This window comes from Flavisericum labens (assembly GCF_045446075.1).
In the GTDB taxonomy this organism is placed as follows: domain Bacteria; phylum Bacteroidota; class Bacteroidia; order Flavobacteriales; family Flavobacteriaceae; genus Flavisericum; species Flavisericum labens.
In genome coordinates this window covers 446,332-504,002 of the sequence record NZ_JBJJBQ010000002.1, presented here as the reverse complement: position 1 = coordinate 504,002, position 57,671 = coordinate 446,332, and the positions used below count along the sequence as shown (strand labels likewise).

At 35.8% G+C, this 57,671-nt stretch carries 49 protein-coding genes (2 of these 49 only partly in view); 21 read left to right on the top strand and 28 right to left on the bottom strand.

Translation table 11 applies throughout. From position 1 onward, the window contains the following. Both lon and ACIEHO_RS05895 read right to left on the bottom strand, forming a co-directional pair. Positions 1–2,159: the 5' portion of an endopeptidase La gene (gene lon, locus ACIEHO_RS05900; protein ID WP_406969624.1), read on the bottom strand. The gene continues 292 nt to the left of window position 1, outside the view; 2,159 of the gene's 2,451 nt are visible here — the first part of the coding sequence; it begins with the start codon at positions 2,157–2,159; its stop codon lies beyond the left edge, outside the window. 175 nt (positions 2,160–2,334) lie between these two features. Beyond that, on the bottom strand, positions 2,335–2,985 hold the full coding sequence (locus ACIEHO_RS05895) for a rhomboid family intramembrane serine protease (RefSeq protein ID WP_406969622.1): 651 nt from the start codon (positions 2,983–2,985) through the stop codon (positions 2,335–2,337). Positions 2,986–3,041: 56 nt separating this feature from the next. Here ACIEHO_RS05895 and ACIEHO_RS05890 point away from each other — a divergent pair, with 56 nt between their 5' ends. Then, positions 3,042–3,911 (top strand): lysophospholipid acyltransferase family protein, encoded by an 870-nt coding sequence (locus ACIEHO_RS05890; protein ID WP_406969620.1) that lies wholly within the window; start codon positions 3,042–3,044, stop codon positions 3,909–3,911. Positions 3,912–3,927: 16 nt separating this feature from the next. Here the strand turns inward: ACIEHO_RS05890 and ACIEHO_RS05885 are convergent, their stop codons facing one another. After that, positions 3,928–5,340 (bottom strand): response regulator, encoded by a 1,413-nt coding sequence (locus ACIEHO_RS05885; RefSeq protein WP_406969618.1) that lies wholly within the window; start codon positions 5,338–5,340, stop codon positions 3,928–3,930. Positions 5,341–5,472: 132 nt separating this feature from the next. On the opposite strand from ACIEHO_RS05885, the gene ACIEHO_RS05880 reads away from it, so the two are divergent. The 4 genes from ACIEHO_RS05880 (at position 5,473) to ACIEHO_RS05865 (ending at position 13,501) form a co-directional block, all read left to right on the top strand. Then, the gene (locus tag ACIEHO_RS05880; RefSeq protein ID WP_406969616.1) at positions 5,473–6,513 is read left to right on the top strand and encodes a GMP reductase; all 1,041 of its coding nucleotides are present in this window, start codon (positions 5,473–5,475) and stop codon (positions 6,511–6,513) included. Between the two features lie 202 nt (positions 6,514–6,715). Beyond that, the gene (locus ACIEHO_RS05875) at positions 6,716–10,045 is read left to right on the top strand and encodes a transglutaminase family protein (RefSeq protein WP_406969614.1); all 3,330 of its coding nucleotides are present in this window, start codon (positions 6,716–6,718) and stop codon (positions 10,043–10,045) included. A 6-nt stretch (positions 10,046–10,051) separates the two neighbouring features. After that, positions 10,052–12,610 (top strand): circularly permuted type 2 ATP-grasp protein, encoded by a 2,559-nt coding sequence (locus ACIEHO_RS05870; protein ID WP_406969612.1) that lies wholly within the window; start codon positions 10,052–10,054, stop codon positions 12,608–12,610. Next, positions 12,611–13,501 carry a transglutaminase family protein gene (locus ACIEHO_RS05865; protein WP_406969610.1) on the top strand — a complete coding sequence of 297 codons (891 nt, stop codon included), beginning with the start codon at positions 12,611–12,613 and terminating at the stop codon, positions 13,499–13,501. Positions 13,502–13,519: 18 nt separating this feature from the next. Here the strand turns inward: ACIEHO_RS05865 and ACIEHO_RS05860 are convergent, their stop codons facing one another. Both ACIEHO_RS05860 and ACIEHO_RS05855 read right to left on the bottom strand, forming a co-directional pair. After that, complete coding sequence (locus tag ACIEHO_RS05860) at positions 13,520–14,479, bottom strand: family 43 glycosylhydrolase (RefSeq protein ID WP_406969608.1); 960 nt, start codon at positions 14,477–14,479, stop codon at positions 13,520–13,522. Between the two features lie 309 nt (positions 14,480–14,788). Then, positions 14,789–15,217 carry a cupin domain-containing protein gene (locus ACIEHO_RS05855; protein WP_406969606.1) on the bottom strand — a complete coding sequence of 143 codons (429 nt, stop codon included), beginning with the start codon at positions 15,215–15,217 and terminating at the stop codon, positions 14,789–14,791. 616 nt (positions 15,218–15,833) lie between these two features. Between ACIEHO_RS05855 and ACIEHO_RS05850 the strand changes: the two genes are divergently transcribed. After that, positions 15,834–16,799: an IS110 family RNA-guided transposase gene (locus tag ACIEHO_RS05850; protein WP_406969604.1), complete on the top strand. Its 966-nt coding sequence runs from the start codon at positions 15,834–15,836 to the stop codon at positions 16,797–16,799. A 29-nt stretch (positions 16,800–16,828) separates the two neighbouring features. Here ACIEHO_RS05850 and ACIEHO_RS05845 read toward each other — a convergent pair whose 3' ends face one another. From ACIEHO_RS05845 to ACIEHO_RS05820, 6 genes are all read right to left on the bottom strand, one after another. After that, positions 16,829–17,935, bottom strand: coding sequence for a DUF6920 family protein (locus tag ACIEHO_RS05845; protein WP_406969602.1), 1,107 nt, complete (start codon positions 17,933–17,935; stop codon positions 16,829–16,831). 155 nt (positions 17,936–18,090) lie between these two features. Continuing rightward, positions 18,091–19,308: an ATP-binding cassette domain-containing protein gene (locus tag ACIEHO_RS05840; protein ID WP_406969600.1), complete on the bottom strand. Its 1,218-nt coding sequence runs from the start codon at positions 19,306–19,308 to the stop codon at positions 18,091–18,093. 28 nt (positions 19,309–19,336) lie between these two features. Continuing rightward, positions 19,337–20,197: a BadF/BadG/BcrA/BcrD ATPase family protein gene (locus ACIEHO_RS05835; protein ID WP_406969598.1), complete on the bottom strand. Its 861-nt coding sequence runs from the start codon at positions 20,195–20,197 to the stop codon at positions 19,337–19,339. Between the two features lie 86 nt (positions 20,198–20,283). Continuing rightward, a complete protein-coding gene (gene gap, locus ACIEHO_RS05830; RefSeq protein WP_406969596.1) occupies positions 20,284–21,288 on the bottom strand; it encodes a type I glyceraldehyde-3-phosphate dehydrogenase in 1,005 nt (334 codons plus the stop codon). A gap of 17 nt (positions 21,289–21,305) precedes the next feature. Next, positions 21,306–22,292 carry a 6-phosphofructokinase gene (gene pfkA, locus ACIEHO_RS05825; RefSeq protein WP_406969594.1) on the bottom strand — a complete coding sequence of 329 codons (987 nt, stop codon included), beginning with the start codon at positions 22,290–22,292 and terminating at the stop codon, positions 21,306–21,308. A gap of 138 nt (positions 22,293–22,430) precedes the next feature. Continuing rightward, positions 22,431–26,834 carry a translocation/assembly module TamB domain-containing protein gene (locus ACIEHO_RS05820; RefSeq protein ID WP_406969592.1) on the bottom strand — a complete coding sequence of 1,468 codons (4,404 nt, stop codon included), beginning with the start codon at positions 26,832–26,834 and terminating at the stop codon, positions 22,431–22,433. A 151-nt stretch (positions 26,835–26,985) separates the two neighbouring features. On the opposite strand from ACIEHO_RS05820, the gene tsaD reads away from it, so the two are divergent. From tsaD to ACIEHO_RS05780, 8 genes are all read left to right on the top strand, one after another. After that, positions 26,986–28,008 carry a tRNA (adenosine(37)-N6)-threonylcarbamoyltransferase complex transferase subunit TsaD gene (tsaD, locus tag ACIEHO_RS05815; RefSeq protein ID WP_406969590.1) on the top strand — a complete coding sequence of 341 codons (1,023 nt, stop codon included), beginning with the start codon at positions 26,986–26,988 and terminating at the stop codon, positions 28,006–28,008. A gap of 201 nt (positions 28,009–28,209) precedes the next feature. Further along, complete coding sequence (locus ACIEHO_RS05810; RefSeq protein WP_406969588.1) at positions 28,210–28,848, top strand: peptidylprolyl isomerase; 639 nt, start codon at positions 28,210–28,212, stop codon at positions 28,846–28,848. Then, complete coding sequence (locus ACIEHO_RS05805) at positions 28,848–29,567, top strand: 16S rRNA (uracil(1498)-N(3))-methyltransferase (protein ID WP_406969586.1); 720 nt, start codon at positions 28,848–28,850, stop codon at positions 29,565–29,567. The genes ACIEHO_RS05810 and ACIEHO_RS05805 overlap by 1 nt, the downstream gene beginning before the upstream one ends. Positions 29,568–29,579: 12 nt before the next feature. Continuing rightward, positions 29,580–30,221 carry a DUF4159 domain-containing protein gene (locus tag ACIEHO_RS05800; RefSeq protein WP_406969584.1) on the top strand — a complete coding sequence of 214 codons (642 nt, stop codon included), beginning with the start codon at positions 29,580–29,582 and terminating at the stop codon, positions 30,219–30,221. A 275-nt stretch (positions 30,222–30,496) separates the two neighbouring features. Then, positions 30,497–30,994, top strand: coding sequence for a TrmH family RNA methyltransferase (locus ACIEHO_RS05795; RefSeq protein WP_406969582.1), 498 nt, complete (start codon positions 30,497–30,499; stop codon positions 30,992–30,994). 97 nt (positions 30,995–31,091) lie between these two features. Then, on the top strand, positions 31,092–32,180 hold the full coding sequence (locus ACIEHO_RS05790; RefSeq protein WP_406969580.1) for an AI-2E family transporter: 1,089 nt from the start codon (positions 31,092–31,094) through the stop codon (positions 32,178–32,180). Positions 32,181–32,186: 6 nt separating this feature from the next. Beyond that, positions 32,187–33,365, top strand: a complete 1,179-nt coding sequence (locus ACIEHO_RS05785; RefSeq protein WP_406969578.1) for a THUMP-like domain-containing protein — start codon at positions 32,187–32,189, stop codon at positions 33,363–33,365. Between the two features lie 4 nt (positions 33,366–33,369). Beyond that, positions 33,370–33,726 (top strand): hypothetical protein, encoded by a 357-nt coding sequence (locus tag ACIEHO_RS05780; protein WP_406969576.1) that lies wholly within the window; start codon positions 33,370–33,372, stop codon positions 33,724–33,726. Here the strand turns inward: ACIEHO_RS05780 and ACIEHO_RS05775 are convergent. The 5 genes from ACIEHO_RS05775 to ACIEHO_RS05755 form a co-directional block, all read right to left on the bottom strand. Next, complete coding sequence (locus ACIEHO_RS05775; protein WP_406969853.1) at positions 33,723–34,181, bottom strand: RNA methyltransferase; 459 nt, start codon at positions 34,179–34,181, stop codon at positions 33,723–33,725. The two genes, ACIEHO_RS05780 and ACIEHO_RS05775, sit on opposite strands and share 4 nt — an antisense overlap. 176 nt (positions 34,182–34,357) lie before the next feature. After that, positions 34,358–35,077 carry a pirin family protein gene (locus tag ACIEHO_RS05770; protein WP_406969574.1) on the bottom strand — a complete coding sequence of 240 codons (720 nt, stop codon included), beginning with the start codon at positions 35,075–35,077 and terminating at the stop codon, positions 34,358–34,360. A gap of 22 nt (positions 35,078–35,099) precedes the next feature. Further along, positions 35,100–35,972 (bottom strand): pirin family protein, encoded by an 873-nt coding sequence (locus tag ACIEHO_RS05765; RefSeq protein ID WP_406969572.1) that lies wholly within the window; start codon positions 35,970–35,972, stop codon positions 35,100–35,102. 54 nt (positions 35,973–36,026) lie between these two features. After that, positions 36,027–36,464, bottom strand: coding sequence for a MarR family winged helix-turn-helix transcriptional regulator (locus ACIEHO_RS05760; protein WP_406969570.1), 438 nt, complete (start codon positions 36,462–36,464; stop codon positions 36,027–36,029). 39 nt (positions 36,465–36,503) lie between these two features. Then, the gene (locus ACIEHO_RS05755; protein WP_406969568.1) at positions 36,504–37,058 is read right to left on the bottom strand and encodes an NADPH-dependent FMN reductase; all 555 of its coding nucleotides are present in this window, start codon (positions 37,056–37,058) and stop codon (positions 36,504–36,506) included. A 143-nt stretch (positions 37,059–37,201) separates the two neighbouring features. Here ACIEHO_RS05755 and ACIEHO_RS05750 point away from each other — a divergent pair, with 143 nt between their 5' ends. Both ACIEHO_RS05750 and ACIEHO_RS05745 read left to right on the top strand, forming a co-directional pair. Beyond that, a complete protein-coding gene (locus ACIEHO_RS05750) occupies positions 37,202–38,830 on the top strand; it encodes an acyl-CoA carboxylase subunit beta (RefSeq protein WP_406969566.1) in 1,629 nt (542 codons plus the stop codon). A 58-nt stretch (positions 38,831–38,888) separates the two neighbouring features. After that, positions 38,889–39,311, top strand: a complete 423-nt coding sequence (locus ACIEHO_RS05745) for a DoxX family protein (RefSeq protein WP_406969564.1) — start codon at positions 38,889–38,891, stop codon at positions 39,309–39,311. Between the two features lie 41 nt (positions 39,312–39,352). Here the strand turns inward: ACIEHO_RS05745 and ACIEHO_RS05740 are convergent, their stop codons facing one another. The 10 genes from ACIEHO_RS05740 to holA form a co-directional block, all read right to left on the bottom strand. Then, complete coding sequence (locus ACIEHO_RS05740) at positions 39,353–41,680, bottom strand: YfbK domain-containing protein (protein ID WP_406969562.1); 2,328 nt, start codon at positions 41,678–41,680, stop codon at positions 39,353–39,355. A gap of 149 nt (positions 41,681–41,829) precedes the next feature. Then, positions 41,830–43,590, bottom strand: a complete 1,761-nt coding sequence (gene sppA, locus ACIEHO_RS05735; RefSeq protein WP_406969560.1) for a signal peptide peptidase SppA — start codon at positions 43,588–43,590, stop codon at positions 41,830–41,832. 155 nt (positions 43,591–43,745) lie between these two features. After that, entirely contained in the window at positions 43,746–44,822 is a 1,077-nt protein-coding gene (locus tag ACIEHO_RS05730) for an AMP-binding protein (RefSeq protein ID WP_406969558.1), read from the bottom strand. 4 nt (positions 44,823–44,826) lie between these two features. Beyond that, positions 44,827–45,786: a CPBP family intramembrane glutamic endopeptidase gene (locus ACIEHO_RS05725; RefSeq protein ID WP_406969556.1), complete on the bottom strand. Its 960-nt coding sequence runs from the start codon at positions 45,784–45,786 to the stop codon at positions 44,827–44,829. Positions 45,787–45,797: 11 nt separating this feature from the next. Continuing rightward, complete coding sequence (locus tag ACIEHO_RS05720) at positions 45,798–46,844, bottom strand: o-succinylbenzoate synthase (RefSeq protein ID WP_406969554.1); 1,047 nt, start codon at positions 46,842–46,844, stop codon at positions 45,798–45,800. Beyond that, positions 46,845–47,522, bottom strand: coding sequence for a metal-dependent hydrolase (locus tag ACIEHO_RS05715; RefSeq protein WP_406969552.1), 678 nt, complete (start codon positions 47,520–47,522; stop codon positions 46,845–46,847). It lies immediately after the preceding gene. A gap of 124 nt (positions 47,523–47,646) precedes the next feature. Next, complete coding sequence (gene menA, locus ACIEHO_RS05710) at positions 47,647–48,549, bottom strand: 1,4-dihydroxy-2-naphthoate octaprenyltransferase (protein ID WP_406969550.1); 903 nt, start codon at positions 48,547–48,549, stop codon at positions 47,647–47,649. Then, entirely contained in the window at positions 48,549–49,388 is an 840-nt protein-coding gene (locus ACIEHO_RS05705) for a 1,4-dihydroxy-2-naphthoyl-CoA synthase (RefSeq protein ID WP_406969548.1), read from the bottom strand. The genes menA and ACIEHO_RS05705 overlap by 1 nt, the downstream gene beginning before the upstream one ends. 709 nt (positions 49,389–50,097) lie before the next feature. Next, positions 50,098–50,763 carry a uracil-DNA glycosylase gene (locus ACIEHO_RS05700; RefSeq protein ID WP_406969546.1) on the bottom strand — a complete coding sequence of 222 codons (666 nt, stop codon included), beginning with the start codon at positions 50,761–50,763 and terminating at the stop codon, positions 50,098–50,100. 10 nt (positions 50,764–50,773) lie between these two features. Next, the gene (gene holA / locus ACIEHO_RS05695) at positions 50,774–51,778 is read right to left on the bottom strand and encodes a DNA polymerase III subunit delta (protein WP_406969544.1); all 1,005 of its coding nucleotides are present in this window, start codon (positions 51,776–51,778) and stop codon (positions 50,774–50,776) included. A 126-nt stretch (positions 51,779–51,904) separates the two neighbouring features. On the opposite strand from holA, the gene ACIEHO_RS05690 reads away from it, so the two are divergent. From ACIEHO_RS05690 to ACIEHO_RS05675, 4 genes are all read left to right on the top strand, one after another. Further along, positions 51,905–52,351 carry a type I restriction enzyme HsdR N-terminal domain-containing protein gene (locus ACIEHO_RS05690; protein WP_406969542.1) on the top strand — a complete coding sequence of 149 codons (447 nt, stop codon included), beginning with the start codon at positions 51,905–51,907 and terminating at the stop codon, positions 52,349–52,351. Then, positions 52,348–53,337, top strand: a complete 990-nt coding sequence (locus ACIEHO_RS05685; protein ID WP_406969540.1) for a glycosyltransferase family 2 protein — start codon at positions 52,348–52,350, stop codon at positions 53,335–53,337. Before ACIEHO_RS05690 ends, ACIEHO_RS05685 begins: the two co-directional genes overlap by 4 nt. A gap of 96 nt (positions 53,338–53,433) precedes the next feature. Further along, positions 53,434–54,270 carry an OmpA/MotB family protein gene (locus ACIEHO_RS05680; RefSeq protein ID WP_406969538.1) on the top strand — a complete coding sequence of 279 codons (837 nt, stop codon included), beginning with the start codon at positions 53,434–53,436 and terminating at the stop codon, positions 54,268–54,270. Between the two features lie 156 nt (positions 54,271–54,426). Next, positions 54,427–55,218 (top strand): carbonic anhydrase, encoded by a 792-nt coding sequence (locus ACIEHO_RS05675; protein WP_406969536.1) that lies wholly within the window; start codon positions 54,427–54,429, stop codon positions 55,216–55,218. A gap of 13 nt (positions 55,219–55,231) precedes the next feature. Here the strand turns inward: ACIEHO_RS05675 and ACIEHO_RS05670 are convergent, their stop codons facing one another. Further along, on the bottom strand, positions 55,232–56,179 hold the full coding sequence (locus ACIEHO_RS05670) for a phosphoribosylaminoimidazolesuccinocarboxamide synthase (protein WP_406969534.1): 948 nt from the start codon (positions 56,177–56,179) through the stop codon (positions 55,232–55,234). Between the two features lie 175 nt (positions 56,180–56,354). Beyond that, complete coding sequence (locus ACIEHO_RS05665) at positions 56,355–57,308, bottom strand: PhoH family protein (RefSeq protein ID WP_406969532.1); 954 nt, start codon at positions 57,306–57,308, stop codon at positions 56,355–56,357. Between the two features lie 157 nt (positions 57,309–57,465). On the opposite strand from ACIEHO_RS05665, the gene ACIEHO_RS05660 reads away from it, so the two are divergent. Then, a protein-coding gene (locus ACIEHO_RS05660; protein WP_406969530.1) for an SAM hydrolase/SAM-dependent halogenase family protein crosses the window boundary here: on the top strand, positions 57,466–57,671 show its start. The gene runs 688 nt beyond the window's last position; the window shows 206 of its 894 coding nt (coding positions 1–206); the start codon lies at positions 57,466–57,468; its stop codon lies off the right edge, out of view.

Below are 57,671 nucleotides of genomic sequence, written 5' to 3'. Positions count from 1 at the left end.
GTTAACATCGTTACCCCAGCACTTGGACCGTCCTTAGGTGTTGCACCTTCAGGCACGTGAATATGAACGTTATAATTATCGAAAGCAGCCGAGTCGATACCAAACTCATCAGCATTAGATTTGATGTACTCCATAGCTATGGTAGCTGATTCTTTCATCACTTTACCCAAGTTTCCGGTAACACTCATTAAACCTTTTCCTTTTGATAGAATCGATTCTATAAATAAAATATCACCACCAACTCTAGTCCAAGCTAAACCTGTAACCACTCCTGCAACATTGTTGTTTTCGTATTTATCACGCTCTAATTTTGGACCGCCAAGTACTTCAATAATATCTTCATTGGTCACCTTAATATTATAGTCCTCTTCCATGGCTATATTTTTAGCCGCATGACGCACCATTTTAGCAATTTGTTTTTCTAAACCACGAACACCAGATTCTCGCGTATAGCCCTCCACTATTTTTTCCAATTGCGGTTTACCTATTTTTAAATGTTCTGCAGATAAACCATGCTCTTTTAACTGCTTAGGCAATAGGTGGCGTTTGGCTATTTCTACCTTTTCTTCAATGGTATAACCTGTAACGTTTATAATTTCCATTCTGTCGAGCAGCGCAGGCTGAATCGTTGACAAACTGTTTGACGTTGCTATAAACATAACCTTAGAAAGGTCGTAACCCATCTCCAAGAAATTATCGTAGAACTCGCTGTTCTGTTCTGGATCTAATACCTCTAACATAGCAGAGGATGGGTCACCTTGATGTGAAGTAGCAAGTTTATCAATCTCGTCCAGTACAAACACAGGATTTGATGTGCCTGCTTTTTTCAAACTTTGAATAATTCGCCCGGGCATAGCACCTATATAGGTTTTTCTATGACCTCGGATTTCCGCTTCATCACGCAAACCACCCAAAGACATTCGCACATACTCACGGCCCAAAGCCTCAGCAATAGATTTCCCCAATGATGTTTTACCTACTCCAGGAGGACCGTACAAACACAGAATGGGCGATTTCATATCGTTTCTAAGCTTTAAAACAGCAAGATATTCTATAATTCTTCGCTTTACATCTTCCAATCCAAAATGATCTCTATTCAAGATTTTCATGGCCCGTTTTAAGTCGAACTTGTCTTTGCTAAACTCATTCCATGGCAAATCCAGAAACAACTCTAAATAGTTTCGTTGTATGGAATACTCCGCCACTTGAGGGTTCATGCGTTGCATTTTAGCTATTTCCTTTTCAAAATGCTTGGCTACTTTTTCGTCCCATTTTTTGTCTTTAGCCTTAATGCGCATTTCCTCAATCTCACTATCGTGGCTCACACCCCCCAATTCTTCTTGGATAGTTTTCATCTGTTGGTGAAGGAAATACTCGCGCTGCTGTTGGCTCATATCCATTTGAACTTTAGACTGGATGTCGTTTTTAAGTTCTAATTTCTGAAACTCGACATTCATGTATTTTAGAGTCGCCAAAGCACGCTTTTTCAAATCGTTTATCTCTAAAAGCTCCTGTTTTTCGTTTACAGTAAGATTCATGTTTGAGGACACAAAATTTACCAAGAACGAATTGCTTTCAATGTTCTTTATAGCAAAGGAAGCCTCACTAGGTATATTCGGACTTTCCTTAATAATCTCCAAAGCCAAATCCTTAATGGAATCGATAATGGCTGAAAATTCTTTGTTTTTTTGAGCCGGTTTGGCTTCAGGAATATCGCGAATCGTAGCGTTCATGTATGGTTCTTCGGTAATCACTTCGGCTACCTTAAAACGCTTTTTACCCTGAATAATTACCGTTACGTTACCATCAGGCATTTTTAAAACGCGTAAAATTCTAGCGACGGTACCCGTTTCATGAATGTCTTTTGCTGATGGTTTTTCAACATCTTCATCCTTTTGGGCTACTACGCCAATTACTTTCCCGCCTTTATTGGCATCGTTAATCAGTTTTATGGATTGATCTCTGCCAGCCGTAATAGGAATCACCACGCCAGGAAACAATACTGTATTTCGTAACGATAGAATAGGTAAGGTTTCAGGGAGCTCCTCGTTGTTTATGGCTTCTTCATCTTCTGGAGTCATCAACGGAATTAACTCTGCATTTTCGTCAAATTCCTGCAATGACAAACTGTCAAGATTCATGATATTCGATTTCTTCATATATTTTGTTAAGTCAATCTGTCATTAAAAACAGATTGCTGTGTTCTTTAGTTTATTTAAAAATCTGTTAAACCCTTCATTTTATATGGTTTATCAAATTATAATCAAATCATTTTCTTAATAAAGTCAATAGCTATGCCATACTTATTTTTACGGAGTCAATTTCCCTTAAAAGTTACAACTTCCCCATTTTCTTCATAACAAATAAAATTACAATGGGAATAGCCAACAAAACCACCATCAAAAGATTAGCTTCGAAAAGCCATGGCGCCAACCCCAGCGTAATAATATAACCGCCAACAGCTCCACCAAAATGAGCATCATGACCAATATTACCAATACGGTTTTTCATACCGTAAATGGAGTACAATAAATAGCCCATTCCAAAAACATAAGCAGGAATGGGTATGGGTACAAAAAACAAATACAAACTCATATCTGGCCTTAACAAAATAGCAGCGTAGATTACTCCTGAAACTGCGCCACTGGCACCAACAGCACTGTAGTGGTATTCGTTTTTATGGAAATAAAAAGATAACAAATTACCTAACAGTAAACTACCAAAATAAATTACAATAAATTGCATGGTACTCAAAAGGGCTATAACCACATTAGCAAAAAAATAAAGTGTTAGCATATTAAACAGTAGATGTTGCGTATCTACATGTAAAAACCCAGAACTAAAAATACGAAGATGCTCTCCACGCTTAACCGCGCCAACATTAAATTTATACTTTTCGAAAAAAGAATAATCGTTAAATCCTTTATAAGAAATGATAACGTTTGCAGCAATCAGTATGATGGTTATAACTTCTATTTTACCCATGGATAGTAAACGTTTAAATTTGAATTAGCATATATTTGCAAATCTAAAATTAATTCATGCAATTTCTAGTTTATATTCTAGTTTATCCGTTTTTATGGATTATTTCCATCTTACCTTTTAAATTGCTCTATTTGGTTTCGGATGCCCTATACTTACTACTTTACTACATTATTGGCTACAGAAAAAAAGTAGTAACCGATAACCTAAAATTGGTGTTTCCTAATAAATCTGAAAAAGAAATAACCACAATAAAAAAGAAGTTTTATAGACATTTATGCGATATGTTTCTAGAAATGGCAAAAACCATGACTATCTCTAAAAAATCATTAAAAACGCGCTTTGAAATCACCAACCCCGAAGAATTAAAACGATTGGAAAAACTCAACAAAAGTATAATCCTTATTTTTGGCCATTATGCCAGTTGGGAGTGGTCTATCGTTTTACAAAATTATATTAACTATAAAGGATATGCGGTTTACAAAAAACTGGCCAATAAGCATTTTGATAAATTGGTTAGAGACATTCGTTCTAAATTCAACACCACACTTATAAGTACCAAAGAAACAATCAGTACCATTACGGAACAAGAGAGCCACGGTATTAAAACGATCACCGGTTTTTTAAGCGACCAATCGCCACGATTGAGAAACGAAGTGCATTGGAGCACATTTATGGGTATTGAAGTTCCTTGTTTTACTGGTGCAGAACGTTTGGCCAAAAAATTAGATTTTTCTACGGCTTACCTAAAAGTCAATAAAGTAAAACGCGGACATTATGAAGCTGAAATTAAGATACTCGCTGAAGATTCTAATGTATACAAGAATTATGAATTAACCGATATGTTTTTGCAAGAAGTTGAAAAGCAAATTCATAAAGCGCCAGAATACTATTTTTGGACCCACAAACGCTGGAAACATAGAAAGTAGTATATTAATTTTCAATTTATACACTTTGCTTGGAGTGCTTTAGCAACAATTGCTTTAGTATCTCTCCTTCTATAGGTTTTGCTAAAAAGTCGTCAATTCCGGCGAGTTTGGCACTATTTATATCTTCCTCAAAAGCACTGGCTGAAACAGCTATAATTGGAGTTTTCTTAACGGTATATTTATCTGTTTCTTTTATAAATTTTGCGGCTTGGTAACCATCCATATCGGGCATATAAATATCCATGAAAATAATATCGAAATCTAAAATTTTATAGAGTTCTACAGCCTCTAACCCATTTTTTGCAAACGTGCAATCGGCTCCTTGCTCTTCAAGTAAAAATTTAATCACCTTTTGGTTAGTCCTATTATCTTCTGCTACCAGTACATTTAACTTTTCCATCAATACTGGATTGCTTATCTCTTCTTCTATCTTTAGGTTTAATGTCTTTTTAAGCTGTAAGCTGAAGTAAAACGTAGAGCCTTCGTTTTCTTTACTTTCCAATTTCAATTGACCACCCATAAGTTTTACAAGTTTATTGGAAATGGACAATCCAATCCCTCTTCCTCGATAATCCTTTAAAATCGGACTAGCTATAGATTCTTCAGAATTATCCAGTATCTTTTTAGCTTCGTTAGGCCGCATGCCTACTCCCGTATCCTTTATGTAAAAAGCTATAATCTGATCATCTTTAATACCCACCGTTTGGTCAACAATCACAGAAACTTTCCCGGAATTAGTGAACTTTATGGCATTGTTAATTAAATTTATGAGTATTTGCTGAATTCTTGCTGTATCTCCAATAAGCAAAAACTTGTTTTTATCATGAGGTAAAAAGGTATAACTAAATTCTAAGCCTTTTTCCCAAGCTTGATACTCAAAAACCTTAAATAATTTGGTTAAATCAGACCTTAAATCTATAGTTGTCATTTTTAAGGTGACACCTCCAGATTCGACATCAGAGTTGTCCGTTATCATATTTACCAATTGCAATAAATGTTGCGAAGAGTATTGAGCAATCTCCACTTGCGCTCTCTGATCTTCGGTCAAATCGCTTTGTTTCAACATATTTAGCATCCCCAAAACCGTACTCAACGGCGTGCGCGCCTCGTAGCTCATATTAGCTAAATAAACCGATTTATCGCTGGCTATATTATCGGCAATCTCCAGTTCTTCCTTGATTTCCTCAATTCTATATTTTAAATTCGATTTTATAACCTCGCTTTTCAAGTGGCTTTTCAAAAAATACTGCAAACCAAAAACCTGTATAATGGTTATTACAAATAAAAATAGTGCAACACTATTGGCATAAATTTTTTCGTCGATAAAGGCGTATCCAAGTAAAAGAATAGCGGCAATAGATATAAAAATGAAAATGGACAACTTCCTTTTCACTTTTATGGATTTTATAAATTTTGACAGGAAATTCATAGATTGACGCATTAAACAAACTTATTTATAATTATGTGAAATAGCAAGACATTAATACGCAAATACCCTAATCGATTATTTTAAATTTAACTACTTTTATACTAGAATAAGTTAACTATTAATATTTAAAAAATGAGGATTGAATACGATATAAAATTAGGGTTTAAAGATGTTATGATTAGGCCAAAACGCTCAACCTTAAAAAGTCGATCTGAGGTAACTTTGGAAAGAGAATTTAAATTTTTACATAGTCCTATTTTATGGCAAGGTATTCCTATTATGGCTGCAAATATGGATACGGTTGGCACTTTTAACATGGCCAATGCCCTATCAGATAAAAAGTTATTTACTGCCGTACACAAACATTACTCCACAGATGATTGGGGCGTATTTTTAGCCAGTTTACCTGAAAATGCAGAAAACTACATCGCCGTTAGTACTGGAATTAGCAAACAAGATTCCAATAAGCTAGCCCAAATTTTTAAAATCCATCCGCGTTTAAAATTTATCTGTATTGATGTGGCCAATGGTTATTCTGAGCATTTTGCCCATTTTGTAAAACAAACCAGAGAACAATACCCCGAAAAAGTAATTATTGCCGGTAATGTGGTTACGGGCGAAATGGTTGAAGAGCTATTGCTGTCGGGTGCCGATATTGTTAAAGTTGGTATTGGTCCGGGTTCGGTTTGTACCACACGTGTAAAAACGGGAGTAGGTTACCCCCAGCTTTCGGCCATTATAGAATGTGCAGATGCGGCCCATGGCTTGGGCGGACAGATTATCAGTGATGGAGGTTGTGCCTCGCCAGGCGATATTGCCAAGGCTTTCGGTGCTGGAGCAGATTTTGTAATGTTGGGTGGCATGTTGGCAGGCCACGATGAAAGTGGTGGTGAAATGATTGAAAAAAACGGAAAACCATTCCGTAAATTCTATGGCATGAGTTCTTCTACAGCCATGAATAAACATATTGGTGGTGTGGCTAATTACCGTGCCAGCGAAGGCAAAACAGTAGAAGTACCATACAAAGGATTGGTTGAAAACACTTTACAGGATATTTTGGGTGGTTTGCGCAGTACTTGCACTTATGTTGGAGCATCAAGATTAAAGGAACTCACCAAGCGCACCACATTTATTAGGGTGAATGAGCAAGAAAACAGAGTTTACGATTCATAAAAAAGAAGGTTTTTAACTTTTTAAGCACTATTTTGTTTATTAAGAATTTAAAAAAAATTAACCTTAAAATTATTAATATCACTGTTTTAAAATGCAATAGTGAAAATCTAAATAATATTTAAACGAAATTCCGAAGAGTACAAATTATGCTAAAATTTAGTGTATTTTTATAAAAGTATATCTGCAATAAATCAATCTTTTCATGGCTTTAAAAATTGTTATTTCCCATAAAACTTTATATAAATACGACCGTTTAGTTTCATTATCTCCACATATTTTCAGACTTCGCCCCGCTCCACACAGCAGAACACCCATTGAAGCCTATTCCATAAAAATAAAACCAGAAAATCATTTTTTTAACTGGCAACAAGACCCTTTTGGAAATTATTTAGCTCGATTGACCTTTCCTGAAAAAACCAAAGAGCTTTCTGTTGATGTTGAAATTATAGCTGACTTAAAAACCATAAATCCGTTTGACTTTTTTGTTGAAAAATATGCTGAAGAATACCCGTTTCAGTATCTGGATACAACAAAAAAAGAATTACTGCCCTATTTAGAGATTACCGACAACGGCCCACTTTTACAGGAATTTCTTAAAACTGTTGATTTATCACCAAGAAAAACCATTTATTTTTTAATTGACATCAACCGAAAAATATATGAGTTTTTAAATTATAATATTCGAATGGACCCCGGTGTGCAAACATGCGAACAAACACTTGGGCAAAAAAACGGATCATGTAGAGATTACGCATGGTTATTTGTGCAGATTCTGCGTCATTTAGGATATGGTGCCCGTTTTGTATCGGGTTATTTGGTACAGTTAAAATCTGATGAAAAATCGTTGGACGGCCCTTCTGGACCTGAAGAAGATTTTACCGATTTACACGCCTGGGCGGAGGTTTACATTCCTGGTGCTGGTTGGATTGGTTTTGATGCCACTTCTGGTCTATTGGCTGGTGAAGGGCATATCCCCTTAGCATGTACACCGTCTTTTGAGAGTGCGGCTCCTGTATCTGGAATGACCGATGTTTGTGAAACAGAATTCTTTTTTGAAAATTCTGTAAAACGAATTTTTGAATCACCCAGGGTAACAAAGCCTTACACAGAAGAGCAATGGAATGCCATTTACAATTTAGGATATAAAGTTGAAGAAGAACTAGAAAAGGGTGATGTACGTTTAACCATGGGAGGCGAGCCGACATTTGTCTCTATTGATGATATGGAATCGCCCGAATGGAATACCGATGCCGATGGAGAACACAAACGTGAATTGGCTAGAGACCTATCAGCACGGTTATTTGACGAATTTGGAAAAGGTGGCGTTTTGCATCAAGCGCAGGGTAAATGGTATCCCGGAGAGCCACTTCCCCGCTGGTCTATTGAGATTTGCTGGCGAAAAGACGGTAAACCTATTTGGAATAACAAAAACCTGCTTTCGTTGTTTTCAGAGAACAAAAAATTACCGAAAGATGCCGATAAGAAATTCTTAAAAACACTTACCAAATACCTAGGTGTTTCCGATAAAAACATTAAACCGACATACGAAGATAGTTTTTATTTCCTTTGGCAAGAAGGTCAAGTCCCAATAGATATAGACCCCACAAAAGAAGATGGTAATTTATTGGTAAAAGATAAACTGAAAGAAATTTTAAAAGGAGGGACTTCAAAACCTATTGGCTATGTACTGCCATTAAATAATTCTGAAGGAATATGGCATACAAGTGACTGGAAATTCCGTAGAAAGCACATTTTTCTTATTCCTGGAAATTCACCTATCGGACTAAGATTACCGTTAGATTCACTAATAAAAAAACCAAAACAAGAAGAATTTCCAAAATTTGAACCCGACCAATTTTCAAAACAGGATGCCTTTCCCATTTATTCAAACACTGTGGAAAAACGATTTGAAAAAACTAAAAGCGAAGGTGTTAAAGAAAGTAAGAACGAATATTTTGTTCGTACAGCCCTTTGTTCGGAGGTAAGAGACAATAAACTTCATTTGTTTTTACCGCCATTAGATGCCGCTGAGTTTTATCTAGACCTCATTGCCGCCATTGAAGCGACATCTAAAGAGCTTGATATCCCAGTTGTTTTTGAAGGTTATGACCCGCCTCACGATAATCGTTTGGAATCCATGAAAATAACGCCAGATCCTGGTGTTATTGAAATAAATGTACAACCGGCAAAAAACTGGAAAGAACTCACGCACAATACCCTTACCTTATATGAACATGCCAAACAATCACGATTAGGTACTGAGAAGTTTATGCTTGACGGTAAGCATACGGGTACTGGTGGAGGTAATCACGTAACATTAGGAGGTGTTTCGCCAGCTGATAGCCCATTGTTGCGGAAACCTAGCTTATTGCGAAGTCTGCTCACTTTTTGGCAACACCATCCTGGGCTTTCCTATTTATTTTCGGGTGCCTTTATCGGGGCTACAAGTCAAGCTCCCCGTATTGACGAAGCCCGAATGGAAAATCTATACGAGCTGGAAATTGCCTTCAGCAAAATCCCAAAAGGTGGCGATGTGCCTTTTTGGTTAACCGATAGGTTATTCCGTCATCTATTGACCGATTTAACAGGAAACACCCACCGTGCAGAATTCTGTATTGATAAACTATATTCACCTGATTCATCTACCGGACGTTTGGGTATTTTAGAGCTCCGTGCCTTCGATATGCCACCGCATCCACAAATGAGTTTGATGCAAAATTTACTGGTTAGAACATTAGTAGCTTGGTTTTGGAAAACACCCTATGAGCATGATTTAATTCGCTGGGGAACCGAACTGCACGATAAGTTTTTAATAGAACATTTTGTTCGTGAAGACATTAAAAGTATTGTTAAGCAACTCAATAAAGCGGGTTACGATTTCAAAGAAGATTGGTTTAATCCATTTTTCGAGTTCAGGTTTCCGCTCTACGGTATGACCACAATTAACGATGTTCATTTTGAATTGCGGGCTGCCATCGAACCATGGAACGTTTTAGGCGAAGAGATGTCTGGTGGTGGAACAGCAAGATATGTTGATTCTTCATTGGAGCGCGTACAAATTAAAGTATCAAACTTTACAACTAAAAGATATGTTGTAACTTGCAACGGTGTAAAAGTGCCTTTAACAAGCACTGGTGTAAAAGGTGAATATGTTGCCGGCATACGTTATAAAGCTTGGAATCCTTATTCGGCATTGCACCCCACAATTGGCGTAGATGCCCCGTTGGTTTTTGATATTGTTGACACTTGGAATAAGCACTCCCTAGGCGGTTGTACTTATTTTGTAGGCCATCCCGGAGGACGTGCCTACGAAACCTATCCTATAAATAGCCTTGAAGCCGAATCTAGACGTATTAATCGTTTTTGGGATATTGGACACACGCAAGGCGATATTATTGATGATAAAGGTGGTAAAATTAGCAAAGAAGAATACAAAACTATCAAAAAACAATACAGCTCTAAAAAATTTAAGTACAAAGAATTATCGGTAAATGCAGAATTTCCTGTAACGCTAGATTTAAGAAAAAAGTAACACCGAATGCCCATAGATTCAAATACCTTATTTCAAAATTATTTTTCCGATTTCAGGAATTATGATGAAGTATTAAAATCTAATATGACCGTTAACTCAAATTGGGAAAAATTACTCCATAATTTAACCCAAATGGACACCAAAAACCTATTGACCAAACAAAACGAAGTCAATTGGTTGATGGAAGAAAACGGTGTAACCTACAATGTTTACAATGACCCCAATGGTATACGCAGGTCGTGGCGTTTAAACATCGTTCCTTTTTTAATTCATGAGAACGAATGGAAAACTATTGAAAGTGGTATTGCACAACGCGCAGAACTATTTAACCTGATTTTAGAAGATGTTTACGGCAAACGCGAGCTGATAAAAAACGGCATTATTCCGCAAGAAATTATTTTTGCCCATCGCGGGTTTTTAAGGCAATGTGACCAAATTCAATATAAAACATCCAAAAATCTGCTCATTTATTCATCAGATTTGGCAAGAGGTCCTGATGGTCGTATGTGGGTGGTAAGTGATAGAACGCAGGCACCTTCCGGAATGGGTTATGCCCTAGAAAACAGATATGCACTTAGCAAAGTTTTACCAAATATTTTCCAAAATATAAACATTAAACAACCTTCGGCTTTCTTTTATGAGCTCAACCAAATGCTTATTAAAGCGGCACCACAAAATAGAGAAAACCCCAATATTGTTGTATTAACACCGGGACCACATAACGAAACGTATTTTGAACACTCTTACATGGCGTCCTTCTTGGGATATCCTTTGGTTTCAGGAAACGATTTAGTAGTTAGAAATGGTAAATTATGGATGAAAACCTTAAAAGAACTCAAACAGGTTGATGTTGTATTGCGCCGTGTTGATGATGTGTTTATGGACCCTTTAGAACTTAGGGAAGATTCCTATTTGGGCGTAGCTGGTTTATTGGATGTGGTTAGAGAGCAGCAAGTCGCCATTGTTAACCCTATTGGAAGTGGTATTCTTGAAAATTCTGGTCTAATACCCTTTATGAATGCTATTTGTAACTATTTTTTAGATGAAGATTTAATCTTACCGCAAATTGCATCTTGGTGGTGTGGACAAGAAAAAGAGCGCGATTATGTTTTAAACCATTTAAGAGATTTGGTTGTAAAACGCATTGACCGCTCCAACAGGGAAAATATTTTCTTCTGTGAGTTTTTAGATGACACCGCACTGGAAAATTTAAAGAAAGAAATTTTATTGGCACCCTATACATTTGTGGCCCAAGAGAAAATATCGTTTTCGACAGCGCCCGATTTTAAAAATGGCTCTTTAGAACCCCGAAAAGTAATTTGCCGGACATTTGCCATTGCTAAAGATGACATTTACAATGTAATGCCAGGTGGTTTAGTGCGTGTGGCTGCCGAGCGAGAAACCTTATTTGTTTCTAACCAACGTGGTGGCATCAGTAAGGACTTTTGGGTGGTTTCAGATAACGAACAAACCAACATTCAAAATTATTCTTGGGACAGTACCTGTAAAATTTCAATTTCAGATATTAATGATTTACCAAGTAATACGGCCGAAAACCTTTATTGGTCGGGTCGCTACTTAGGTCGTGCCTTAGTTACTACGCGTTATTTGCGCATGGTTCTTAACAAGATGAACCAAGACCAATATAATACTCGTAATTCTAATTCAGAAAGCTTAAACCTGCTTTACAAATCAATTACCAACATTACTTCTACTTTTCCTGGTTTTGTTGGCAAAGGTGCTTCAAAAGCTTTAAGCAATCCGTTAAAAGAGATTGTTTCCTTAATGACCGATGAAAAGCGATTAGGTAGTTTAGCCCAAATCATGTCCAGTTTCAGCAATTCTTATTATACCTTGAGAAGCTTGTGGTCTAAAGATATGTGGCGTGTTTTTGATGGTATTAATAGACAATGGGCAAAATTTTTAGAAACCGAAGACAAATCTATTAACGAACTCTCAAAAATACTAGACCGCATTGTTACCCGATTAATCGCGTTTATGGGACTTATTGAAGAAAGCATATTGGTTAACCAAGGTTTATTGCTCTATTTTATTGGGCTACAGACCGAACAAGCCATGATGAGTATCGCCAAATGCAGGTCGTTACTTATTTTTGACCACGACGAACATTTGCAATACGAAATTTTAGAATCACTATTAACCAGCCATGAAAGTTTAAATATCTATCGATACAGTTACCGTTCGTATTTGAGCATAGGCAACGTCATCCAGCTCATTTTACTGGACAAAGAATACTCCAAATCATTATCCTATCAAATTGGAAGGTTAAAAAAAGACATGTCAAGATTACCAGAATCAAAGGGAACGCATACATTTATCAAATGCCAAGAAAACATTAATGAAGCTTTTTGTTTAATTCAAAACGCTAATCTCGATTTACTTTTGCAAACCGACAACACAGGAAAACATCGAAAAAACCTAGATGACATGCTATCAAAAATAAGTAATCTGCTGCATGATGCCTCAATGGCTATTTCTGATACGTATTTCAATCATTCCTATCAGCAAAAACAGATGTTTACCCAAAATTTTCCGCTTGAATAAATGACTTTTCAAATTTCACATACCACAAGTTATGAATACGAGCACGGGGTTACCTTTTGCCACAATATTGCTACTGTAAAACCACAGGATATCCTAGGTCAAAAAGTTTTAGATCACCAATTGGAAATAAGCCCAGAACCTACAGAATTTTCAGAAAGAATAGATTTTTTTGGTAACACCATTACGCGTTTTGCAATTCAGCAACATCATACCAAATTAAAAGTAACGGCTAAAAGTAAAGTTCTGAGAGATTTCACTCTAAGCCCTAATATAAATGATTCTATTGACGGACAAAAAATCACTTTAAGAGAGGCTCAAGAGGCCTTGAAAGGGTTCAAACCAGAATTTACAGATATAAAGCAGTTTATACTAGAGTCTGTTCTGATTGCAAAAATTTCACCAGAAATTCAGGCTTATGCTGAAATATCCTTTCAGCCAGAGCGTTCTGTCTTTGAAGCTGCCCACGAGCTCATGCAGCGTATTTTCAACGATTTTGAATTCAACACCAAAGTAACCAATGTCGCTACGCCCATACATGAAGTCATAAAACAAAAAAAAGGGGTTTGCCAAGATTTTGCGCACATCGCCATTGCCTGTGTTCGTGCGGTAGGCCTACCTGCTCGTTATGTAAGCGGCTATATTGAAACACTGCCGCCGCCCGGTAAAGAAAAACTGGTAGGAACGGACGCATCGCATGCCTGGTTTTCGGTTTATATACCACATTTCGGTTGGGTAGATTTTGACCCAACCAATAATCAAATCCCCAAGAACCAACATATTATAGTGGCCTACGGACGTGATTATTACGATGTACCACCTCTAAAAGGTGTTATTTACAGCACTGGTAAAAACAAAATGAAAGTGGCCGTAGATATTAGGCCTGCTGTTTAAAACTTATGGATAACACACTTATTTTTTTGGCTCAGCCGATAAGCCCTCCTCAGTTCTTTTTACCAACTGAATGGTACCATCTTCATTAAAATAAAGGTATTCGGCACAAATTTGGCGTTGTCTTTTTCTGTTATCACATACATCACCCGTATCCATCCAGCGGTGATAAAATAAAATCCATTGCCCATTGTACTCAACAATAGAGTGATGGTTATTGCTTTCGTGCTCCTGCTTCATAATAATACCCTTATATTCCCAAGGTCCTTTTGGTGAATCAGACATATAGTATGTCAGTACTCGATTTCCTTCAGGCATGGTAAAATAATAATTATCTTCTCTTTTAAAAACCCAAGGACCTTCCATAGAAGGTTCGTAACCTCCCATATCCATTTTTTGAAAATCGCCTTTCACAGCATTCATATCATCAGTAAGCTGCACCACGTTATAATCTGCACCCTTACCATGCACATATAAATAAGGTGTTCCGTCGTCAATAAACAAACAAGGGTCGTTGGAATATGGCTCCGTCCATAGTGGCGCACCAATATGGTCTACAAAAGGTCCCGTTGGAGATTCGCTTACAGCAATCCCCACTCCCATCCATTTGGTACTGTTTTCTGGATTTATGCGGTCTTTATGGCCAGTACCTGCAGGGAAACAAAAGTAATATTTGCCATCTTTGTATGCACAATCAGGTGCCCAAGCATAATTATCGGCCCAAGACAAATCGTCAACCGATAAACACGCTCCATGGTCTTTCCAATTTATTAAATCATCTGATGAAAACACATGCCAGTCTTTCATCCAAAAATCTTCTTGGCATTCTTCATCATGTGAAGCGTAGATATACAACCTGCCATCTTTCCAAACATGGGCAGATGGGTCAGCAGTTCTAATATTACTTCCAAAATTTAAGGGGTTTTGTGAAAATGCTAAAGTACTTACTAGTGCAAAAATTAAAGCTGACTTTTTCTTCATGTGAGTTGTATTATTTGAATCAATTTTGGAAAATGAATTTTAAAAAATGATTAAGGTATATAGTTTTAATGTTGGGCATTTATGTTTAAACGCTTCATACGAATATCGATTTAGTGAAAATGCCGACTGCATTTTTAATTTCTTTTTCTAAAAATGAGTGATTTTTTCGCCATTTTCTTTAGGAGTTTTATATATTTTAAAAATCCTATTTTTCATAATATACGGTAACGGCCTGTGTACGGTGTCTTATCTATCCCAAATGCTAGCTTTAAGCTATTGTTATAAAACAGTCATTTGTTAAGCTCACATCTATTCTACTAAAATACGATCTGGTTGTCCTTTTTCATGAACTCTAAAAACAACTCCTTTTACATCTTCATTTAATGATGAAAAACTATGAACATGTCTAAGTGGTACTTTCGCCGTTTCACCAGCCTTAATGATTATTTTTGATTTGTCCTTTAAGGTTAATTCTCCAGATCCTTGTATTAAATAAACAAATTCTTCACCAGGATGATAATGAGTTGGGAGCGTTGTGTTTTTAGGAAGCTCTATGTAACTCATAATGACTTCAATTCCTTCTTCCAGTTCCAAAGAATCGCGGAGTAAGTTTTCAATTTTCAGTGATTGAATAACATCTTCCTTTGCATCGATATTTTGATTTTTCTTTTCATTTGAGCAGCCGGTAAAAATAAAAACTGCCAAAAAAATCAAGGTACGTACTGTCTTTAGTTTCATAATATTGATTATTTGGTTTTTATTATAATTTTAAATGTTGCCTAACGAACTGGTGAATCATTTCGTTACGTGGTTAAGTATTAAAGTTAGCAAATAAATCACAGATAGAAAGTCCGAGAAGACTTTCGTAAGTAGGCTCGAACTAGCAATTAATTTTATACGGCTTAAGTTTGACTTTTAATTAAATTTGATATAAATCAGAAAGAACAAAAGAGAGGATTAAGGTTAGTATATACGGTGAAGCTTTAGACTTCGGCAACATTGATAATCCCCTCTCTTTTCTACTTTAATTTCGTTCAGTTCTGTGAGACCAAGATCTCGTTTTTAAGTTGTTGAAAGCAAAGTAGAGTGTCCTTTCATAAAACAGTTCTTATGAATAAAAGTACAGAATTTTTTGGAATAGACATCTTAAGTTTGACTTTTAATTAAATTTGATATAAATCAGAAAGAACAAAAGAGAGGATTAAGGTTAGTATATACGGTGAAGCTTTAGACTTCGGCAACATTGATAATCCCCTCTCTTTTCTACTTTAATTTCGTTCAGTTCTGTGAGACCAAGATCTCGTTTTTAAGTTGTTGAAAGCAAAGTAGAGTGTCCTTTCATAAAACAGTTCTTATGAATAAAAGTACAGAATTTTTTGGAATAGACATCAGCAAAGATGTCTTTGATGTTTTTAGTTTGGAGACAGGATATAATCAGTTTACAAACAATGAAAAGGGATTTAAGCAATTCATTAAAAAACTATCAAAGGGAAGTTTGGTGGTCATGGAAGCCACGGGCTATTACCATTATTGTTTGGCACAATATTTATATGAAAAGGGCTATGCTGTTTCGGTAGTAAACCCATTATCGGTAAAGCGCTTTATCCAGATGAAACTGTCGAAGGTAAAAACAGATAAAAGTGATGCGAAATCTATCTGTGAATATGCACGTAACAATGAAGTACCGCTTTACACGGCAAAGGACAAAAGTCAAGCCGAATGTTTGCAGTTACTTCGCTTGATGGATACTTATGTAAAGCACCGTACGGCCATGAAAAACAAACTGGATGGCGAAAAGGTTTTGGGCATTCCCTCAAAAGCAGTGTATCGCTCATTGAGCAGAACCATAAAGCACTTAAACAAGGAGCTGGCACTACTGGAAGCCCGATTGATAGACTTGGTAAAAGAAGAGCAACAGGAACAATTACGGCTTTTAAAAACCATTCCAGGCATTGGAGAAAAAGCAGCTATTTTATTGGTTGTATTCACAGATGGTTTTTCAAAGTTTGAAAACTCGAAACAATTGTGCTGCTATGCAGGTATTACACCTACCATCAGGCAATCTGGCAGTAGCGTAAGAGGACGAAGTCGGATAAGCAAAATAGGGAACAAGAAATTAAGGAACCAATTGTTCCTGAGCAGTTTTACCGCTTGCCAATACAATAAGGCTTGCAGAGAGTTGTTTGAACGGATTGTGGCACAAGGAAAAAGTAAAAAGCTGGCTTTGTTGGCGGTTTGCAACAAACTGTTGAAACAGGCATTTGCAATTGCGAAATCGGGATTGCCATACAATGAAAACTTTGTTTCAAAAATGGCTTAAAAAGATTTGTTTTTTAGCTCAGTTCTTTGTTAGCCATCTGGCATTTCTTTCACGTTGTATTGAATGTCCTTAATCTTTAATTTTAGCCAAGTCCATTTGCCACTTTCCAATTTCCAACTTGCTTCGCATTCGATTGGTATTTTTATTCCATTCCGTTCTTCTGTTTGTGTTGCTATTACAGTCCATTCGGTTGGTTCTACTGCATTTGAATCTTGAAAACGCATTGCATTAAATTTTTTAAAGTTTCCTTTTTCGTCAAAGTAGAATTCTCCCGTACCTTTTGCTCCGTTATATTCCATAGTTGCTTTGGCGGAATATTCGTCCAAAGACTCCCATTTTATATATGGACTTAAAGACGCTGAAGGAAACCAAACTATTTCTGCTAAATATCTTTGTAAGGTTGCTTGGTCAACTTTATCGTTGTTTTTGGCATCTGCTACAGAAATGAGCGATAACAACTTTATTGTCATTTCTCCATTTCCGTTCTCAAATTTATCTCGACCAACTACGCTAAAAATTGAATTCATTTTAGTATTAATGTTCCAATTAAATGCTGGCGGATTTATTGTAAAATACTGTTCGGCTTTTCCATTGTTCCAGTTTTCTTGGTCGGGACTTAATTTAAGTTGTAATTCTTGAGTCAAATGCACATTAGAAATCGACATTTTACCAATTGTTTCGTTGTTAGTTAGCCACTTTTGTACAATTGAGGGTAATTCCGAAATAGTCTCTTTGGTAATTACTTTTTCACTAACAGTCTGTGAGTTTTCAAACAGTTTTTTCCTTTCTTCTGCAATCTTATTTTTAAAACTAAAGTTTGAATAAGCTATTATTACAGATATGAGAATTATTAGGTTTGCTATTGTACCAAATTTTGCATCAGACCAATAGTTGAAAATTAAAATCTGTGAAACAATTACAGCTAAAAACCCACTTAACCACCAATAATTGGACTGAAATATTAATAAAACGATTGCAAATGCAAAAAGAATAAATGTCAATAGCCAGACTAATCCAAAAGTTTTAGAAATCGGCTGTGTAATAGCATTAAATTCAGATATGCCAAATGCTTTCAGAAATCCGAATAAGTGGATAATTCCGTGTATTCCAATTAATATGATTAAAGCTATTCGCATTGTTTTTTTGCTTGTGGCTAACGTATTATATCATAACTTTTATTCCCTATATCCCGTAAATATGTCAGAATATAACAAGTTTTTGGTTACTGATATCCCCTAAAGATAATAATATCTTTGTAATAAAAAACTCTAGTGTTTACTTTGTTTTTCTTCTAAATTTGTTTCCCTGTAGACCCAAATTTGGAAGGAATAAGCTCATAAGTATATTCAGGGTTTATATGTACTTCATTTCGATGCGACACATATAAAATATCGGTACGGCTTTCGGCTGCAATTTTGTTGATGAGTTGTGAAAAGAGTTGAGTATCGGAGTCGTCCAACCCATTGGTGGGTTCGTCTAAAATAAGCAAAGGTGGGTGTTTCACCATGGCACGCGCAATAAGCACCAAGCGCTTGTGCCCGGCCGATAGGGATAGGAAATCCTTATCCTTTTTATCCAACAAGCCCAACAATTCCAACCATTCGTGAGAAATAAAAATTTGCCTTTCGGTGGGGTACTTATACAGGCCAATAGAATCGAAAAAACCAGAAAGAATCATTTTCTCAATAGAATCCAATCGCCTAAAACCGCGTAGCATTTCAGAGGTATAATGGCCAATATTGTTTTTAATGTCCCAAATGGTTTCACCACTCCCCTTTTGCTTTCCGAACAACACGATATCTTGATTGTAAGCTTTTGGGTTGTCGCCCGAAATAAGTGTTAACAAGGTGCTTTTTCCTGATCCATTCGGACCAATTAATTGCCAAAATTCGCCAGCTTTAATTTCCCAACAAATATCTTTTAAAATGGGCCTGTCACCATAAGCCACATTCACCTTATTAAATTTTACCAACGGATTAAAAATTTTGACCGATATGTGTTCAGGGGCTGGTAAATCCTTTACGAAATGGTTTATGTTTTCTACATTAAAACCTTTTTTTGCCTTTTTGTAGGTACCATTTTCAGAAACATAAATGGTTTTTATAAAAGGAAGAATGTCACGCTTTCTGTTCGTAATTTGAACTACACGTTTTGTTGAACTTAACTGATAGAGTGTTTCGTTGATTTCAGTCTGTGTAGCTGTGTCTAAACTATCAAACACGTTATCTATTATAATATAATCGGGATCCTGCTGGATGATGTGTCTTAAGAGCGCCTTTTTGCGCTCACCTTGCGAGGAATGCAGTAGGCTGTTTTTGGAGTCGGTCAACACATTAAAATGGTCGTGCCTAATCTCTTCTTCTATAAGCTTATTAAGGGTGATTTCGGAAAACAATGCGCCCTTTAAACCGAAAAGCTCAGTAATCTCCTTTCCAGATATGAGCTTTTCAATAAGTTGTTTCTTATTGTCTTGATTAGAAATGTAATAGGTGACGTGCAATAGCGACATACCAAATACGGACGCTTTTTATGAAAATTTATAATTCATTAGTATGGAAAGGCACCAAACCATCAATAGGACGTCGAACAAAATTTCCTGTTTTAAAGCCCATTTCTTCCGCCACTTCCTTAATCTCCTTTTGAGCAAAATAGGCAATAGATCCAGCAAAATGTACAGGTACAGTTTTAAGTTCTTCTTTGTATTGCATAATCATGTTGTTGGCAAACAACCGGATACCTTTTTTAATGAGATCGATAATGTATTCCGAATCTTTATTCAAAAACATAAACTCTGCAAAATTAGCTAAATAAGCATTAGGGTTAGGTTGTTTGTACAGGTTGTATTTTATGTAATCGGAATCCATATTGTACTTACTACCAAAGGCCAGTTCAATGTTTTCTGGCATGTGGTTAAAATAGAAATCCCTAATTAACTGTTTTCCGTAATAATTACCCGAAGCATCGTCCATAAGCGTATAGCCTAAAGAGTTAACGCGTTGATGAAGTCCTTTTCCATCGTAGTAACTACAATTGGAACCTGTACCCAAAATACAAACCACCGCAGCTTCTTCGGGCGTGCTAATGGTGGCATATACAGCTGCAAGAGTGTCTTCGTTTACTTCAACATGGGCGTTTTCAAATATCTCTTCAAGAACGCCCTTTAAGGCTGTTCTTGGGTTTTCGGTACCACAGCCGGCTCCATAAAAAAACACATGGGTAACGGCTTTACTGTGCTCTTTTAACTCTTTACTTTTTTTGATGGTTTTAACCAACTTTTTTTCCGACAAAATGGCCGGGTTAAGACCTTTTGTTCGGATTTTTTCCATCAACTTATTTCCATTTTTATCTACCGCTAACCAATCTGATTTGGTAGAACCACTATCAACAATTAAAACCATAAAGTTTAAAGCTAAAAAAACTCCACAAATCCTTGTAATTTACGCAGACGCTGTGGAGCTGTTATTATATATAATATTATCTAAAATTATATTTTACTAATATGTTGAGCTAGGTCAACTAATTTAGTTGAATATCCAAATTCGTTATCGTACCAAGATACTAATTTAAGGAAATTATCATTCAAAGCAATACTTGCTCCAGCATCAAAAACACTTGTTAATGATTCTGAAACGAAGTCTTGAGATACTACAGACTCTTCAGTATAACCTAAAACACCTTTTAAAGGCCCTTCAGAAGCTGCTTTTAAAGCTGCTTTTACCTCATCCCATGATGCAGCTTTTTCAGTTCTTACCGTTAAATCTACTACAGAAACATCTGGAGTTGGTACTCTAAATGCCATACCAGTTAATTTTCCGTTTAGTTCTGGAATTACTTTACCTACTGCTTTTGCAGCACCAGTTGAAGATGGGATAATGTTAGCTAAAGCACTTCTACCGCCTCTCCAGTCTTTTCTTGAAGGTCCATCTACCGTCATTTGAGTTGCCGTTGTAGCGTGAACTGTAGTCATTAATCCTTCAACAATTCCAAAGTTATCGTTAATTACTTTCGCTAAAGGTGCTAAACAGTTTGTAGTACAAGATGCGTTAGATACAATCGTGTCGGCTGCAGTAATCTTGTCGTGGTTCACACCCATTACAAACATTGGAGCATCTGCAGATGGTGCAGAAATAGCTACTTTTTTCGCACCAGCTGTAATGTGAGCTTGAGCCTTATCTAATGTTGTGAAAATACCTGTACAATCTAAAACCACTTCTGCTCCTACGGCATCCCATTTTAAATCTTCTGGGTTACGCTCTGCAGTAATCCTAATTTCGTTTCCGTTTACTACTAAGTTTCCATTAGAACTGATATCAACTGTTCCGTTGAATCTACCATGCACTGAATCGTACTTTAATAAGTAAGCTAAATGATCTACATCCAATAAATCATTAATTCCAACTATTTCAATATCAGGTCTTGAAGCAGCTACTCTAAAAGCTATTCTACCTATTCTCCCAAATCCGTTAATTCCAATTTTTAATTTTGACATAATCGTGTTTATAAATGTTAAGTGCTCATAATATCTGAGACACGCAATAATTCTAAGTTTATTTTTGTTTTTCCTTTTATGGCTTTTTCCAGAGGTGTTAGCTCCATTTTACTATTTATAAGGCCTACCATGTAATTCGTTTCGCCGTTTAACAGCGACTCAACAGCCTTAACCCCCATTCTACTAGCTAAAACGCGGTCAAAACAAGATGGTGAACCTCCACGTTGCATGTGTCCTAAAACGGAAACTCGTACATCGTAACCTTCCATGTTTTCATCTACGTAATCTTTAAGCTGAAAAATATTTTTACCTATTTTATCACCTTCTGCTACAATGACGATACTTGATGATTTTCCAGTCTTTCTACTTCTATTTAAAGATTCTACCAATCGGTCTAACCCCAAATCTTCTTCAGGTATCAAAATTTCTTCGGCTCCACCGGCAATACCAGCATTTAATGCTATGTGGCCTACATCACGCCCCATAACCTCAACAAAGAACAATCGGTTATGCGAACTTGCCGTATCTCTAATTTTGTCAATGGCGTCTACAACGGTATTTAAAGCGGTATCGAAACCTAAAGTGTGTGTAGTTCCAAAAATATCGTTGTCGATGGTACCCGGAATACCCATTACCGGGAAATTAAATTCTTGGTTAAACACAAGTGCTCCAGTAAATGAACCATCACCACCGATTACCACCAAACCATCGATTTCGGAATCAACTAAATTTTGAAACGCTTTTTGGCGCCCTTCTTTGGTTCTAAATTCTTTTGAACGTGCAGATTTTAGTATGGTTCCTCCTTTATTTATAATTCCTTTTACGCTTCTGGCATCTAAGTATTCAAAGTCGCCCTCAATCAAGCCTTCATAACCTCTATAGACTCCAAAGCACTTTACACCATGATAAGCACATGACCTAACTACAGAACGAATTGCTGCATTCATTCCTGGAGAATCTCCACCTGAAGTTAATACAGCTACATTTTTTATTGTTCTAGGCATTCGTATATTTTAATTTTTTGAAGCGTAAAATTAATAAACAAATACCATATATCTAAAGCATTTTTAGCAATTTATAGCTTTTTTAAAACTATAACGTTTTAGTATGGCCATAAATAGGAAAACAATAAAAAAATGCTACTATTCAGAGGGTGGTTTAACAGATATGTAATCTGGAAACGCGGCCGTATTTTCGTTATCGGGCTGTTCTTCTAAAATATCATCCTCCTTGTTTTCGTTTTTTACGAATAGTTTCTGAATAAGTTCCTTGAACGTATCAAAATCAACATTATAAGATAAACCAACACCCTGCGTGTACCCAATGGCATCACCAAAGTTACGAATACTATTTTCTCTATTAAACACTTTTGCCGTTAAGGTTCCTTGTTCATTTAAAAGAAAATCAATTTCAACATCGCCTGCAACCACAGTTTCGGTGGCACCACCTACAGGCACACCCACTTTACCATTTATAAGTACACGATCGCTAATTTGGGTTTGTAAAGTGACTCCAAAGCGGTCGTCAGTCTGGTAATCCGGTCTATTTTGGCCCGCTTCATAATTTAAACCAATGTTTATTTTACTATCGCCACTAGTGAAAATACCATTAATTATTCCATTTAAGCGCTCAGCAATAGTTCCGGAAAAATTAAGTTCGTTCAACCCTCTTGAGAATGACCCCGTCGATATTAAATACAAGGCTTGGTTTTGACGGTCATTTGGTGATTCCAATCGGTATTGAAGTTCTGATTTGACCGTTGAGTTTACATTTGGAAATTCAAAACTAAACTCGGGATCGGGTTGCTCTAAATTCCCTGTTAATGCTATATTGAGCTCTACCGGGATGCTTCTGTTTATAGGATTATCTAGCAATGGCGATGGGTTAGCTTGTGTTTTGTAAATTGCAGACATGTTTAAAATGGCATCTAGAGGGTCGCCTTCCCATGCTATGGTTCCGCCGGGCTGAACTATAAATTCTTTTTGAATGATGCCACCATAAGCAAAATTGTATACCCCTTCAAATACGGCAAAATCGCCCCACATGTTAAACTTTCCGTTGGTGTTTATTTCAACCAAAAGGCCACCCGCACCTCTACCTTTTAAAGCATGGCCAGTTTCTCGATCTATAATAATTTCAACTTCGGCATCTTCGGTAACATCCAAATCGAAATCCAATTCCAATCCTTTAATTTCCTTAAAGACAATTTCTGTTCCCTTTTCTCTAGCTTCCTTTTCTTCTTTTGTAATGAAATTAATAAAGGAATTATCACCAAACGACTCTGCATCACTTAATGGAATTTTAAATACCGTGCCGCGCTTGGTTTCGCCAACAACACTTATTACCAGTTGCTCTGTTGGCCCGGTTAAAGTCGCCTGGCCTCCAATAAAACCTGTACCATAATATAAGGCATCTTCGGTTTCTTTAGTATCAAGCACCAATAAACGTGGGGTAACCACCTCTAGGCCCAAACGCCATTTTGAAAAATTAACATGACTTATTGAACCATTTAACATTCCTTTTGAGTTGTGGTTGGTATCTGTTAACCTGATATTGTTGAAAACAAAAGTTTGGTCTTTTAAGGTCACTGAAGCATTATTATTAAAATCGTAATCGACATTTAGGTACGGGATTCCCATTCCTCCATTGTTGAGTTTTAAATCACCATTGATATCTGGTCGCTTTAAGTCACCCTCTACCTTTACATCTCCGGAAACAACGCCCCTAATATTAGTTAAAACACCTTCCAGAAGAGGATTCAACGGAAATAAATTAAACTTATTAAAATCGAGCGCTACATTAATGGAAGACTGATTGCCCAAAACGTTGATATCGCCTTTTGCAGTAAATGACTTTGAAGTGTCATCTTTTATAGTTGCATCAACCACATACTTGGTTAAGGTTTCATTTCCGGTTACTGTAGCGTCAAACGAGCCCAACAAGAAATTATTGACTTTAAAATCGTCTATCACAATGGTTGAATTGGGTAAATAACTTCCATTTTTCTGAAGGATATCCAATTTACCATTTACATTGCCCGCCAACGATAAACTATCAATATCTGGAGTGATTTTAGCTAAATCAACATTAGTAAAATCTAATTTTATATCCTTTTGGGTAGAATCTTTTAGGAAACCAGATAGCTTAATTTCTTCATTTTTATGATTGATTTTAAACTTATCAATATCTAGCTTGGTTAGATTTTTATCGAAGGCTATTTTATGGAATTGGTCTTGCTCTTCATTTATAAACCACTTGTTATTTTTAATGGTGACATCCGATTTTTTAAACCCTACTACTGATTCATTCTCCTCGTTAATGGTATGGTAAAAACTCAAATTGTAGCTGTCTCTACTTCTTTTGCCTCCGTTAAACTCCGAGCGCATAAACAAAGTGTCGTTTACCGTAACGTTAATTAAATTAAAATTGGAAACTTGATAGTATTTAGCATCTAAACTATCAATTTCAACATAGGTATTAAAAAGAGGGTTACTATTGTCTACTTGAAGTTCTAGGCCGTCGGCATAATAATCTAAAAGTTTTATTTTTGGCGATTTAAAAGTGAGCCTAAATTTTTCTTCTTCGCTTTCTACCCTTCCACGGATGTATGTGTTTTTACCGAGTTCAATATCCGGAAAGACAACTTCAACTATTTTATTGTAAATTTTAAAGTTGAAGTCGATGCTTTGATCGATTTTTACCTCATACGGGATATAGTTGGTATAAATATAACCTATTGAATTTTCAAAAAGCTTTCTTAAATCTTTAAGAAAAAAACGGCCGCGCATACTGCCTTCAATAATATCTGGCGAACTAAACTCCACGTAACGAATATCGTCATCAAACCTTGAAGACACATCAAACTTATCGAAATGATAAGTGTCGTGCTCATTTTTATAAACCGTATTGGTAAACGCTATTTTACCATAAGCATCATCAAAGCTGCTACTGTTCATATTCATCTTCACTCGACTGGTGAAGGTGGAAATACTGTCTTGTTTTACAAAATTAAGCGTATTCAAATCGGCATAATCTACTACGGCCTCAAAATCGTACTTTTTTACCATTTCTGAAAAATCGACCAACCCGTTAAAGTTCATTCGCAGATTTTTATCGCTAACAATCAAGTTTCCATCAAAAATCTTATTTCTAACATTACCGGCAACTTTAATGTTTTTGTAATTGTAATTATTATAAATCAGTTCGAAAATATCTCCTTTTACACCTGTGTTTATGGTTTCTGCGATAAAGCCTTTTCCATTTACATCAAAATTTAAAGAGCCCTTACCCACTTTCGGGTCGTTTAAAAAAGTACCAAAATCAAATGCATCAAAAATGATTTTTCCTTCGTAATCGGCATTATCTATATCGTTTATTTTGGTAATCTTTAGATTTGAATTCACCAAACCGAGTTCAGTATCAATTTTAATATCGGCCAAAACGGTTGATGCGGTGATTTGCGAATTACCAACTATAGTAAATTTGCCCAATCTATCAAAAGAGGTTGGTATAGCATCGCCCAAAACGTTAGGCAACAACGACTTTAAATCGTTATATGTTGATGATAAATTCCTAAAATTAGCGTTCATATAGAAATTACCAGGCTCCTTATTTAACAGGTTTTTAAAGTTTATATCGCCATATACCTGGGAGCGAGTACTAGTAGTCAGCCTTAAATTATCAGCTTGCAAGTCATTTAATGTTCCGGAAAGGTTTACTCCAAATCTAGCCGACTGGTTTTTTCCGAACTCATTATAAAAGGTATTGAGTTCGTCCAATGAAACTGTCGAATCTTCAAAGCTTGCCAAAACCTGCACCTTATCTACAAAATACTGTAAATCTTCTCTTTTGTACAAAAACTTCAGCTCACCTCTTAAGGTAGAACGTGGCGTTTTAATCTCAAGGTTTTCAAAAACCATATCAGATGGTGTATAACTGAAATTAGTCATTAAATTGTTGACCACTACACCACGACTATCTTCAAACACCAATGTGTTTATTCTGGCGCTAACATCACTGCCGTTGATTAAAAAATTGGTAGCATTGATGTTCAGATTATTAAAATGAAGCCTTTCAACGGTTTCGCGATTTTCATCGGACAACAAAAACGTACTGTTATAAATCGATACATCGCTAGATGATAATAAGAAGCTGCTTTTTTCTTTTCTAGGGTTATTACTTTCAAACTTCCGTACAAAGACATCCAAATTAGTCTCTGTAGTATCCTTATAGGTCTTTATATTAAACAATAGATTTTCAATGTCAATATCACCAAAAACCAAACTGCCTTTGGCTAAATTAGTAAAACTTAAAATGGAAGTATTGAGCTCTTTAATACTTATAAGGGTGTCTTGCTGGTAGTCTTCAATATAAATATCTTTCAACTCTACATCACCGTTAAATTGTAAGCTTACCCGGTCTATATTAATATTCGTTTTAAAATCTTCATTTAAACGTTTTGTTGCATATTTTCCCAATTGGGTTTGAACGTATGGAATAGAAAGGACGAGCACCAAAATGATGAACAACAATAGTAGGATACCCACTAATTTTGACAGTATTTTCAGGAATTTTTTGATACGCTTTACCTTATATCTTTATCTAGAATCATTTACTTTTGCAACAACAAGTAAAAATAATGCTTTATGTCTTTTATTTGTTTTCAAAATTAACAATTATTGTGCCTAATTTTTATTAATGTCCTCACAAAATATTTATATCCTAGGAATTGAGTCTTCATGCGATGATACTGCCGCCTCTGTTATGCATAACGGAAGAATTTTAAGCAATGTGGTTGCCAGCCAAAAAATACACGAAGAATATGGTGGTGTAGTGCCCGAACTAGCGTCGCGAGCCCACCAGCAGAATATTGTTCCTGTGGTGTACCAAGCATTAAAAAAAGCAAATATCTCCAAAGAACAACTTAGCGCCATTGCATTTACCCGTGGCCCCGGGTTAATGGGAAGTCTGTTAGTGGGCACCTCGTTTGCAAAATCGTTGGCCTACGGACTTAACATTCCGCTTATTGATGTAAACCACATGCAAGGCCATATTTTGGCACATTTTATTGAAGAGGAAGGCTACGAAAAACCACCATTGCCCTTTTTGGCCATGACCATTTCCGGTGGCCATACTCAAATTGTTGAAGTGAATGATTATTTTGATATGACCGTTATTGGTGAAACCATTGACGATGCCGTTGGTGAAGCTTTCGATAAAAGTGGAAAGATTTTAGGCTTGGGCTACCCTGCCGGCCCCGAAATAGACAAACGTGCCAAATTAGGAAACCCAAAAGCGTTTAAATTCACTAAACCAAAAGTTGACGGACTGAATTTTAGTTTTTCCGGACTAAAAACGGCGATTCTGTACTTTGTGCAAAAGGAAACCAAAGCCAACCCTAATTTTGTTGACGAAAACTTAAATGATATTTGTGCTTCCATCCAGTATACCATTATTGGTATTTTGATTGACAAGCTGAAACTAGCATCAAAACAAACGGGTATTAAGCATATTGCCATTGGCGGCGGCGTTTCGGCAAATTCTGGAATCCGACAAGCACTAAAAGATGGCCAGAAAAAATTTGGCTGGACCACCTACGTTCCTAAATTTGAATTTACTACCGATAATGCTGCCATGATTGCCATTGTAGGCCATTTAAAGTATTTGGAAAATGATTTTGCAGAGCAGGACATCGTTGCCAAAGCCCGTTTAAAAATTTAAAATGAATTTTATTTTCTGTTATAAAATGGTTTCACTTTCATGCTGAATGGTCACGCTGAGCGGCGTCGAAGTGCGGTTTCTGCATCCCATTAAAAATAAAAACCTAAGTTATAAACAATACATTCTTAAAAACTTATTTTACAAGCATTGTCAGGTTATATCATTCGGTTTAAATTTGAAATCGAATTATAAACCTACATTATGAAAAAGATGCTACTTATACCATTTTCATTGTTAATTACGTTGATTTCAGCGGCACAAACTTCAACAGAAGAAGATTTAGCAAGTATTGAAACCCCAGAACAAATTGAACATTTTCTCGAAGCCAAAGATTCTAAAAAGAACAAATTGGTTACTTTTAATGAAGAGAAACACAAGACCAAACTCACTAAATCGTTATTCAAGCTAGGCTTAGGAGGTACAAAAACCAATGAAAACGAATTCGATAAAACCTATTACAAAGTCGTTGATAAAACCTCAAAAACATACTACCGAGCCGCTTACATTTTTTTAGATGGCAATAAATATGATGCCGTTAACATAAAGGCTTTAAGAGAACGAATCATTAAAAAATACCGAAACGGAGCCTCTTTTGATTTTTTAGCCAGACAATACTCTATGGATAGCAATGCCAAAAAAGGAGGTGATTTGGGTTGGTTTACCAATGGAGATATGCACGCCGATTTTGAAAAAGAAATAATCAATGGAGACCACCAAATAAATGATATTTTCACTATTGATATTCCGTCAAAAAAGTGGTATTATGTGGTTTTAAAAACGCATGAGCCAAAAGCCATTTCAGAAATTGAAGTTTTAAAAATTGTTGAACCCAAAGATTGATGCAGCTATTTTATAGTCCAAATATTGACGAAAACACCGAAGACTTCACTTTCAACAAAGAAGAAAGCAAGCACATTGTAAGAGTGTTAAGAAAATCTGTTGGCGATACATTAAACATTACCAACGGCAAAGGTTGGCTATTTACAGCGGAAGTCTCTATACCAAACATCAATAAATGTAGGGCTAAAATAGTTTCAAATGAATTTCAGCCGAAAAACAGTTACCACCTTCATTTAGTGGTAGCACCAACAAAAATGAACGACCGCTACGAATGGTTTTTGGAGAAAGCTACCGAAATTGGCGTTGATAGCATTACCCCCATTATCTGCGACCACAGCGAACGTAAAGTTATTAAACCTGAACGTTTTGAGCGTATTTTGCAATCGGCCATGAAACAATCCCTTAATTGTCACTTGCCCAAATTAAATGAAGCTATTGCATTTCAAGATTTTATAAGCCAACATTTTACAGGTGATTTGTTTATTGCACATTGTGAAGAAACCGACAGGAAATCTCTAAAAAGTCAGTTAAACCAAAAAACAGATATTACGATTTTAATAGGCCCAGAAGGCGATTTTTCTACTAATGAAATCAACCTAGCCATTGAAAACGGATTTAAACCCGTAACTTTGGGAAAAACCCGATTACGTACTGAAACCGCGGCTATTGTAACGTGTCATTCAGTAGCATTTGTAAATGAAGCCCATAATGGGCATTAATTTATTTAAAATATGAAACAGATTTTTTGTCTTGTATCTTTTCTCTTTTGTCTTGTATCTTTTTCACAAGAGCTAGCAATTTTAAAATACAAAGGCGGAGGCGACTGGTACGGCAACCCTACGGCATTAACCAACTTGATTGAATTTTGTAACCAAAACATAAATACCAAAATTACCCCCAAGCCCGAAACCGTTGAAGCAGGCAGCACCGACATTTTACAATACCCTTTTTTACATATGACGGGACATGGTAATGTGTTTTTCAGCGAAACCGATGCCGAAAACCTGCGCAACTATTTAATTTCTGGTGGTTTTCTGCATATTGATGATAATTACGGCATGCAACCTTACATTGTCAAAGAACTGAAAAAAGTATTCCCCGATAAGGACTTGATGGAACTACCTATTAATCACCCAATTTTTAGTACAGCTTTTGATTTTCCGAACGGATTGCCAAAAATACATGAGCACGATGGCAAACGTCCACAGGCTTTTGGTATGTTTTATAAATCGAGGTTGGTTTTGTTATTTACTTACGAAAGCGATTTGGGCGACGGTTGGGAAGACCCCGAAGTGCATAACGACCCAGCCGATGTTAGAGAAAAAGCGCTAAAAATGGGTGCCAATATTGTTAAATATGCTTTTGAAAATTAAAGAGTATTTTTAGGATATGAGACTTTATAAATTACATCATAAATTTTTTGCTATTACATTAGCATTTTTCTTTGTTTTTCAAACGATGTCTCAAATTAATAGCCACTCCTACTCAACAGGTTTTTCTAATATTCACACTTATTGTCCAAAAGGATTGATGTGTTGCTTTGGTATACCAACTCACTTCAGTTATAATTGTGGTCAAGCTTTTCACATAGAATAATTGTTTTTTAGTCACACCTAAACGAATAAACAAACCCAACAAATAAACGTCATTGCAACTCACCCACTACAACACCCATTTTAACCAACGCAAATTTCCAATAACATTAGTTTGCGATAACGTTACCAACGCCCCAAACATTGGTAGTTTGTTTAGAGTATCCGATGCTTTTGGTGTTGAAAAACTGGTGCTTTGTGGTGAAGTTTCTTTAGGTAGAAAAATGGCCAAAACATCAAGAGCCACAGAAAAAGTAGTTGATTTTGAAATTCAAAAATCGGCTTCAAAAGTGGTTGAATGCTTAAAACTAAAAGGCTACCAAATCGTTTCATTGGAAATTACAGAAACTAGCATTCCGATTCATTCTGCAAATTTTTCAGTTAAAAAACCTATTGCTCTTGTTGTTGGCGACGAGAATTATGGTGTTTCAGAGCCTATTTTAAAACTTTCAGATGCCATAGTGCATATTGAAATGTTCGGACAGAACAGTAGTATGAATGTGGTGCAGGCCACCAATATTGCTCTTTACGAAATGACCAAACAATTATTTTAGATTGATTATTGAAAAGCAAGTTACCAAGTAAAAATAAATTATGCTATTTCTCTCTTTCAATCGAAATGACTAGATTTACTAAACAAAACATCATCAATTGAACTCAAGGACCATTTCCAACGGTATTTTACGAGCTATCGCCATTATATTGGGAGTAGCTTTAGTTTTTTTCTTTCTTTATCAGATACGTTCTGTTATTAGCTATGTTGCTATTGCGGTGGTCATATCTTTAATAGGCAGACCTATAGTATTGTTTTTAGAACGAAAATTAAAGTTTAAAAACACCATCGCCGTAGTTGTTACCATGGTATTTTTGTTAGGGCTTTTTGTTGGATTGGTGGGCTTATTTATTCCTTTAGTCCTGAAACAAGGTCACAACCTTTCGCTTTTAAATATTGAAGAACTACAAAGTAATATTGAAAACCTATACACAGAAATTATAAATTATTTCGATCTGCGGCAAATTGATGTGGAGGAATCTTTAAAGGAATCTGACTTACTTTCAAAAATCGATTTTGCACTTATTCCCAATTTTTTAAACTCAGTAATTAGTGGTTTGGGCAATTTTAGTATCGGTCTGTTTTCGGTATTATTTATCTCCTTTTTCTTTTTGAAGGATAGCCGACTTTTTGAAAGTGGGGTGCTAACATTCATTCCAGATAGCAAAGAAACCAGTTGGAAGGACTCATCAAATAAAATTAAAGATTTGCTCTCGAGATATTTTGTTGGGCTTATTTTACAAATTTTAATTTTGTTTGTCATCTACACCATCGGACTTTTAATTATTGGTGTTGAAAATGCTATAGTCATTGCCTTTTTATGTGCTTTGATAAATTTAATTCCCTATGTTGGCCCATTGATTGCTGCTTTTTTAATGATTATTCTAACCATGACTAGCAACCTTGGCCAAAGTTTCAGTGATGTTATTTTACCTAAATCACTATGGGTTTTTGTTGTTTTTGCCATTGGACAACTAATCGATAATTTTGGCAGTCAACCTTTTATATTCTCTAAAAGTGTAAAATCGCATCCTTTGGAAATATTTTTGGTTATTTTAATTACCGGAATTCTTTTTGGTGTTATTGGACTCATTATTGCCATCCCGGCTTACACCGCCATAAAAGTGATTTTAAAAACCTTTCTATCTGAAAATAAGATTGTTAAAAAACTGACCAAAGACTTATAGTTTTACTTGAATAAATCTATTTTAAATATTGAAATACAGAATTTTATAGACAAAAACATAAATTCTGACATCACCTCAATTTTGTTGAAAGGCGCAGCGTTTCCTTCAGTGAAAACTAAAGAAGTTATTGAACAAATTGAAGCCAAAAAACGATGTAAAAAAAAATTACCAATCTGGTTTAAAACTGAAAATATTTACTACCCTAACAAGTTGAATATTGAACAAACCTCTTCTGAAATTACGGCAAAATACAAATCAGAAATAATAGATGGTAAAACCATAGTCGACCTTACTGGTGGATTTGGAGTTGATTGTTTTTACTTTTCAAAACGATTTAAACGGGTTGAACATTGCGAAATAAACAAAGGGCTTTCAAAAATTGTTGCGTACAACTACAAACAATTAGAAGTTAAAAACATTACAGCCATAAACACTGATGGTATTGAATACCTAAAAACTGCTCAAACTAAATATGCCTGGATTTATGTCGATCCTTCCCGTAGACACGACACCAAAGGCAAAGTGTTCTTTTTAAAAGACTGTTTGCCAAACGTACCCGAACATATCGATATGCTCTTTAAGCATTCAAAAAACATTATGATAAAAACATCGCCTTTACTGGATATTTCGGTTGGTATTGGTGAATTAAAACACGTTAAAGCCATTCACGTAGTTGCTGTAAATAATGAGGTAAAAGAACTATTATGGATTCTGGAAAACGATTTTAGCGGTAGTATTTCAATGCAAACAGTTAACCTTAAAAAAAATAGCCAAGAGCATTTTTCCTTTGTTTATGATGACGAAAAAGATGCAAACTCAGCATATAGTTTACCTCTCTCGTATTTGTACGAACCCAACAGCGCCATTCTTAAATCGGGGGGATTTCATACCGTAAGCCTACAACTCAAGGTTTTTAAACTTCACTCACATTCGCATTTATACACCAGCAAAACTTTGGTTGATTTTCCCGGACGACGGTTTAAAATTAAAGGCATCATTCCATACAATAAAAAGGAAATCAAAAAACTAAGCATTACAAAAGCCAATATTACTACCAGGAATTTTCCAGTAACCGTTGAACAAATCAGAAAAAAATTGAAAATAAAAGATGGCGGAGATTTATATTTGTTTTTCACTACAGATATGAACGAGCAAAAAGTGATTGTAGTTGCGACCAAAATATAAAAGAATGACTGTTGAACAATTAATTGGGGAATACGATATTGTTGGTAAAAACCAAGATATGGATGGAAGTCTTTATAACGGGTCGCTGAAACTCACTTTGAATGACTATAACAGAATTGAAGCGAAATGGATTATTGGTGATAACCAAAAGCAATTCGGAACTGGCTTTTTTAAAGACAATATATTAGTCATCAATTTCAGCTACAAAGAAGAGCGTAATATTTTTAAAGGTGTAGTGGTCTATAAATGTTTAACTAAAGATATTCTGGAGGGGTTTTGGTCTGAAAAACATGGCGACCCCAATTTTTTAGGAGAAGAAAACTGTTTTAGAAAAGGCACCAGAAAAGAAACCGTTAATTAACTTCTTGGTTTATCAAGCTGCCTGTCATACATAACGATACTACCAGCAACCGAAACATTCAAGCTTAATTCTGATTTAAATTTCACTAAAAAGTGTGATTTTTCAATGGCTTGTTTTGAAAGTCCGTGGTCTTCGGCTCCCAATAAATAAACACATCGCCTAGGGTGATGAAAACGTTCTAAATCCTGAGCCTTTTCGGTAAGCTCTACCCCTACTATTCTGGCTCCCTTTGGTAAATTACCAAGAAACTCTTCAAAGGTTTCATAATGAAAATAAGGCATAGATTTTACTGCGTTATGGGTGTCGCAAGATTGTTTGGCATACCTATTACCAATGGTAAAAATAAAACTGGCTCCTAAGTTTTGAGCGGTTCGCCAAAGCACACCCAAATTTTCTGGGGTTTTACCATTTTGAATGCCGATGCCAAAAAATTCATTTGTAAAATTATCATTCATACGGAAGCAAAAATAGGAAAGATTTGAAAAATCGTCCATTTAAAATAAAGGTCTAAAAATTTCCAATTTTGTCAATCTGAACTTAGTTCAGATTACAATATGTCTTGAAATCATTTTTCTAAGATTCTGAATTAAATTCAGAATGACAGGTTTCTATAGATTTTAGACAGCCTCTACTATGCCGTCATGGGCACTTCAATAATTATAATTTGCGAAACTCTATTGGCTTTAATTTCTATTTTTGAGACTTCGTAAACACCAATCGCATCACGAGAATTTAAGACCTTATCGGCCACTTCTATTTCGCCATCAACAACAAAAATGTAAAGTCCGTTACCCTCCTTTTTAGTCTCTAGATTAATACTTGTTTCACCATCTAATTCACTTCTGTAGATATAGGCCTGCTGACTTATGGGTAAAGCATCTCCTTCCAATTTATCTTTGGGTGCCACCACAGTTTGCAAACTATTTTTTTGATTAAACGTATCAAATTTTCGTTGCTCGTAATTTGGTGTTACACCTGTTTCTTCTGGGATAATCCATATTTGAAGAAAGTTTACCTCGTCTGTTTGACTATCATTAAATTCAGAATGGGTTAAACCCGTTCCGGCGCTCATTACCTGAACTTCACCAACCTCAATAGCTCGTTTATTGTCAATACTGTCTTTGTGGGACAGTGCACCTTTTAAAGGAATGGAAATGATTTCCATATTTTGGTGCGGATGTGTGCCAAATCCCATTTCCGGCTGAACTACATCGTCATTTAAAACTCTCAGCATTCCAAAATTCATTCGCTCTGGGTTTTGATACCCAGCAAAACTAAAGGTGTGGTAAGATTTTAACCAACCGTGATTAGCAAAACCTCTTGTTTTTGATTTATGAACTACTTTTTTCATTTTCATTTGTTTTTATATTCAACTAATTCGCTGAAAGAAATCCCATTTTCCCTGTTTGGAAATCGCGCATAGCCTCCAAAATTTCGGTTTGTGTATTCATAACGTAGGGGCCGTATGTTGCCACCTCTTCATTAAACGGCTCACCAGACACAAGTAATAATTTTGAATCGGCATTGGCCTGTAATGAAACCCCTTCTCCATCTCGATTAAACTCGATAAGTTGGTTCTCATCAAGCTTTAAAGTAACCGAATCATTAACGACTGCGTCACCGCCCACTAAATACAGCAAGGCATTGTGCGTGTTTGGAATTTCAATAGTTGTTTCCCCTCCTGTTTTAGCATCAATAACAAAAGCATTAACGGATGTTTGGGTTTTAATTCGGCCATAAACACCATTTAACTCACCAGCAATAATTCTGGTTGTTACTTTTTCATCTTCGGAAGTTACTACCCTAAAATCTTCATGCTTCACATGTTGGTATGCGGCAGGAATCATCTTTTTTTCTGCTGGCAAATTCAGCCACAGTTGAATACCTTCAATATGCCCACTTTTTTTAACGAAAGCTTTTGTGGGTGCTTCGGCGTGAATAATTCCTCGACCAGCGGTGGTCCATTGTACATCGCCTGGTTTCACGACGCTTTCATTTCCAAGCGAATCGCGGTGAAATTGTTCACCTTGAAACAAAAATGTCACCGGTTCGAAACCCCGGTGTGGATGCGGCCCCAAATCAAACGGATTATGTTCTTCCGAAATGTGATATGGTCCGTAATGATGTAATAGGATGAATGGATCTATCATATCAATTTTTCGGGTTGGCAAAGGCTGCCGCAACCTAATAGGGCCCATATTTACAAAAGGGCTTTGTTCTGTTGTTTTTATTGTGTTTAGTTTCATTGTAAAACTGCTTTTTTTATTTTCCATGGAAAATATTTGATTAAAAAAATTGCGCTAACGCATTTTGTCGAGTAAATCGCTTAATTGTTCCGCCTCTTCTTCAGTTAAACGACTTAAAAGTTTACTGTTGAAATTGTTCGGGATTTTTTCAAGTAAATCCCTACCTTCCTTGGTAATATCTATTTTAACGACACGCCTGTCGTGCTCTGAAGGTAAACGTTGAATTAAATTCTTAGCACAAAGCTTATCCATGAGGCGTGTGGCGTTGGGTGCCCGTTCAATCATTCGGTCTTTTATCGTTTGAACATTCAACGGTTCATCTGCTCCGCGTAATATTCTTAAAATATTGTATTGCTGGGGTGAAATGCCATAATTTTTAAAAAATTCATTTTGATATCCCGTAATCCAATTGGCCGTATAAACAATGTTTATTAAAGCCTTAACACGGTTGTTTTCAAACTTAGAATTAATATCTTTTGTAAGGTCTCCCATATACAAATAATTAAATTTAATTTAAACGATTTTTCATCATTAAACCTCCGTCGCACTAGCTTTTACCAAAACATTTTCGAACACATCAACGGCTTCTTTCAATTCGGCATTCAATGAGCTTTCAACAACTTTTCCGCCAGAAAAATTATCTTTAAAAAATGGTAACGAAAACACCTTTATGATATTAGCGTTATGAAATGGAAACCTATTTTGAGCTATGCCTAAAACCGAAGCCCCTCCTCTACCTCCCGGCGAAGTCGCCATAAGCAACATAGGCTTTCCAAAAAACGTTTTGCTTTCTATTCTTGACATCCAATCGAATAAATTTTTAAAAGCCGTGGAATAAGCACCATTATGTTCTGCCAAGGATAGCATAATACCGTCAGATTCTTTTATTAGGTTTAAAAACTTATGTGCATTCGGGGGAATGCCATCGTCATTCTCGAGGTCTACCCCAAAAAGAGGTAAATCAAAATCATTTAGATCTAGTATAACAACTTCTGTTTGTATCAATAAACTTGAGGCATAGGTTACCAATTGTTTATTAATTGAATTTTTACTGTTACTTCCAGCAAAGGCAATTATCTTTTTCATATTGTTATTAATTTGATTCAAATGTACAAAATATTAATTTATATTCCAAGGAATATATCTCCATGTAATATTATTTATGATTTCGTTAACATTAATCCCATAAATTTTGAAACTTTTGTACATTAGCACCAAACTAGTACTACATGGACATCAACTTTAACAAGAACGAAGACCACAACAAACTTTTGCTTTCAGTACTCAAAAAAAAGCTTGCAAAGGTGATCCTTGGCGGCGGAAAGAATAGAATTGAAAAACTGCACAGTAAAGGTAAAATGACGGCAAGAGAAAGGATTGACTTTTTGTTGGACGACAAAAAACAATCCATCGAAATTGGTGCATTTGCTGGTGAAGACATGTACCAAGAGCATGGTGGGTGCCCTTCTGGTGGGGTTGTAGTCAAAATAGGCTACATAAAAGGCAAACAATGTGTTGTAGTGGCCAATGACGCTACGGTAAAAGCCGGTGCTTGGTTTCCTATAACCGGCAAAAAGAATTTGCGCGCTCAGGAAATAGCCATTGAAAATAAGCTGCCTATAATCTATTTGGTAGATTCAGCTGGCGTGTACTTACCAATGCAAGACGAGATTTTTCCGGATAAAGAACATTTTGGGCGCATATTTAGAAACAATGCCGTGATGAGCAGTATGGGCATTACCCAAATTGCTGCCGTAATGGGAAGTTGTGTTGCAGGAGGCGCCTACTTGCCTATCATGAGCGATGAAGCCCTTATTGTTGACAAAACAGGTAGTATTTTCTTGGCGGGAAGTTACTTAGTAAAAGCAGCCGTTGGTGAAACCATAGACAATGAAACCCTAGGCGGTGCAACGACCCACTGCGAGATTTCCGGGGTTACGGATTATAAAGCCAAAGACGATAAAGACGCTTTGAATACCATAAAAAACATCATGGATAAAATTGGTGATTTTGACAAAGCTGGGTTTAACCGAACCGAAACTAAAAAACCGATTGAAAACCCACAAGATATTTACGGGATTATCCCGAAATCGAGAGCCGACCAATATGACATGTATGAAGTTATAAAACGATTGGTGGACCATTCGGAATTTGATGAATATAAAACCGGCTACGGGCAAACCATTATCACCTGTTATGCCCGAATTGACGGTTGGGCGGTGGGCATTGTGGCCAACCAACGTAAATTGGTAAAAACCAAAAAGGGCGAAATGCAATTTGGTGGTGTTATTTATAACGATAGTGCGGACAAAGCTACGCGATTTATTGCCAATTGCAACCAAAAGAAAATCCCGTTAGTCTTTTTACAAGACGTTACTGGCTTTATGGTGGGCAGTAAAAGTGAACATAGTGGGATTATAAAAGACGGAGCAAAAATGGTGAATGCTGTTAGCAATTCGGTGGTGCCTAAATTCACAATAATTATTGGGAACAGTTATGGTGCCGGTAATTACGCCATGTGCGGTAAAGCATACGACCCTAGATTAATCGTCTCATGGCCTAGTGCCGAATTGGCTGTGATGAGCGGAAACTCGGCTGCCAAAGTATTACTTCAAATTGAAACGGCATCATTAAAAAATAAAGGTGAAAAAATCACTAAAGAGAAAGAAGAAGAACTTTACAATAAAATTAAAGCTAGATACGACAACCAAGTTTCCCCATATTACGCGGCAGCGCGCCTTTGGACCGATGCAGTTATTGACCCCCTAGATACCAGAACATGGGTAAGCATGGGCATTGAAGCTGCCAACCACGCCCCTATCGAAAAGCCTTTTAATATGGGTGTGCTACAAGTTTAATTTCCAAGTTTGAGCAAAATTTTGTAACTTAATGATTGAAAATCAATAACTTTCAATCATGGACACAATAAAAACCCTAAATAAGTGGGCTAACAAGCACACTTATTTACCCATTGACTTTTTACGTATTGCATTAGGAGCCTTTTTATTCTTTAAAGGCATTGATTTCATGTCTAACAGTGCCATGCTCGTGGAACTTTTTAAACCTATGCAAAGTATGGCTGGCGGTATGATTATGGTACACTACGTTGCTCCCGCCCATTTTATTGGAGGACTACTCATAGCATTTGGATTGTTAACCCGTTGGGCCATCATTGCGCAACTACCTATTTTAATAGGTGCTGTAGCCATTAATTTTGTAGGCGATATGAATACTAGTAATTTGGTATTGGCACTCGTAACGCTTTTAGCTTGTGCTTTTTTCTTAGTTTATGGTTCAGGTAAACATTCATTGGATTATTATTTTAAAATGCAGAAATAAACTAAAAGGAGCGACTTCTAAAGTCGCTCTTTTTTTATCTTTTACAGATTTTGACACGATTGAGCCAACCTTATGAATTCAGCCCTGTAACCGTCTTCATCTTGGCCCCTACCTTCTCTAGCCAAGGATAAAACCTTCTCTAAATTTGAATTATTATAATATTTAGAATGCCTCAGCTGCATTCCAAATAGTGCCACGGCAGATGCAAATTTAAAATCTTCCGAGGCTTCTGAAATTTCATCTTTTTGAACGTGAACCATTTCTATACTTTTATCTTCATCTGGATTTTTATATCTAAATTTTACGGTAAACAACTCATCTGAATAATTTGTTGAAATTGATGTTTTTGTATATTTTAAATCAGCCACTTCTTTTAAATAGTCAATCTTAACACCTCCTGGAATGATTTCATACAAAGCCGTAACGGTATGCCCGCTTCCCAACTCTCCAGCATCTTTGGTGTCGTCAATGAAGTCTTCGTCTTCTAGCATTCTATTTTCATAGCCAATGGGCCTATAACCCTGAACTTTATTTGGGTTGAATTCAATTTGAATTTTCACATCTTTGGCTATGGTAAATAATGTGCCGCCAAACTCTTTCCCAAATACTTTTTGAGCTTCTTGCATATTGTCAATATAGGCATGGTTTCCATTACCTTTATCTGCCAATGTTTCTAACTTGGAATCTTTATAATTTCCATATCCAAACCCTAAAACAGAAAGAAAAACTCCTGATTTACGTTTTTTTTCTATTAATTTTTCCATAGCACCATCACTTGATGCACCTACATTAAAATCACCATCGGTAGCCAGAATAACCCTATTGTTTCCGTTCTTCTTATAATTTTCTTGAGCAAGTTGGTAAGCTAATTTTATACCGGCACCTCCTGCCGTTGACCCACCTGAATTTAATCTATCTAATGCATTCATAATTTTCTCTTTGTTCTTGCCCGATGTAGGTTTCAAAACCACACCCGCAGCACCAGCGTAAACCACAATTGAAACTTTATCCTTTTCGCGAAGTTGATTTACTAAAAGCTTAAATGCATTCTTTAAAATGGGTAGTTTATTTTGCGAACCCATAGAACCAGACACATCAATTAAAAACGTTAGGTTTGAAGGTGGTAGTTCTTCATTCAAAAAAGTTTTTCCTTGAAGACCTATTTTAACTAATTTAGTTTTGCTGTGCCACGGTGTTTTGGCTACTTCAGTGTGGATTGAAAATGGATGCTCTCCCGATGGTTGCGGATAGCTATAATCAAAATAATTAACCATTTCTTCAATTTTTACGGCATCGGGTTCAATTATCATCCCGTTATTTATCATCCTCCGTATGTTGCTATATGAGGCCTTATCAACATCTATTGAAAACGTGGAAAGCGGCGACAATGCGGTTCGTTTAAAATCGTTTTCCTCAATAACGGCATAACTTTCATTATTGTTTATTCTAAAATTACCTTGATGCGTTGTGATTACAATGCAACCATTCTTTGCTATTTTACCAAACTTCTTTTTTGCTAAAGCATTATCGTAATGCTTTTCACTTTCTATCTCAGACTTTTTGAAGTTTTCAATTATATGGTTGTTTTCCTTTTTTACGGGAACACCGTCAACTATATATAACGTTTTGTTTTCTTTTTTACCGGCATTGTTTTTAGTGTAAATCAAAATAACACCGTTCGAAGCTCTATTTCCATAAATTGATATAGCGTTTGAATCTTTTAAAACATCAATAGCTTTTACTGAAGCAGGATTTAACTTTTCTAGTTTTTTATATGATGAAATAATGCCATCAATCACCACCAAAGGTTGTTTTGCATCTGAAATTGAACCTACTCCCCTAACGCGTATTTGAACACTCGTTTTAGGTTTCCCTGAATTTTCTGAAACTACAACCCCTGCTAATTTACCTTGCAAGGCTGATGGAACTGAAGTGGATTGAATTTGACTAGCTAATTTATTATGATATGCCTTTTGCTTTCGGCGTTTTATTTGGGAAGCTGAAACGGTAGAAACAGAACCAGTAACATAACTTCTTCTCTGCGTTCCATAACCAACCACCACGACCTCATCCAAATAAGACATATCTGCTTGCATAGAAACCGAAACTGTATTCAAATTACCTATATACTTTTCTACCGTTTTATAACCAACGTAAGAAAAAACTAAAGTATCGGAATTCTTTGCCTGGATTTTGTACAACCCATCAAAATCTGTAGAAGTTCCGTTATAAGTTCCTTTGACTAAAACCGAAACCCCTGGTAGAGGCGTACTGTTTTCATCTAAGACTGTTCCAACAATTAATCGTTCTTGGCCTTGGATATGCATTGAAGCTATCAATACAAAAATGAATTTCATTAGTTTTTTCATAATAGTTGATTTTTAAATTTAGCATAAATCTAAGCCCAACCACTATTTCAAAAAACCCATAATGAGAAAACTGCCTATTCGAATGAGTGAACCAATAAAAAGCCAAACATTATGTTCGGCTTTTTTAATATTATTATTTTTTATGAATTCTATTTTATCTCTGTCGAAAACGGAAAAAACAATTGTATACCCTTTTTATCAGACATTGATTTTATTTCTTTAAGCATCTTATAATTTTCCTCACCCAACTCTTCTTTTAAAATGGTTTCTTTGGTTTTTATCAATCCAAATTTCTCCAGCATTTCATCCAAGTTTTTTCTGAATATAGGCAGTTCCTTTATTTGATATTCTTCAATTTCGGCAGCTTCAGCAGCATATTTTAGTGCCAAATCCAGTCCGCCCAACTCATCAACCAAACCGATTTCTAGTGCATCAGTACCTGTCCATACACGTCCTTGGGCTACAACTTCAACCTGATCTAACGTCATTTCTCTTCCCTTTGACACACGGTTTTTGAAAAGCTGATAAACATCTAAAATACCCTCTTTAATAAATTTACGTTGTGTTGAGCTAAGTGGCTCAAAAAAACTATAGGTTACGGCATTTGCATTGGTGGTTACTTGTTCTGCATTAATACCTATATTTTCGGCTAAACCTTTTCCGTTAGGCAACATTCCAAACACCCCTATACTTCCAGTAATAGTAGTGGGTTCGGCAATAATTTTATCTGCATTACAAGCAATATAATACCCACCGGACGCCGCCAAGTCGCCCATAGAAACTATAACAGGTTTAACTTGTTTAGTTAGCTCAATTTCACGCCAAATAAGTTCGCTGGCCAATGCGCTTCCTCCCGGCGAATTAATACGTAGCACCACCGCTTTAACATTATCATCTTCCCTCGCTTCAACCAACGATTTATTCATGGTGCCTTGTCCTACAAAATTTTCATTACCTTCACCATAAATAATATCGCCCTCTGCGTAGATTACGGCAATTTTATTCTTATTGTAATTATTTTCTTTATGAGCCGCATATTGAGCGTAATCTTCAACGGTTACGGTTTGCAACTCTTTATCAATTGCAATTCCAACGGCATTTTTAAGGCCATTCATATATTCGTCGTAATAGCCAATTTTATCAATAAGTTTTGCTTCTTTGGCCATTTTAGGAGTTCTTGCCAATAAGCTGTCGGCAACTGTATTTAATCTTTCAACTGAAACATTTCGACTAGCTGAAATATCACTTTTCATTTCGTTCCAAAGTGAATTTAAATACGCCGAAATTTGTTCACGATTATTGTCGCTTATTTTGTTATCTAAATAAGGCTCAACGGCACTTTTGTATTTTCCCAAACGAACCACTTCCATTTTAAGTCCCGATTTTTCTTGAAAATCCTTAAAATACAAACGTTCGGAATACAAGCCCTTAAACTCCAATAATCCAACGGGATTTAAATAAATGGTATCAGCCACCGAACTTAAGTAGTAATCTTTTTGGGTGTAAATATCACCATAGGCGGTGATAAACTTTCCAGATTTCTTGAATTTTAACAGCGCCCCACGCAAAGCTTTGGTTTGAGAAATACCGGCATTAATAAAATTATTGTCTATTGAAATGCCTTTAATTTTATCATGAGTGGCGGCATAATTAATGGCATCAATAATGTTGAAAAGTCCATTTTTATCATTTTGGTTTAAAAACGAATATTCTTCAAATTCGATTTTACCTGCATAATCTTTAATTGGAAAATCCAAGCGCAGTTCGAGTACCGAATTAGGCTTTACAATAATAGTTTCATTTGGGTCTGCACCAAAAAGGGCTCCCAAAATAATCAATCCGAAAAAACAGATTATTAAAAATACGCCTATCCCAACAACGGTAGATAGCACACGTTTTAAAAATTTCATAGCTTATATTTTTTAGTAAGTAGCCAAAAATATTTAATTGTTACAATGAAATATCTTTATTTAAAACAATAGATATGCCTTTCTTTGGAATCCTGATTTCACGAGAACGATACCCCTACCAGAATCAAAAGATGAAATACCCTTACATCTGTCTTTTAAAGATTTAAAAGCTGTAAAGTGTTTTTACGATGAATCTTACCGGAAGACGTTTCTTTAAACCTAGTTACAGTGTAGACTTCTTTGGGCTTTTCATATTTATCTAAAACATCAAAGACTGAACGGTCTAAATTATCTTCTTTTCTTTCTAAAATTAAAACCAGTCTTTCTCCCAAAGTATCATCAGGTTGTGACGCTATAAAAAATTCGCCTTCAATTTTGCTTTGCAGTTTTTTTTCAATTTGTTCTGGAAAAAGTTTTATGCCTCCGGAATTGATAACATTATCGAACCTACCCAACCATTCAAAACATATATCGGAATGAATTTTCACAATATCGTTTGTAACAATTTTATCTTCAGCCAAATGTGGTGCATTAATAACTAAACAATTTCTATCATCCGTTGATACCGTTATATCGGGTAAAGTATGAAAGTATGAAGTTTCAATTGATTCCCCTTCTTCGAAATTATTAAGTTTTTTAACCGCTATATGCGAAACTGTTTCTGTCATACCATAGGTTTCATATACCTGCGGCTTTTTGTCTTTAACCAATTCTATAATTGGTTTTGAAACCATTCCTCCACCAACAATTACGGTCTTTATACTTTTTAAATACTTGGCAAAGTTTTTTAACTGCATTGGTGTGAAGGCACAAAAATCATAATCCTTCTCATAATCTATTAACGGTAAGGCTGCTGGTTCTGTCATATCCAGTTCCAAGCCCAACATAATCGCCCTTACAATCATCATTTTTCCAGCAATGAAGTTGGATGGCAAACAGTTTAAAACTTTATTCCCAGGCTGAAGGTCAAAAAAATCGCCAGTGGCGATGGCAGAATTCACCATAGCCTGTTTTTTTATTTTTACATTTTTAGGCCTTCCAGTAGACCCTGAGGTTTTAACAGTTACGTAGTCATGCTGGTCAAGCCAATCCAATAAAAAATTTCCGAGGTCTTGCTGATATGGATGTCCCTCTTTTACATAACTGTAAGCAACTTCCATTAATTGGTCATATTTGTAACTTAATCCATCTAGCTTAAACTTTAAGTGTACGTTCTTGTAATTTGGTATCATATTTTTATTCTAAAATTTTATAATCTTCTTTTAAAGGCTCTTCAACTTGCCCTGTTAGCTTTTCAGCCCAATTATTCCATTTGTATTTCTTGGAAAGTATAAACAATAAAATGGGAAACACCACAAACACAGGCACAAATATTTCTGTCAAGGCCATTTCGGAAGGATCGGACAAATCTTTTAAAATAGAATGTGTTTGAAATGCCGTCCAATCGGCCGTAACCAAAAGTGCCGTAAATAAGTTGTTTGCCGCATGGAAACCTAAAGCCAACTCCAGTCCTTCATCCATTAAGGTTATAATACCCAAAAAGAGTCCGGTTCCTATATAATATACCATTATAATGTAACCCAGTTTTTCTACTTCGGGATTAACAATGTGCATGAGCCCGAAACCTATCGAGGTGATTAGAAGGGGTACCCACTTATACTTAAAAACGACGCCCAGCCCCTGCATTAAGTAACCTCTAAAAAAATACTCCTCGAAACTGGTTTGCAACGGAATTAATAAAATGGCAATAACCGCCAAAATTAAAAACGGTTGAAGCTGAAAATTTAATTGATAATCCTCAGGACTTAAAAAGTAATCCAACAAAACAAAACTACTGGATACCAAGCCCCATAAAATAAAAATAAACCAAAACCGTTTCCAGTCTATTTTATTTCTTGTTGTGGTTAAATGCTTTATTGAAAGTTGATGTAATAATTTGGTCGATAAGAACACACCTAATAGACCAAAAGCAAATGAAATTAGCATCAAAAAAAGAAAAAGGTTACTACCCAGCAACTCTATCATTTGTGGAATATCGGTAGGTATTTGAGATGGGGCTCCGGCAAAAACTTTTAATGCGATAGCACCTCCTAAAGGAATCATACCAATAAACTGCCATGCCATAAATATAATGCCCACTCCCAAAACATAACGCCACCAATCATATAAACCTTTAAACGCCTGAGCTATGTACATACATCTTTAATTTAATCGTTCAAATTTTTTAATTTCCAAACTTGATTTTTATCATAGTGCAATTTACCATTTTTCACCCGTAAAGGACTACTAATATTGTTAGTAAATAAACTACCAGTTCCTAAACCTTGTGGCATCATGTTTTCTTTACAATAAGTATATTGTGCAATGGCGTTTAACCCAATGTTGCTTTCTAAAGCACTTGTAATCCACCAACCTATATTTAGTTTTTCGGCTAGCGCAATCCATTCGTCACTCCCTTTAAAGCCACCAACTAATGTGGGTTTTAAAATAATATATTGTGGCTTAATGGTTTGCAGCAATTTTTGCTTTTTTGTAAAAGGAAAAACGGCAATCAATTCTTCGTCGAGCGCAATGGGCAATGGCGTAACCTCGCATAATGCGGCCATCTGCTCTATTTGACCTTGTTTTATGGGTTGCTCTATAGAATGTAAATCGTAATCTGAAAGAATTTTTAATTTCTCTAAAGCATTTTTGGCTGAAAACGCACCGTTGGCATCAACTCTTAACTCGATATCATTTGAAGTAAACTCCTTTCGTATGGACTTTATCAAATCAACTTCTGTCTGAAAATCGATAGCGCCAATTTTCATTTTTATACAGTTAAAACCAGCTTTTATTTTTTCCTTAATTTGTTGTTTTATAAATGATTCACTTCCCATCCAAATTAATCCATTAATTGGAATTGAATCTTCAGAATCACTAAATTTAGACGGAAACAACTCAAACATATCTTGTCTTTCCAAAGATTTGAACGCTATTTCAAGACCAAATTGAATACTGGGGTATTCGGTTAATTCTGTTAACAAATTATCTTTACCAGAATTGATGTTTTGGCAAGCCCACTTTAATTTTTCCTCGTAATTGGGCACATCGTCTGCCGATAAGCCTTTAAAAAGTCCACACTCACCTATACCACATTTGTTTTCAGAGTTTATAGTAAGAAAATAGGTGTCTTTTGTTTTTAGAATCCCACGAGATGTTCCGCTGGGCATTTTAAAATTTAGAGTATATGGTTTAAAAGAGGCTTTTATCATTTACAATTCAATGTGTTCTCCTATTTCAAGAAGCATCAAATCTTTGTTCTTCTCAAAAAACTTTCGTTTAGCATCTTCATGATCAATTTCTATGTAACCGAAAGTGTCATAATGATAACCCAAAACTTTATCGCACTCTACAAAATCACTTGCAAAAATAGCATCATCAACTCCCATTGTAAAATTATCTCCAATAGGTAAAATAGCCAGGTCCAACTTGGTTTGTAAAGGAATTAACTTCATGTCGTATGTTAGTGCCGTATCTCCGGCGATATAGATGTTTTTATGTTCACCCTCTAGCACAAATCCGCCAGGTTGGCCCCCATAACTTCCATCTGGAAATGAAGACGTATGAATGGCGTTAACGTATTTTACCGTTCCAAATTCAAAATCCCATTGACCACCATGATTCATGGGATGCCCTTCAATCCCCAACTTTTCAAAATAACTTATAATTTCAAAGTTGGAAATCACCACCGCCTTGGTTCGTTTGGCAATGGCCTCGACATCTGCAATATGGTCTTGATGCGCGTGGGTTACCAAAATATAATCCGCTTTTAAGCTATCAACATCTATACTCGAAGCCTTTTCATTTGGTGATATAAATGGATCAACTAAAATATTAACATCGTCTACCTCAATTCCTAAAGAAGCATGACCGTAAAATGTGATTTTCATCTGTTTAAATTTTATTGTTTTTTATCTGTCAGATGTCATTCGCCATTAAATATTTCGGTTGGCACGAAGATTTACTATGGCTCATTTCATAGGGTTATTTTTAGTCCTTGAATTTACAAAAAATCTATAACAAAAAGGCCAAACCCATTAATATTGCCAGTAAAACTGTAGTTAGCGCCAGTTTTTTTAATTCTGGGTCTAAATCTTTATGAACTTTATTACGATTTACTCGCTTTAGATGTAATAACAATGGAATATATGCTATCATAAACATTAAACTGAATGCTGAAGTATAGTATAAAACGGCGAATAACCCCGAAATGATTATTGACGATATAATTAGCGTGTTATGGTAGATTTTCACGTTTTTTTCACCCAATTTAACAGCCATGGTTATTTTGTTCGAATCTTTATCTGAAACCCTGTCTCTCATGTTATTCAGGTTTAAAACCCCTGTGCTTAAAAGCCCAATCGTTATAGCTGGCAAATAAACAACATGATCTACCTGTTTAGCGTAAAGCACATAACAACCTATAACACTTACCAACCCAAAAAAAACAAATACGAAAACATCGCCCAATGCCTTGTATCCATATGCATTATTACCCATAGTGTATCGCAAAGCCGCCCCAACAGAAGCTAACCCCAACAAAAAGAAAAAGAAAGTTAACCAAAAATGACTTACGCCAAGCGCCCAAAAAACAAGAAAAAATGCCAAACCAATAGAAATCAACACGTTGATTTTTATGGCATTAAACAACTCTTCGGGTGTGATTTTCCCAGATTGAACAGCACGTTCAGGACCAATTCTGTTATTGTTATCAGTACCTTTTATTCCATCGCCATAGTCATTGGCCAAGTTGGAAAGAATTTGAAAACTTAAGGTTGTTAAAATAGCCAACCAAAAGATACCCCAATCAAAAACGCCATTATAATAAGCAAAGCAAGAAGCCAAGATTATACCAGAAATTGACAAGGGAAGCGTTCTTAAACGAATTGCAGATAGCCAAATTAAAAATTTCTGCATTATGGAATCCATTTTTTATCGAAGTTAGGCTTTCTCTTTTCTAGAAAAGCATTTCGCCCCTCTTTGGCTTCATCAGTCATATAAGCCAATCGCGTGGCTTCTCCAGCAAAAACTTGTTGCCCAACCATGCCATCATCAGTTAAATTCATGGCAAATTTCAACATTTTTATTGATGTGGGCGACTTAGCCAAAATTTCTTGTGCCCATTCGTAAGCCGTAGCTTCCAAATCCTCATGAGGTACAACGGCATTTACCATACCCATTTCGAAAGCTTCTTGGGCAGAATAATTTCTTCCTAAGAAAAATATTTCGCGAGCTTTTTTCTGCCCTACCATTTTCGCAAGATATGCAGACCCATATCCTCCGTCAAAACTAGTTACATCAGCATCTGTTTGCTTGAAAATAGCATGCTCCTTACTGGCCAAAGTTAAATCGCATATCACATGTAAACTATGGCCTCCTCCAACAGCCCAACCAGGCACAACCGCTATAACAGCTTTCGGCATAAAGCGTATCAACCTTTGAACTTCTAAAATATTTAAACGATGATAGCCATCTTCACCAACATAGCCTTGATGACCTCGTGCTTTTTGATCACCACCACTACAAAATGAGTAAACGCCATCTTTGGTGGAAGGGCCTTCTGCCGACAACAAAACCACTCCTATATTTGTGTCTTCATTCGCATCATAAAAGGCATCATACAATTCACTTGTAGTTTTTGGTCTAAAAGCATTGCGAACATTCGGCCTATTGAAAGCTATCCTAGCCACACCATCACTCTTTTTATACGTGATGTCTTCATAATCTTTTACTTTAACCCATTTCGGTTCTTTCATTGTCACATTTATTTGCCCCAAAAATAAATTTTATTTCAAGAAATTGTAGTTATAAATAAAAGAATAACTCAAAAATCATTATTCACAAGGTCTTTCTACGATAATTTTCAGGACGAATTTTCAATCAACTAATGTCTTTTTCACTAAAAACAATCCTTGATTTATGTGTTTTTTGATTACTCCTAAATACTAATAGATTTGCAAATATTAAAAACAATTGTTTCATTGAAAACACTGTTAAGATTTTACCAATTCATCAATATTACATAACAAAAATTACACATCCCAAAAAAATTAAATATAAGTACATCCGCGTATTGTTACGTAGTACTTTTGTTATTAAATTTGCCTATATATAATATTTAGATTACATGTTTTTAACACTAAAAATCTGTTCAGCGTAAAAAACATACGTTTTATCTAAAACCGTAGCCCAAATGTCTATGTTGCTAACAATTACTCTAATTATTGTTTTTTTAATTTTCATCAACTTTCTATTACTAAAGTTAAGTTGTAATAAAACAAATAAAGTAAAAGCAAAAGAGCCCGTTATTTTCAGATTAGAAAACAAACCTGTTGTCTTGGTACCAACAGGAAGCTGAATAGCTTTTTCTCTTGGTTATCATTAAAATGGGAATAATTATCTAATTCCCTTTGCATTATTTTACCTTGTTGTCCTCGTCGGCGAATCAATTTCTATTATTTTAGACTACCAATTAATGGATTGTTTTTTGAAAGACTCAAGACATTGGTTGGCCTTACTGAAATGCTTATTCCCAAACCAATACCCCCTGTTAGCACTCAAAGGTGAAGGATGACCGGAATACAATATTTTATGTTTTTTGGCGTCAATTAACTTTGCTTTTTGCTTGGCAAAACCTCCCCAAAGTAAAAATACCACATTTTCTTTTTCTGTACTGACCAACTTAATAATAGCATCGGTAAACGTTTCCCAACCTTTTTTTTGATGACTCCCTGCTTGATGCGCTCTTACCGTTAAAGTGGCATTAAGTAATAACACACCTTGTTTAGCCCATCGTTCTAAATTGCCACTTTCGGGATATGGATTGCCTAAATCGGATTCAATTTCTTTAAAGATATTTTTTAAAGATGGTGGATGGGGAATACCTTCTTTTACAGAAAAGCATAAACCATTGGCCTGACCAGGACCATGGTAAGGATCTTGTCCTATTATAACCACTTTCACTTCTTCAAAATGACAATGGTGAAAAGCATTGAATATTTGATTTCCAGGAGGAAAACATGTGCTCTGTTTATATTCAGACTTTACGAATTCAACCAAATTTTCAAAGTATGGTTTGTTGAATTCTTCTTTTACATAAGGTTTCCAACTTTGATGAATATCAACATCCATAAATATAGAATTAGTTTAAAATACGAACCAAAAGTTCTTTTAGCAAATCGCCTTGAGGTACAGCATTAGCCCCTACACCTTTTCCCTTTACATCGAACTCCCTGAGTGTTGACACTACGGTGCTCACCTTGCGCATTGGGTAATTTCTAGCGGCGTTAATATATTCATTTACAAAATAAGGGTTAATTTTTAATGCCGATGCCACACTACGTGGCGATTTATCATTTAACCCATGGAAGTGAAGCAACTGTGAAAAAAAGTTAAACAACAGTGATACCGTTACAACCATTGGGTTGTCTTTTGGGTTTTCACCAAAGTACTTAACAATTTTAAAGGCCTTGGTTGCATTTCGTTCACCAATAGCCTTTCGTAACTCAAAATTGTTATAGTCCTTACTAATACCTATGTTTTTCTCGATATGCTCTGGTGTAATTTGAGTTCCCTTTGGTAAAATGATTTGAAGTTTTTTCAACTCATTATTAATTTTACTTAAGTCAGTCCCTAAAAACTCCACCAGCATTTGCGCCGCTTTTGGAGAGATATCATATTTTTTTGGCGACAAAACACGTCTTATCCAATCGGCTACCTGGTTTTCGTAGAGCTTCTTGCTTTCGTAAACCACGCCTGTTTTTTTAAGAGTTTTGTAAAGTGCTTTACGTTTGTCTATTTTTTTGTATTTATAATTAACCACCAAAACCGTTGTAGGCTGAGGGTTTTCGGCATATTTGGCCAGCTTTTCAATGGTGCGCGATAAATCTTGAGCTTCCTTTACAATAACCACTTGGTGCTCTGCCATCATGGGGTAGCGTTTGGCATGGCTTACAATATCATCAATGGCAACATCTCGACCATATAAAATCACTTGATTAAAACCGCGCTCTTCTTCACTTAAAACGGTATCTTCAATAAAATCGGAAATCCTATCAATATAATAAGGTTCTTCTCCCATTAAAAAATAAATAGGTTTAAGATTTCCTTTTTTAACGTCTGCAACCAACTGTTTTACTTCGTCCAAGTTTTAAAAAAAATTTAAAATCATCCCAGAAAAATAAAACTCAAAACTTGATTTATTGAATTTGGGATGCTTTAATTGGTAATTAAGGTTTTGTGATTTAACTTTGAAAAATAAACGCAACAACTTTTGCAAGCACTTAATTTTCCGAAGTATTCATTTCGTTTCAAAAATAAAGAAAATAAAGTTTCTATTTTTGATTGCATCCGTAAAAAATTCGTGGTTTTACAGCCCGAAGAATGGGTTCGGCAAAATTGCATTCATTACTTAATAATTGAAAAAGGATTTCCAAAATCACTAATCAATGTTGAAAAAGAACTCATGGTTAATGGTTTAAAAAAACGATACGATATCGTGGTGTTTAACTCCAACGGAAGTATTCACTTAATTGTAGAGTGCAAAGCGCCCTCAATTAACATAGACCAAAGGGCATTTGACCAAATCGCTCGTTATAATCGCGAACTGAATGGCACCTATTTAATGGTTACCAACGGATTAAATCATTATTATTGCCAAATGGATTTTGAACAGGAACGCTATCAATTTTTAAAAAATATACCCGATTATAGTTCATGAAGATTGCCGTAGTCATATTAAATTGGAACGGGAAAGCCTTACTAGAGCAGTTCTTGCCTTCGGTTATTGAAAACTCAAATGATGCAACCATCTATCTAGCCGATAATGCATCTTTTGATGATTCGGTAGATTTTGTTGAAAATAAATTTCCTGCTGTAAAAATTATTAAAAATAGCAAAAACGGTGGTTACGCCAAAGGATATAATGATGCTTTAAAACAAGTTGATGCCGATGTTTATTGCCTATTAAATAGCGATGTTGAAGTCACTGAAAATTGGCTCTCGCCAATTATTGATGCTTTTAACGAAAACCCTAAAACAGCCATTATTCAACCTAAATTACTTGATTTTAATAAGAAGAATTATTTTGAGTATGCTGGTGCCGCAGGTGGCTTTATTGACAAATATGGGTATCCGTATTGCCGAGGGCGAATTTTCGACACCATTGAAAAAGACACAGGGCAATACAACGATACGTCTGAAATATTTTGGGCGTCCGGAGCTTGCTTATTCATAAGAAGCCAAGTCTTCCGTGAATTAAAAGGTTTTGATGAGCATTTTTTCGCTCATATGGAGGAAATCGATTTGTGTTGGCGTGCCAAAAACTTCGGTTATTCAATTAAATATGTTGGCGATTCATCCATTTATCATGTTGGCGGGGCCACACTCAGCAACTCCAACCCTAAAAAAACATTTCTGAATTTTAGAAATAGCCTTTTTACATTGACAAAAAATGCAAGGTCACCTGTTTTTGAAAAAATATTGGTACGACTCATGTTAGATGCCGTAGCAGGTATTAAATTTCTATTCGAATTTAAACCAACCCACCTTTTGGCTATTGTAAAAGCACACTTCAGTTTTTACTATCATTTACGGTATTTGTTAAAGGAACGAAAAAAATCGAAAATCAAGATAAATTATTACCAAAAAACATCTATTGTGTTTGCTTATTTCGTAAAAAGAAATAGTTATTACAAAACTTTATAAATAGTTAGCAAAAGTTTTGTTAAAATGCTTAAAACGGTAGATTTTTATATATTTTTGTGGGAACGTTTAACACGAAATATTAATCCTTTACAAATTATGAAAAAAGTTTTATTGCTTAGTTTATCTTCTATGATATTCTTAAGTTCATGTGTATCTAAAAAACTATATACCGACCTTCAGGCGAAACAAAAAGAAACGCAAGATTTATTAAATTCTGCAACGGTTAAGCTAAACTCTTGTTTGGAAGACAGAGCTTCAGCCACAGCTAGAGCTACAGCTTTAGAAGAGCAAGTTGAAGATTTAAGAAACTATAACGAAAACCTGCAAGTATTATCTGCAAAAGGTGCTTCTAACATAGAAAAAACGTTAGAAAGCATGAAAGAGAAAGATTTAAAAATCACACGCTTGCAAGACGCCATTACGAAAAAAGACAGTGTAACATTAGCACTTGTAACCAGTTTAAAACGCGAAGTTGGAATTAACGACCCTGACATTGAAGTAAATGTTGAAAAAGGTGTTGTATTCATTTCTATTGCCGATAAGCTTTTATTCAAAAGTGGTAGCTACAATGTAACTTCAAGAGCTAAAGAAGTGCTTGCTAAAGTAGCCAAAGTGGTGAATAGCAAACCTGATTTTGAATGTATGGTAGAAAGTCATACTGATAACGTACCTTACAGAAAAGAGCCTTTATTAGATAACTGGGACTTAAGTGTAAAACGTGCTACTTCTGTAGTAAGAGTTTTGGAGGACCTAGACGTAAACCCTAAACAATTGATTGCTGCTGGGCGTGCAGAATATGTGCCATTGGTAGAAAATAACACAGCTGAAAACAGAGCAAAAAACAGACGTACGCGTATTGTGGTTATGCCAAAAATTGATCAGTTCTATGACATGATTGAAAAAGAAATGAAAAATTTAGAAGCAGGTAACTAATCTATTTTTTTAAATAATTTTAGAAAAGCTCAATCTTTAAGATTGGGCTTTTTTTTATGGATTAAAATAGCAAACCTGACAAAAGTTAGGATTTATAATTTTGATAACCTGTAATTTTGTCTCGAAATAAAACTTACATTTTTTATCAAAAAAAACATGAAAACCACCGCTATTTTACTGTTTAGTTATTTCTTACTCACTGTTCTATCATGTAAACAAGAGAAAAACTCAGCCCAACATTATCAACAGGAAAACGAACAAGCCAATCATTGGAGCTATTCTGGAGAAACATCGCCAGAACATTGGATTGAGATTGAAAAAAATTCGGATTGTGGTGGCGAATATCAATCACCTATCAATATTATTCATAAAGATGTCGATTCCGTTGCTTCAAAAAACGATTTAGAAATACAATACACTCCAACTACGCTCATCAGCAAGGTTGAGAATAATGGGCATTCTATCCAGTTTGATTTTGAAGCTGGTGATTCCATCAGCTATAAAAACAAAACTTATTTCCTCAAGCAAATACATTTTCATGAACCCTCAGAGCATAAAATAAATGGTGTAACCTACCCCATTGAAATGCATTTGGTACATGTTAACAAAGCGGGAGAAATAACAGTGATAGGGCTTTTGGGTGAAGAAGGCGATGAAAGCCAACTATTCGAGTTTTTTGAAAGCTTTTTACCACTAGAAATTGGAGCAAGGAAAGACATTCATCAAAAGATTGATTTATCGGAACTGTTCTTAAAAGACAAACATTTTTATTCCTATTATGGCTCTCTTACCACACCACCATGTTCGGAACATGTTAACTGGGTAGTTTTTAAAGAACCTATTGTGCTATCGGTTGAAGAAGTGCTGAAACTGAAAAATAACATGCCCATAAATAACTACCGTAATGAGCAGCCTTTAAATGGCAGAGTGGTTCGTTTGAATTATTAATTGAAATTAAGTTTTACTTTAAGTAAGCCAAAACATTCGCCTCTATGCGTTGTTGAATATCACTAACATCAGCCTTCACAAAAGTTTCGCCCGTAATATTTTCGTAAAGTTCAATATAACGTTCACTTACGCTTTCAATGTATTCATCACTCATAAACGGTACCGTTTGCCCTTCCAGACCTTGAAAATTATTACTTATGAGCCATTGGCGAACAAACTCTTTTGAAAGTTGTTTTTGCGGCTCGCCATTTTGTTGACGTTCTTCATAGCCTTCGGCATAAAAATAGCGTGAGGAATCTGGTGTATGTATTTCGTCAATCAACACAATTTTTCCGTCTTTGGTTTTCCCAAATTCATATTTGGTATCGACTAAAATCAACCCTCGTGAAGCAGCTATTTCAGTTCCTCTTTGGAATAGTTTACGAGTATAATCTTCTAAAACTAAGTAATCTTCTTCTGAAACGATGCCGCGTTTTAAAATGTCTTCTCTGGAAATATCTTCATCATGGTCGCCCATTTCGGCTTTGGTTGCCGGTGTAATTATGGGGTCTGGGAAGGCATCATTTTCTTTCATACCCTCAGGCATAGAAACACCACAAAGCATGCGTTTACCTAACTTATACTCACGTGCCGCATGACCAGACATGTAACCTCGAATAACCATTTCAACCTTAAATGGCTCACAAAGATGTCCTACAGCAACATTAGGGTCTGGTGTGGCCGTTAACCAATTGGGCACTAAATCTTGGGTTGCATCCATCATTTTAGTAGCAATCTGGTTAAGTATTTGTCCTTTATACGGAATACCTTTGGGCATCACCACGTCAAATGCAGAAAGCCTATCGGTGGCTATCATAACCAATTGCTCATCGTTAATATTATAAACTTCCCTTACTTTTCCTTTATAAACATTTTTTTGTCCAGGAAAATTAAAATTGGTGTCTATTATTGTATTACTCATTATGCTTTGCTTTTGGCTTTTCGCTGTTGGCTTTTAGCCCTTTTTAATTGTATATTTTATATTGACCTAGTAAGCCCTAGCCCAGATTGAGGCATTGTTGAAGCCCTTTTTGTGTTGTTGCACATATGCAACACAAAAAAGCGACTGCCGAAAGCTGGAAATAGCTTCTAAAAATTTATTCTCTATTTTCAATGCTTTTATAAGCTTCAATAACCTTTTTAACCAGTTTATGCCGAATCACATCTTTATCATCTAAAAATATCATCCCAACACCTTCAACATTCTTTAAAATTAACAATGCTTCTTTGAGCCCTGAAATGGTTCTGCGCGGTAAATCAATCTGCCCAGGGTCGCCTGTTAATAAAAACTTGGCATGTTTCCCCATTCGGGTTAAAAACATTTTCATTTGTGCGTGGGTGGTATTTTGGCCTTCATCTAAAATTACAAAAGCATTATCCAATGTTCGTCCACGCATAAAGGCTAACGGCGCAATTTGTATGGTGCCATTTTCAATATAATGTGCTAATTTTTCTGGAGCAATCATATCACGCAACGCATCGTATAGTGGTTGCATATATGGATCTAATTTTTCTTTTAAATCACCTGGAAGGAATCCTAAATTTTCGCCTGCCTCAACTGCTGGACGCGTTAAGATAATTCGCTTTACTTCTTTATTTTTAAGAGCTTGAACGGCCAATGCCACACCGGTATAGGTTTTACCAGTACCCGCTGGACCAATGGCAAAAACCATGTCGTTTTCTCTAACCAATTCTACCAATTTGCGTTGGTTGGCCGTTTGAGCCTTTATCAATCTTCCCCCTACGCCATGAACGATTACTTCACCACTTTGCTTAGAAGTTGTATAGTCGTCGCTACTTTGGCTGGTTAGTACACGCTCAATAGAGTTTTCGTCTAATTTGTTGTATTTGCTGTAATGCTTAAAAAGCATCGTCATTCGGCGGTCAAACTCTTCCAATAGTTCTTCATCTCCAAAGGCTTTTATCTTGTTGCCACGTGCTACTATTTTTAGCTTAGGAAAGTACTTTTTAATAAGTTCAATATTGGCATTTTGCGCTCCAAAAAATTCTTTTGGAGTAATTTCTTCAAGTTCAAGAATGATTTCGTTCAAAGGCTTATAATTATTTTTTTAAAAATTCCGTTTGATTAAATGGGAATTTATATCTAATCAGACAAAATGATTTCTTAGTTTTGTAATTGGCTATTAAAACTCAAAAATACATAAATTTGGGTAAGCTTTTACTAAAAACATATCAACAATTTTGCCCATGGCAATCATTACATTAACAACCGATTTTGGAGAAAAAGACCACTTTACTGGGGCTACCAAAGGTGCTATTTACAGCGAGCTGTCTGATGTAAAAATTGTTGATATCTCGCATCGTGTATCGCCTTTTAACATTCCCGAGGCCGCTTACATTATCCAAAACGCATATAATAGCTTCCCAAAGGGTACTATTCATATTATTGGTAT

Excerpts from the sequence above, each read along its gene's own strand:
- ACIEHO_RS05840 (WP_406969600.1), bottom strand. The coding sequence starts at position 19,308 with ATGTCGCTATTGCACGTCACCTATTACATTTCTAATCAAGACAATAAG.
- ACIEHO_RS05875 (WP_406969614.1), top strand. The coding sequence starts at position 6,716 with ATGGCTTTAAAAATTGTTATTTCCCATAAAACTTTATATAAATACGAC.
- ACIEHO_RS05765 (WP_406969572.1), bottom strand. The coding sequence starts at position 35,972 with ATGAAACTAAACACAATAAAAACAACAGAACAAAGCCCTTTTGTAAAT.
- ACIEHO_RS05880 (WP_406969616.1), top strand. The coding sequence starts at position 5,473 with ATGAGGATTGAATACGATATAAAATTAGGGTTTAAAGATGTTATGATT.
- ACIEHO_RS05730 (WP_406969558.1), bottom strand. The coding sequence starts at position 44,822 with ATGATACCAAATTACAAGAACGTACACTTAAAGTTTAAGCTAGATGGA.
- ACIEHO_RS05895 (WP_406969622.1), bottom strand. The coding sequence starts at position 2,985 with ATGGGTAAAATAGAAGTTATAACCATCATACTGATTGCTGCAAACGTT.
- ACIEHO_RS05865 (WP_406969610.1), top strand. The coding sequence starts at position 12,611 with ATGACTTTTCAAATTTCACATACCACAAGTTATGAATACGAGCACGGG.
- ACIEHO_RS05745 (WP_406969564.1), top strand. The coding sequence starts at position 38,889 with ATGGACACAATAAAAACCCTAAATAAGTGGGCTAACAAGCACACTTAT.
- ACIEHO_RS05685 (WP_406969540.1), top strand. The coding sequence starts at position 52,348 with ATGAAGATTGCCGTAGTCATATTAAATTGGAACGGGAAAGCCTTACTA.
- ACIEHO_RS05760 (WP_406969570.1), bottom strand. The coding sequence starts at position 36,464 with ATGGGAGACCTTACAAAAGATATTAATTCTAAGTTTGAAAACAACCGT.
- ACIEHO_RS05805 (WP_406969586.1), top strand. The coding sequence starts at position 28,848 with ATGCAGCTATTTTATAGTCCAAATATTGACGAAAACACCGAAGACTTC.
- menA (WP_406969550.1), bottom strand. The coding sequence starts at position 48,549 with ATGCAGAAATTTTTAATTTGGCTATCTGCAATTCGTTTAAGAACGCTT.
- tsaD (WP_406969590.1), top strand. The coding sequence starts at position 26,986 with ATGTCCTCACAAAATATTTATATCCTAGGAATTGAGTCTTCATGCGAT.
- ACIEHO_RS05870 (WP_406969612.1), top strand. The coding sequence starts at position 10,052 with ATGCCCATAGATTCAAATACCTTATTTCAAAATTATTTTTCCGATTTC.
- ACIEHO_RS05885 (WP_406969618.1), bottom strand. The coding sequence starts at position 5,340 with ATGAATTTCCTGTCAAAATTTATAAAATCCATAAAAGTGAAAAGGAAG.
- ACIEHO_RS05755 (WP_406969568.1), bottom strand. The coding sequence starts at position 37,058 with ATGAAAAAGATAATTGCCTTTGCTGGAAGTAACAGTAAAAATTCAATT.
- ACIEHO_RS05775 (WP_406969853.1), bottom strand. The coding sequence starts at position 34,181 with ATGAATGATAATTTTACAAATGAATTTTTTGGCATCGGCATTCAAAAT.
- ACIEHO_RS05800 (WP_406969584.1), top strand. The coding sequence starts at position 29,580 with ATGAAACAGATTTTTTGTCTTGTATCTTTTCTCTTTTGTCTTGTATCT.
- ACIEHO_RS05750 (WP_406969566.1), top strand. The coding sequence starts at position 37,202 with ATGGACATCAACTTTAACAAGAACGAAGACCACAACAAACTTTTGCTT.
- ACIEHO_RS05670 (WP_406969534.1), bottom strand. The coding sequence starts at position 56,179 with ATGAGTAATACAATAATAGACACCAATTTTAATTTTCCTGGACAAAAA.
- ACIEHO_RS05810 (WP_406969588.1), top strand. The coding sequence starts at position 28,210 with ATGAAAAAGATGCTACTTATACCATTTTCATTGTTAATTACGTTGATT.
- ACIEHO_RS05680 (WP_406969538.1), top strand. The coding sequence starts at position 53,434 with ATGAAAAAAGTTTTATTGCTTAGTTTATCTTCTATGATATTCTTAAGT.
- ACIEHO_RS05850 (WP_406969604.1), top strand. The coding sequence starts at position 15,834 with ATGAATAAAAGTACAGAATTTTTTGGAATAGACATCAGCAAAGATGTC.
- gap (WP_406969596.1), bottom strand. The coding sequence starts at position 21,288 with ATGTCAAAATTAAAAATTGGAATTAACGGATTTGGGAGAATAGGTAGA.
- ACIEHO_RS05705 (WP_406969548.1), bottom strand. The coding sequence starts at position 49,388 with ATGAAAGAACCGAAATGGGTTAAAGTAAAAGATTATGAAGACATCACG.
- ACIEHO_RS05715 (WP_406969552.1), bottom strand. The coding sequence starts at position 47,522 with ATGAAAATCACATTTTACGGTCATGCTTCTTTAGGAATTGAGGTAGAC.
- ACIEHO_RS05890 (WP_406969620.1), top strand. The coding sequence starts at position 3,042 with ATGCAATTTCTAGTTTATATTCTAGTTTATCCGTTTTTATGGATTATT.
- ACIEHO_RS05835 (WP_406969598.1), bottom strand. The coding sequence starts at position 20,197 with ATGGTTTTAATTGTTGATAGTGGTTCTACCAAATCAGATTGGTTAGCG.
- ACIEHO_RS05845 (WP_406969602.1), bottom strand. The coding sequence starts at position 17,935 with ATGCGAATAGCTTTAATCATATTAATTGGAATACACGGAATTATCCAC.
- ACIEHO_RS05770 (WP_406969574.1), bottom strand. The coding sequence starts at position 35,077 with ATGAAAAAAGTAGTTCATAAATCAAAAACAAGAGGTTTTGCTAATCAC.
- ACIEHO_RS05675 (WP_406969536.1), top strand. The coding sequence starts at position 54,427 with ATGAAAACCACCGCTATTTTACTGTTTAGTTATTTCTTACTCACTGTT.
- sppA (WP_406969560.1), bottom strand. The coding sequence starts at position 43,590 with ATGAAATTTTTAAAACGTGTGCTATCTACCGTTGTTGGGATAGGCGTA.
- ACIEHO_RS05855 (WP_406969606.1), bottom strand. The coding sequence starts at position 15,217 with ATGAAACTAAAGACAGTACGTACCTTGATTTTTTTGGCAGTTTTTATT.
- pfkA (WP_406969594.1), bottom strand. The coding sequence starts at position 22,292 with ATGCCTAGAACAATAAAAAATGTAGCTGTATTAACTTCAGGTGGAGAT.
- ACIEHO_RS05720 (WP_406969554.1), bottom strand. The coding sequence starts at position 46,844 with ATGATAAAAGCCTCTTTTAAACCATATACTCTAAATTTTAAAATGCCC.
- ACIEHO_RS05700 (WP_406969546.1), bottom strand. The coding sequence starts at position 50,763 with ATGGATGTTGATATTCATCAAAGTTGGAAACCTTATGTAAAAGAAGAA.
- ACIEHO_RS05725 (WP_406969556.1), bottom strand. The coding sequence starts at position 45,786 with ATGTACATAGCTCAGGCGTTTAAAGGTTTATATGATTGGTGGCGTTAT.
- ACIEHO_RS05740 (WP_406969562.1), bottom strand. The coding sequence starts at position 41,680 with ATGAAAAAACTAATGAAATTCATTTTTGTATTGATAGCTTCAATGCAT.
- ACIEHO_RS05780 (WP_406969576.1), top strand. The coding sequence starts at position 33,370 with ATGACTGTTGAACAATTAATTGGGGAATACGATATTGTTGGTAAAAAC.
- ACIEHO_RS05860 (WP_406969608.1), bottom strand. The coding sequence starts at position 14,479 with ATGAAGAAAAAGTCAGCTTTAATTTTTGCACTAGTAAGTACTTTAGCA.